51 protein-coding genes and 4 tRNA genes (1 of these 55 only partly in view) are annotated in these 56,109 nt (G+C 67.0%); 23 read left to right on the forward strand and 32 right to left on the reverse strand.

The features are described from left to right. Positions 1-86: 86 nt before the first annotated feature. The 7 genes from ADE01S_RS22525 to rnr form a co-directional block, all read right to left on the reverse strand. The gene (locus ADE01S_RS22525) at positions 87-896 is read right to left on the reverse strand and encodes an energy transducer TonB (protein ID WP_062683984.1); all 810 of its coding nucleotides are present in this window, start codon (positions 894-896) and stop codon (positions 87-89) included. Between the two features lie 308 nt (positions 897-1,204). Next, a tRNA-Val gene (locus ADE01S_RS22530) sits at positions 1,205-1,280 on the reverse strand. Between the two features lie 156 nt (positions 1,281-1,436). After that, complete coding sequence (locus tag ADE01S_RS22535; RefSeq protein WP_003812968.1) at positions 1,437-1,709, reverse strand: HU family DNA-binding protein; 273 nt, start codon at positions 1,707-1,709, stop codon at positions 1,437-1,439. Between the two features lie 354 nt (positions 1,710-2,063). Beyond that, entirely contained in the window at positions 2,064-2,744 is a 681-nt protein-coding gene (locus ADE01S_RS22540; protein ID WP_062683985.1) for a Fe2+-dependent dioxygenase, read from the reverse strand. Between the two features lie 57 nt (positions 2,745-2,801). Then, complete coding sequence (locus ADE01S_RS22545) at positions 2,802-4,046, reverse strand: cystathionine gamma-synthase family protein (RefSeq protein ID WP_062683986.1); 1,245 nt, start codon at positions 4,044-4,046, stop codon at positions 2,802-2,804. Between the two features lie 55 nt (positions 4,047-4,101). Then, positions 4,102-4,839 carry a 23S rRNA (guanosine(2251)-2'-O)-methyltransferase RlmB gene (gene rlmB / locus ADE01S_RS22550; RefSeq protein WP_062683987.1) on the reverse strand — a complete coding sequence of 246 codons (738 nt, stop codon included), beginning with the start codon at positions 4,837-4,839 and terminating at the stop codon, positions 4,102-4,104. Positions 4,840-5,004: 165 nt separating this feature from the next. Continuing rightward, positions 5,005-7,479 (reverse strand): ribonuclease R, encoded by a 2,475-nt coding sequence (rnr, locus tag ADE01S_RS22555; protein ID WP_062683988.1) that lies wholly within the window; start codon positions 7,477-7,479, stop codon positions 5,005-5,007. Positions 7,480-7,789: 310 nt separating this feature from the next. On the opposite strand from rnr, the gene ADE01S_RS22560 reads away from it, so the two are divergent. Further along, positions 7,790-7,874: transfer RNA gene (locus ADE01S_RS22560), tRNA-Leu, on the forward strand. 129 nt (positions 7,875-8,003) lie between these two features. On the opposite strand, the gene ADE01S_RS22565 is transcribed toward ADE01S_RS22560, so the two are convergent. Beyond that, positions 8,004-8,615, reverse strand: a complete 612-nt coding sequence (locus ADE01S_RS22565) for a tRNA-uridine aminocarboxypropyltransferase (protein ID WP_062683989.1) — start codon at positions 8,613-8,615, stop codon at positions 8,004-8,006. Positions 8,616-8,787: 172 nt separating this feature from the next. Here ADE01S_RS22565 and ADE01S_RS22570 point away from each other — a divergent pair. After that, positions 8,788-8,872, forward strand: a tRNA-Leu gene (locus ADE01S_RS22570). A 117-nt stretch (positions 8,873-8,989) separates the two neighbouring features. Here the strand turns inward: ADE01S_RS22570 and ADE01S_RS22575 are convergent. Then, on the reverse strand, positions 8,990-9,439 hold the full coding sequence (locus ADE01S_RS22575) for a GNAT family N-acetyltransferase (protein WP_370511549.1): 450 nt from the start codon (positions 9,437-9,439) through the stop codon (positions 8,990-8,992). Between the two features lie 379 nt (positions 9,440-9,818). Here ADE01S_RS22575 and ADE01S_RS22580 point away from each other — a divergent pair, with 379 nt between their 5' ends. The 5 genes from ADE01S_RS22580 (at position 9,819) to ADE01S_RS22600 (ending at position 16,134) form a co-directional block, all read left to right on the forward strand. Further along, positions 9,819-10,712, forward strand: a complete 894-nt coding sequence (locus ADE01S_RS22580) for a DMT family transporter (protein WP_062683990.1) — start codon at positions 9,819-9,821, stop codon at positions 10,710-10,712. 27 nt (positions 10,713-10,739) lie between these two features. After that, positions 10,740-11,684, forward strand: a complete 945-nt coding sequence (locus ADE01S_RS22585) for an AEC family transporter (RefSeq protein ID WP_062683991.1) — start codon at positions 10,740-10,742, stop codon at positions 11,682-11,684. Between the two features lie 10 nt (positions 11,685-11,694). Then, positions 11,695-12,975 (forward strand): arsenic transporter, encoded by a 1,281-nt coding sequence (locus ADE01S_RS22590; RefSeq protein WP_062683992.1) that lies wholly within the window; start codon positions 11,695-11,697, stop codon positions 12,973-12,975. Positions 12,976-13,128: 153 nt separating this feature from the next. Further along, positions 13,129-14,355, forward strand: a complete 1,227-nt coding sequence (locus ADE01S_RS22595) for a YeeE/YedE family protein (RefSeq protein ID WP_062683993.1) — start codon at positions 13,129-13,131, stop codon at positions 14,353-14,355. An 84-nt stretch (positions 14,356-14,439) separates the two neighbouring features. Next, complete coding sequence (locus tag ADE01S_RS22600; protein ID WP_062683994.1) at positions 14,440-16,134, forward strand: FMN-binding glutamate synthase family protein; 1,695 nt, start codon at positions 14,440-14,442, stop codon at positions 16,132-16,134. Between the two features lie 8 nt (positions 16,135-16,142). On the opposite strand, the gene ADE01S_RS22605 is transcribed toward ADE01S_RS22600, so the two are convergent. Together ADE01S_RS22605 and ADE01S_RS22610 are read right to left on the reverse strand one after the other, a co-directional pair. Beyond that, positions 16,143-17,645: a phospholipase D-like domain-containing protein gene (locus ADE01S_RS22605; RefSeq protein ID WP_082775878.1), complete on the reverse strand. Its 1,503-nt coding sequence runs from the start codon at positions 17,643-17,645 to the stop codon at positions 16,143-16,145. 11 nt (positions 17,646-17,656) lie between these two features. Further along, positions 17,657-17,992: an ElaB/YgaM/YqjD family protein gene (locus ADE01S_RS22610; RefSeq protein ID WP_062683995.1), complete on the reverse strand. Its 336-nt coding sequence runs from the start codon at positions 17,990-17,992 to the stop codon at positions 17,657-17,659. Positions 17,993-18,335: 343 nt separating this feature from the next. Here ADE01S_RS22610 and egtD point away from each other — a divergent pair, with 343 nt between their 5' ends. From egtD to ADE01S_RS22625, 3 genes are all read left to right on the forward strand, one after another. Beyond that, positions 18,336-19,313, forward strand: a complete 978-nt coding sequence (egtD, locus tag ADE01S_RS22615) for an L-histidine N(alpha)-methyltransferase (RefSeq protein WP_062683996.1) — start codon at positions 18,336-18,338, stop codon at positions 19,311-19,313. A gap of 35 nt (positions 19,314-19,348) precedes the next feature. Next, a complete protein-coding gene (gene egtB, locus ADE01S_RS22620; RefSeq protein WP_062683997.1) occupies positions 19,349-20,665 on the forward strand; it encodes an ergothioneine biosynthesis protein EgtB in 1,317 nt (438 codons plus the stop codon). A 113-nt stretch (positions 20,666-20,778) separates the two neighbouring features. Continuing rightward, a tRNA-Met gene (locus ADE01S_RS22625) sits at positions 20,779-20,855 on the forward strand. A gap of 83 nt (positions 20,856-20,938) precedes the next feature. Here the strand turns inward: ADE01S_RS22625 and ADE01S_RS22630 are convergent. The 3 genes from ADE01S_RS22630 to ADE01S_RS22640 form a co-directional block, all read right to left on the reverse strand. Next, positions 20,939-21,847, reverse strand: a complete 909-nt coding sequence (locus ADE01S_RS22630; protein WP_062683998.1) for a hypothetical protein — start codon at positions 21,845-21,847, stop codon at positions 20,939-20,941. Positions 21,848-22,030: 183 nt separating this feature from the next. Next, positions 22,031-22,222, reverse strand: coding sequence for a hypothetical protein (locus ADE01S_RS22635; RefSeq protein WP_062683999.1), 192 nt, complete (start codon positions 22,220-22,222; stop codon positions 22,031-22,033). A 139-nt stretch (positions 22,223-22,361) separates the two neighbouring features. After that, the gene (locus tag ADE01S_RS22640; RefSeq protein ID WP_062684000.1) at positions 22,362-22,613 is read right to left on the reverse strand and encodes a hypothetical protein; all 252 of its coding nucleotides are present in this window, start codon (positions 22,611-22,613) and stop codon (positions 22,362-22,364) included. A gap of 256 nt (positions 22,614-22,869) precedes the next feature. Between ADE01S_RS22640 and ADE01S_RS22645 the strand changes: the two genes are divergently transcribed. Beyond that, positions 22,870-23,055 carry a hypothetical protein gene (locus ADE01S_RS22645; RefSeq protein WP_062684001.1) on the forward strand — a complete coding sequence of 62 codons (186 nt, stop codon included), beginning with the start codon at positions 22,870-22,872 and terminating at the stop codon, positions 23,053-23,055. Between the two features lie 37 nt (positions 23,056-23,092). Here ADE01S_RS22645 and yddG read toward each other — a convergent pair whose 3' ends face one another. Further along, positions 23,093-24,001 carry an aromatic amino acid DMT transporter YddG gene (yddG, locus tag ADE01S_RS22650; RefSeq protein ID WP_062684002.1) on the reverse strand — a complete coding sequence of 303 codons (909 nt, stop codon included), beginning with the start codon at positions 23,999-24,001 and terminating at the stop codon, positions 23,093-23,095. 162 nt (positions 24,002-24,163) lie between these two features. Here yddG and ADE01S_RS22655 point away from each other — a divergent pair, with 162 nt between their 5' ends. Next, the gene (locus ADE01S_RS22655; RefSeq protein WP_062684003.1) at positions 24,164-24,406 is read left to right on the forward strand and encodes a hypothetical protein; all 243 of its coding nucleotides are present in this window, start codon (positions 24,164-24,166) and stop codon (positions 24,404-24,406) included. A 31-nt stretch (positions 24,407-24,437) separates the two neighbouring features. Here the strand turns inward: ADE01S_RS22655 and ADE01S_RS22660 are convergent, their stop codons facing one another. The 5 genes from ADE01S_RS22660 to ADE01S_RS22680 form a co-directional block, all read right to left on the reverse strand. Further along, entirely contained in the window at positions 24,438-26,012 is a 1,575-nt protein-coding gene (locus tag ADE01S_RS22660; RefSeq protein ID WP_062684004.1) for a sensor domain-containing diguanylate cyclase, read from the reverse strand. Between the two features lie 319 nt (positions 26,013-26,331). Next, positions 26,332-26,550 carry a hypothetical protein gene (locus ADE01S_RS22665; RefSeq protein WP_062684005.1) on the reverse strand — a complete coding sequence of 73 codons (219 nt, stop codon included), beginning with the start codon at positions 26,548-26,550 and terminating at the stop codon, positions 26,332-26,334. 119 nt (positions 26,551-26,669) lie between these two features. Further along, complete coding sequence (locus ADE01S_RS22670) at positions 26,670-27,761, reverse strand: AI-2E family transporter (protein WP_062684006.1); 1,092 nt, start codon at positions 27,759-27,761, stop codon at positions 26,670-26,672. 55 nt (positions 27,762-27,816) lie between these two features. Continuing rightward, the gene (locus ADE01S_RS22675) at positions 27,817-28,530 is read right to left on the reverse strand and encodes a DUF3053 family protein (RefSeq protein WP_062684051.1); all 714 of its coding nucleotides are present in this window, start codon (positions 28,528-28,530) and stop codon (positions 27,817-27,819) included. 155 nt (positions 28,531-28,685) lie between these two features. Continuing rightward, positions 28,686-29,195 (reverse strand): GNAT family N-acetyltransferase, encoded by a 510-nt coding sequence (locus tag ADE01S_RS22680; protein ID WP_062684007.1) that lies wholly within the window; start codon positions 29,193-29,195, stop codon positions 28,686-28,688. A 92-nt stretch (positions 29,196-29,287) separates the two neighbouring features. Between ADE01S_RS22680 and ADE01S_RS22685 the strand changes: the two genes are divergently transcribed. From ADE01S_RS22685 to ADE01S_RS22695, 3 genes are all read left to right on the forward strand, one after another. Continuing rightward, positions 29,288-29,647: a hypothetical protein gene (locus tag ADE01S_RS22685; RefSeq protein WP_062684008.1), complete on the forward strand. Its 360-nt coding sequence runs from the start codon at positions 29,288-29,290 to the stop codon at positions 29,645-29,647. 699 nt (positions 29,648-30,346) lie between these two features. Next, entirely contained in the window at positions 30,347-30,628 is a 282-nt protein-coding gene (locus ADE01S_RS22690) for a hypothetical protein (protein ID WP_062684009.1), read from the forward strand. Positions 30,629-30,713: 85 nt separating this feature from the next. Then, complete coding sequence (locus ADE01S_RS22695; RefSeq protein WP_062684010.1) at positions 30,714-31,406, forward strand: cytochrome b/b6 domain-containing protein; 693 nt, start codon at positions 30,714-30,716, stop codon at positions 31,404-31,406. Between the two features lie 78 nt (positions 31,407-31,484). Here the strand turns inward: ADE01S_RS22695 and ADE01S_RS22700 are convergent, their stop codons facing one another. Both ADE01S_RS22700 and purB read right to left on the reverse strand, forming a co-directional pair. After that, positions 31,485-31,943, reverse strand: coding sequence for a c-type cytochrome (locus ADE01S_RS22700; protein WP_062684011.1), 459 nt, complete (start codon positions 31,941-31,943; stop codon positions 31,485-31,487). Positions 31,944-32,001: 58 nt separating this feature from the next. Next, on the reverse strand, positions 32,002-33,378 hold the full coding sequence (gene purB, locus ADE01S_RS22705; RefSeq protein ID WP_062684012.1) for an adenylosuccinate lyase: 1,377 nt from the start codon (positions 33,376-33,378) through the stop codon (positions 32,002-32,004). A gap of 160 nt (positions 33,379-33,538) precedes the next feature. Here purB and ADE01S_RS22710 point away from each other — a divergent pair, with 160 nt between their 5' ends. After that, a complete protein-coding gene (locus ADE01S_RS22710) occupies positions 33,539-34,144 on the forward strand; it encodes a glutathione S-transferase (protein ID WP_062684013.1) in 606 nt (201 codons plus the stop codon). A gap of 510 nt (positions 34,145-34,654) precedes the next feature. Here the strand turns inward: ADE01S_RS22710 and ADE01S_RS22715 are convergent. From ADE01S_RS22715 to gcvA, 3 genes are all read right to left on the reverse strand, one after another. After that, the gene (locus ADE01S_RS22715; protein WP_062684014.1) at positions 34,655-35,473 is read right to left on the reverse strand and encodes a sulfite exporter TauE/SafE family protein; all 819 of its coding nucleotides are present in this window, start codon (positions 35,471-35,473) and stop codon (positions 34,655-34,657) included. A gap of 116 nt (positions 35,474-35,589) precedes the next feature. Further along, the gene (mnmA, locus tag ADE01S_RS22720) at positions 35,590-36,705 is read right to left on the reverse strand and encodes a tRNA 2-thiouridine(34) synthase MnmA (protein ID WP_062684015.1); all 1,116 of its coding nucleotides are present in this window, start codon (positions 36,703-36,705) and stop codon (positions 35,590-35,592) included. A 7-nt stretch (positions 36,706-36,712) separates the two neighbouring features. Then, positions 36,713-37,639 carry a transcriptional regulator GcvA gene (gene gcvA, locus ADE01S_RS22725; RefSeq protein ID WP_062684016.1) on the reverse strand — a complete coding sequence of 309 codons (927 nt, stop codon included), beginning with the start codon at positions 37,637-37,639 and terminating at the stop codon, positions 36,713-36,715. 279 nt (positions 37,640-37,918) lie between these two features. Here gcvA and ADE01S_RS22730 point away from each other — a divergent pair, with 279 nt between their 5' ends. The 5 genes from ADE01S_RS22730 to ADE01S_RS22750 all read left to right on the forward strand — a co-directional run bounded on the left by ADE01S_RS22730 (position 37,919) and on the right by ADE01S_RS22750 (position 43,051). Continuing rightward, positions 37,919-38,908 (forward strand): Bug family tripartite tricarboxylate transporter substrate binding protein, encoded by a 990-nt coding sequence (locus ADE01S_RS22730; protein ID WP_062684017.1) that lies wholly within the window; start codon positions 37,919-37,921, stop codon positions 38,906-38,908. 67 nt (positions 38,909-38,975) lie between these two features. Then, complete coding sequence (locus tag ADE01S_RS22735) at positions 38,976-39,851, forward strand: N-formylglutamate amidohydrolase (RefSeq protein WP_062684018.1); 876 nt, start codon at positions 38,976-38,978, stop codon at positions 39,849-39,851. 325 nt (positions 39,852-40,176) lie between these two features. Then, positions 40,177-41,295 carry a Re/Si-specific NAD(P)(+) transhydrogenase subunit alpha gene (locus ADE01S_RS22740; RefSeq protein ID WP_062684019.1) on the forward strand — a complete coding sequence of 373 codons (1,119 nt, stop codon included), beginning with the start codon at positions 40,177-40,179 and terminating at the stop codon, positions 41,293-41,295. Positions 41,296-41,297: 2 nt separating this feature from the next. Beyond that, positions 41,298-41,615, forward strand: coding sequence for an NAD(P) transhydrogenase subunit alpha part 2 (locus ADE01S_RS22745; protein WP_062684020.1), 318 nt, complete (start codon positions 41,298-41,300; stop codon positions 41,613-41,615). Beyond that, the gene (locus ADE01S_RS22750; protein WP_062684021.1) at positions 41,612-43,051 is read left to right on the forward strand and encodes an NAD(P)(+) transhydrogenase (Re/Si-specific) subunit beta; all 1,440 of its coding nucleotides are present in this window, start codon (positions 41,612-41,614) and stop codon (positions 43,049-43,051) included. Before ADE01S_RS22745 ends, ADE01S_RS22750 begins: the two co-directional genes overlap by 4 nt. A gap of 63 nt (positions 43,052-43,114) precedes the next feature. On the opposite strand, the gene glcF is transcribed toward ADE01S_RS22750, so the two are convergent. The 6 genes from glcF to tldD form a co-directional block, all read right to left on the reverse strand. Beyond that, entirely contained in the window at positions 43,115-44,356 is a 1,242-nt protein-coding gene (gene glcF, locus ADE01S_RS22755) for a glycolate oxidase subunit GlcF (RefSeq protein WP_062684022.1), read from the reverse strand. A 6-nt stretch (positions 44,357-44,362) separates the two neighbouring features. Further along, on the reverse strand, positions 44,363-45,469 hold the full coding sequence (gene glcE, locus ADE01S_RS22760) for a glycolate oxidase subunit GlcE (RefSeq protein WP_062684023.1): 1,107 nt from the start codon (positions 45,467-45,469) through the stop codon (positions 44,363-44,365). 12 nt (positions 45,470-45,481) lie between these two features. Beyond that, positions 45,482-46,981: an FAD-linked oxidase C-terminal domain-containing protein gene (locus ADE01S_RS22765; protein WP_062684024.1), complete on the reverse strand. Its 1,500-nt coding sequence runs from the start codon at positions 46,979-46,981 to the stop codon at positions 45,482-45,484. Positions 46,982-47,187: 206 nt separating this feature from the next. Next, positions 47,188-48,603 carry an FAD-binding oxidoreductase gene (locus tag ADE01S_RS22770; protein ID WP_062684025.1) on the reverse strand — a complete coding sequence of 472 codons (1,416 nt, stop codon included), beginning with the start codon at positions 48,601-48,603 and terminating at the stop codon, positions 47,188-47,190. Between the two features lie 104 nt (positions 48,604-48,707). Beyond that, positions 48,708-49,781 carry a 3-deoxy-7-phosphoheptulonate synthase AroG gene (gene aroG, locus ADE01S_RS22775; RefSeq protein ID WP_062684026.1) on the reverse strand — a complete coding sequence of 358 codons (1,074 nt, stop codon included), beginning with the start codon at positions 49,779-49,781 and terminating at the stop codon, positions 48,708-48,710. Positions 49,782-50,161: 380 nt separating this feature from the next. Then, entirely contained in the window at positions 50,162-51,622 is a 1,461-nt protein-coding gene (tldD, locus tag ADE01S_RS22780; protein WP_062684027.1) for a metalloprotease TldD, read from the reverse strand. 751 nt (positions 51,623-52,373) lie between these two features. Here tldD and ADE01S_RS22785 point away from each other — a divergent pair. Beyond that, on the forward strand, positions 52,374-52,763 hold the full coding sequence (locus ADE01S_RS22785) for an H-NS histone family protein (RefSeq protein ID WP_062684028.1): 390 nt from the start codon (positions 52,374-52,376) through the stop codon (positions 52,761-52,763). A gap of 88 nt (positions 52,764-52,851) precedes the next feature. Here ADE01S_RS22785 and ADE01S_RS22790 read toward each other — a convergent pair whose 3' ends face one another. Continuing rightward, positions 52,852-53,496: a DUF4136 domain-containing protein gene (locus ADE01S_RS22790; protein ID WP_062684029.1), complete on the reverse strand. Its 645-nt coding sequence runs from the start codon at positions 53,494-53,496 to the stop codon at positions 52,852-52,854. Between the two features lie 145 nt (positions 53,497-53,641). Here ADE01S_RS22790 and pepN point away from each other — a divergent pair, with 145 nt between their 5' ends. Beyond that, on the forward strand, positions 53,642-56,109 hold the 5' portion of the coding sequence (gene pepN / locus ADE01S_RS22795; protein ID WP_062684030.1) for an aminopeptidase N. 238 nt of this gene lie beyond the right edge of the window; 2,468 of the gene's 2,706 nt are visible here — the first part of the coding sequence; the start codon lies at positions 53,642-53,644; its stop codon lies off the right edge, out of view.

A 56,109-nucleotide genomic window follows, 5' to 3' on the forward strand; every position in this document is an offset into this window, starting at 1 on the left:
CGGCGGCCGGCGCGGCGGCAGCCGGCGCGGCCGGGCTGGTAGTCGCCTGCGCCACCAGGGTGGCGCTATGCAGTGCGTTGGACATCTCAGTTCCTCATGACGAAATCGAACGGAATTTTGGCTTTGGCGGGATAGGCCACGCCATTACGGGTATAAGGCTTGAAACGACCCTTGCGGGCGGCGGCCAGCGCCGACTCGTCCAGGCGCGGGAAGCCCGAGGACGCATCGATGGTTGCGCGCTCGACCAGGCCCTGGGTATTGATTTCCACCAGCACCACCACCCTGCCCTCTTCACGCATGCGGCGCGAAGCCATAGGGTAATTCGGCATCGGGCGCGCGCCCTGGAATTCGATGCTGGACACCAGCACCGGCTGATCCGGCGGCGGCCCCTGCTGCGGGCCTTGCGGCGCCTGCGTGCCTTCCGGCGCGCCGCTGGGCGGGGTCTGCTGGGGCGGCGTTTCCGGCTTCACCTCCTGCTTGACCTCTTGCTTCGGCTGGGGCTTGGGCTTGGGTTTCGGCTTGGGTTTGGGCTTGGGCGCCGGCATGGGCGGCTTTTCAACCACCGGCTCGGGTTCGGGCTCGGGTTCCGGCTCGGGCTTGAGTTCAGGTTCCGGCTCGGGTTCGGGCTCGATCTCGGGTTGCGGTTCGGGCGGAGGTTCCGTGACCGGCTGCGGCACTTCGGGAGTGGGCTCGGCCTTGGCGATCTGGGGGACGGGCGCATCCACCACGCTCACCATGATGGCCTCGGGCTCTTCGAGCTCGGGACGATTCTCGGGCGCCATGAAAATGGCGCCGATCACTGCCGCATGAATCGCGAGGACCGCCAGGCCAGCGCCTGCGCGTATACCGAATGAAGACCGCGAAGAAGAATTCCAACCGCGTTGAAGACTAGGCATGAATCAGCCAGGGAGCATTGACTTATCCGGCCCGCTGGTAGGAAGGCGCGCACGCGAAGGCGGCGCCGGCTGGCCGGTACAAGCCAATAATAATATCTTAAATGCGAATGATTCGCACGTCCTATTTCGTCTGAAACAGCGTAACACTGCTGATCGAGGTCAAACGGAATGCAAAACAAAAAACCCGCCACGGCGACGTGTGCGGGTTTTTTGCGGAGTGCGGTCGGGATGTTGCCAGCCCATGGGCGGATCGTCTTGCCGGGGCCTGGGCCGGCGCTTTGAAGCAGGCCTGGCCGCCGCGGTGCTTTTGGTGGGTGCTACAGGGGTCGAACCTGTGACCTACGCCTTGTAAGGGCGCCGCTCTACCAACTGAGCTAAGCACCCATTCTGATGCAGCCTCAAGACGAAATTCGCAAAAAATCCGTACAAGCAACTGCCAACCGGGGCACTCAAAAGCAATACGCGGGCCGGAGTATACCGGACCGCGCACTCATCGGCAAATCGCTAGGCGGAAACGCCCCGCGACCTGCCCGCCGCCCATTAGTTGACGGCGTCCTTCAGGGCCTTGCCCGGACGGAACTTCGGCACCTTGGCCTTCTTGATCTTGATGGTTTCGCCCGTGCGCGGGTTGCGGCCGGTGCGAGCGGCGCGAGCCGACACGGCAAACGTGCCAAAGCCAACCAACGTAACCGTACCGCCCTTCTTCAGGGTGGTCTTGACGGCACCGATCAGGGCGTCGAGCGAACGGCCGGCAGCAGCCTTGGAGATGTCGGCCTTGCTGGCGATGTGATCGATGAGTTCGGTTTTGTTCATGCAGGTGTACCCCTCACAAGGTGTGGAGTCTGCCGGAGGTGCAGTCCATGGCCGTCATGATTGGACGCCACGAAAGACGCAAGACCCGACAAACGACGAACAGACAGTGGATAAACTTTTTTCTTGCGCTGCAAAGCACAACTTTTAAACTGCTGCGCCGCTTAGGATCCGATGGCTAAAAGCCTTCAAATCGTCAGCGACGCAGACGTGTATTAGGCCCTGGCGTGGCGCGGCTGTCAAGCGAAAACCTCACCATAACCCGCGCCAATACTAGCTTTTAGCCGTTTTCGCAATAAACAGAAACGCGCAATTCGGTGTTTGCGCGACACTGCGTTACCGCGCATCAAGCTTGCTTCAGACGTCCGCCCATCGACGCAGCAAATTGTGGTAAATCCCGGTCAGCTGCACGATGGAGGGATGCCCCGCCGCATCCTGGTTCAAGCGCTGGATGGCCACGTCCATGTCCAGGAGCAGGGCGCGCTGGCTGTCTTCGCGGACCAGGCTCTGCATCCAGAAGAAGGACGACACGCGCGCGCCGCGCGTGACCGGATTCACCTTGTGCAGACTGGTTCCGGGATACAGCACCATGTGCCCCGCCGGAAGCTTCACCGCGCGCGGGCCGTAGGTATCGTCGATGACGAGCTCGCCGCCGTCGTAGGAATCCGGCTCGGAGAAGAACAGCGTGGCCGACAGGTCCGTGCGCACGCGCTCGGCCGTGCCGGTGATGCCGCGCACGGCGTTGTCGACGTGATAGCCGAAGGCCTCGCCGCCTTCATAGCGGTTGAACAGCGGCGGAAAGATCTTGCGCGGCAGCGCCGCCGACATGAACAGGTTGTTGCCCGCCAGGCGCTGCAGGATCAGGTTGCCCAGTTCCTGCGCCAGCGGATGCTGCTCGGGCAGTTGGCGGTTGCGCTTCACCTCGGCCGACTGGTAGCCGGCCGTCACCTTGCCGTCCACCCAATCGGCGGCGTCCAGGCGGCGCCGGATGTCCGCGGCTTCTTCCGGCGTGAAAATCTCTGCTATCTGTATCAGCATGGGTCCAGCCCCGTTTGCGTTCTCGGGCGCGCAGCCGCAAGGCGCGCGCGTGCCGCATTATCCCTTCAGGCAGCCGTTGAGCGCCTGATCGAAATCAAACAGCAGATCGGCCTCGTCCTCGATGCCCACCGACACGCGGATCAGGCTGTCGGCGATGCCCATCTGCTGGCGGCGCTCGGCGCCCATCTCGTAATAGATGGTGTGCGCGGCAGGCAGCGCCAGGCTGCGGGTGTCGCCCAGGTGGGTCGCCATCAGGACGATGCGCAGGCGGTTCAGGAAGTCGAAGCAGTCCACGCCGTCGGCCAGCTCCACGCCCAGCAGGCCGCCGAAGCGCGAACCGAACAGCGCCGCGGCGCGCGCGTGCTGCGGATGGCTGGCCAGGCCGGGGTAATGCACCTTGGCCACGCCGGGGTGCCCTTCCAGGAAGCGCGCCAGCGCCAGCGCGTTGGCGCTGTGCTTGGCCATGCGCAGGGCCAGCGTCTCGGCGCCCACCGCGATGCGGTGCGCCGGTTCGGCCGCCAGCGTGCCGCCCATGTCGCGCAGGCCCTTCTTCTTGATCTGCGTCAGCCCCCAGGCGGTGGGCGCGCCCTTGCGGTAGGCCTCGTAGATATTCTCGTAGCCCGACCAGTCGTACAGGCCGGTGTCCGTCACCGCGCCGCCCAGCGCGTTGCCGTGGCCGCCGATGTACTTGGACAGCGAATTCATCACCAGCGAGGCGCCCACCGAGGCGGGCCGGAACATCCAGGGCGAGGTCAGCGTGTTGTCCACGACGTAGACCAGCCCCTTCTCGCGGCAGATCTCGCCGATCACGGCCAGGTCGGCCACCTGCGTGCCCGGGTTGGCGATGGTTTCGGTGAAGACCATGCGCGTGTTCGGCTGGATCGCCGCGCGCACCTGCGAGGAGTCGGTCGCGTCGACGAAGGTGATCTCCACGCCCAGTTCCTGCAGCGTGCCGAAGAGGCTGTTGGTATTGCCGAACACGAACTGGCTCGACACCAGGTGGTCGCCGCGGCGCAGCAGCGTGGTGAAGATGGCGGCCAGCGCGGCCATGCCGGTGGCGAAGGTGACGCTGCCCTTGCCGGCTTCCATCTGGCTGATCTTGGCTTCCAGCGCCGTGGTGGTGGGCGTGCCCTGGCGCGCGTACGTGAAGCCCGCCTTGCCCTGGAACACCGCCGCGAGTTCGCGCGCGTCGTCGTATGCGAACTCCGACGACGGATGCATGGGCTTGTGCACCGCTCCGTGCTCGACGGATTGCTTGCGGTCGGAATGGAGGATCGTGGTGGTAAAGCCGTTCTCGTGCATGATGGGGGACGCGATAGGAAGGTGTTCGACTGACTGGATGGGCGTAGCGGACGGATCAGGCGCGGCGCTGGCGCACGGTTTCGTAGAGGCAGACGGCGCTGGCCACGCTGACGTTCAGGCTTTCCACCGAACCCAGCATCGGGATGTGGACCAGCTGGTCGCAGGTTTCGCGCGTCAGGCGGCGCATGCCCTCGCCTTCGGCGCCCATGACCCAGGCCATCGGCTGGCGCGCCTCGATCTGGTGCATGCTCTCGCCGGCCTGGTCGTCGGTGCCGACGAGCCAGACGCCGCGGTCCTTCAGGGAGCGCATGGTACGCGCCAGGTTGGTCACCATCAGATAGGGCACCGTGTCGGCCGCCCCGCAAGCCACGCGCTGCACGGTGGCGTTCAGGCCGACGGCGCGGTCGCGCGGGGCGATGACCGCGTGCACGCCGGCGGCGTCGGCGGTGCGCAGGCAGGCGCCCAGATTGTGCGGATCGGTCACGCCGTCGAGGATCAGCAGCAGCGGCGGGCCCTCGATCACGTCGAGCACCTCGTCCACGTCCACCGCCAGCTGGCGCTCATCGGCCAGCGCCACGACGCCTTGGTGGCGGGTGCCGCGGGCCAGGCCGTCCAGGCGTTCCATCGGCACCGGATGCAGGCGGCAGCCCGCTTTCTCGGCCTGCTCGATGAACGTCTGCATCCGCTTGTCGCGGCGCGACGCCTCTACATAGATTTCCTTGATCGATTCGGGCGCGTGGCGCAACCGCGCGACAACCGCGTGAAACCCGGCCAGAACTTGGGTCGACGCCATAAATGCAATACCTTTAGATAAACGAATACCCGCCCCAGAGCGGGGCGGGCCACCGGACGAGGCCGGCCATAAACGCAATGTTACCCCTTATGGCTCGCCGTATGGCCCGCCGTATGGCTCGCCGTATGGCTCGCCGCCAGACGACGGCGGAGCCCTGAACCGGCCTCAATGGCGCTTGTGCGCGGCCTTCTTGGCGGGCGCCGCCCGCTTCGATGCCTTGGGCGCCCTGGGCGGCTTGCTGGCCTTCTTGGCCTCGGCGCGCCGCTCCTTGGCGGTCTGCCCCTTCAGGGCGGCCGGCTTGGGCGAGGCCGCCTTCTTCACGCGGCGCGACGGCTCGTCCGGCCCGCGGGCCGCCGCCTTGCGCAACGCGTCGAAGCTCGTGCCCTGCACCAGGCGGAATTCGATGCGGCGGGCTTCCAGATCCACGCGCGACACCTGCACCTGCACCTTGTCGGTCAGGCGGTAGCGCATGCCGGTGCGCTCGCCGCGCAGCTCGTGCAGGGCGTCGTTGAACTGGAAGTACTCGCCGCCCAGCTCCGACACGTGCACCAGGCCTTCGACGTGCAGGGTATCCAGCGTGACGAAGACGCCGAAGCTGGCCACGCCGGTGACGGTGCCGCTGAAATCCTCGCCCACGCGCTCCTTGACGAACCAGCACTTGAGCCAGGCTTCGACGTCGCGCGAGGCTTCGTCGGCGCGGCGCTCGCTGGCCGACAGGACCAGGCCCATCTTTTCCCAGATGGCATGCTCGTGTTCGCGCTGCGTGCGGCCGATGACGACCGGGTGGTCGTCCAGGCTGGGCACATAGCGCTGCCCGGCCAGCAGGGCCTTGATCACCCGGTGCGTCAGCAGGTCGGGATAGCGGCGGATCGGCGACGTGAAGTGGCTGTAGCCCGGATAGGCCAGGCCGAAGTGGCCCATGTTGTCGGGACTGTAGACGGCCTGCTGCATGGAGCGCAGGCACATGGTCTGCAACAGCTGGTAGTCGGGGCGCCCGCGCACCGATTCCAGGAAATCGCCGTAGTCCTTCGCGGTGGGGGTATCGCCCCCGCCCAGCGACAGGCCCATCGTGCGCAGGAATTCGCGCAGCGACTGCAGGCGTTCCGGCGTGGGGCCTTCGTGGATGCGGTACAGGCCCGGATGCTTGCTGCGGGTCATGAAGTCGGCCGCGCAGGTGTTGGCGGCCAGCATGCACTCTTCGATCAGCTTGTGCGCGTCGTTGCGCACGGACGGCACGATCTGCTCGATGCGGCCGAGCTCGTTGCACACGATCTTGGTTTCGACGGTGTCGAAGTCGATCGCGCCGCGCTTCTTGCGCCCCTGCGAGAGCAATTGGAAAAGCTCGTACAGGTGCTGGACCTGCGGCATGACGCTGCGCATGGCGTGCGCGGCCGGGCCGCCGGGCTGCTGCAGGGCCGCCCAGATATTCGTATAGGTGGTGCGCGCATGCGAATGCATGACGGCGTTGTAGAACTGATAGGCCGTGACCGTGCCGGCCTTGGCGCCGCTGGCGGGAATGACCATGTCGCAGACCAGCACCAGGCGGTCGACGTCGGGGTTCAGCGAGCACAGGCCGTTGGACAGGGATTCCGGCAGCATCGGAATGACGCGGCGCGGGAAATACACGCTGGTGCCGCGCTCCACGGCGTCGTCGTCGAGCGCGTCGCCCGGGCGCACGTAATGGCTCACGTCGGCGATGGCCACCAGCAGGCGCCAGCCGGGGCGCTTGCGCTGGCCCGTGCCCAGTTCCACCGGCTCGCAATAGACCGCGTCGTCGAAGTCGCGCGCATCCTCGCCGTCGATGGTGATGAGCGGCACGTCGCGCAGATCGACGCGGTCCTTGAGATCGCCCTTGCGGACCACGTCGGGCAGGCGCGCGGCCTGCTTGCGCGCGGCTTCCGAGAATTCGACCGGCACGTCGAACTTGCGCACCGCGATCTCGATTTCCATGCCGGGATCGTCGATCTCGCCCAGCACCTCGGCCACGCGGCCCAGCGGCTGCGTGTGGCGGGTCGGCTGTTCCATGATCTCGACCGCGACCACCTGCCCGTGCTGGGCGCCGTTGGTGTCGCTGGGCGGGATCAGGATGTCGTGCTTGATGCGTTGATCTTCGGGTACGACGATGGACAGCCCGTGCTCGTGCAGGAAGCGCCCCACCAGCTTGTTGGTGCGGCGTTCGATGACTTCGACGATGGTGCCTTCCGGCTTGCCGCGGTATTCGCCCGTGGGCTTGACCAGCACGCGGTCGCCGTGCAGCACCTTGAGCATTTCGCGCGGCGACAGGAACAGGTCGGGGCCGCCGTCGTCGCGCAACAGGAAGCCGAAGCCGTCGCGATGCCCCAGCACCTTGCCGGCGACGAAGTCCAATTTGGTGGCCAGCAGCAACACGCCCTTGCGGTTGGGCATCAATTGCCCGTCGCGTTCCATCGCGCCCAGCCGGCGCTCGAACCCCACCATCGTTGCGGGGCGCTCGATGCCCATGCGCTCGGCCAGCTCCACCGGAGACAGCGGCGAGCCCGCGGCACGCAGCGCTTTCAGGATGGCTTCACGAGACGGGACATCGGGATCGAAGTCCGGCGGCGCTTCGGGCAAGGGTGTTGATCTGTTGTTATTCGATTCGTTATTCGATCGTTTTGCCAAAGCTAAAATTTCCGTATATAATGCGCAGCTTCTGTGGTTCGCCCAAGGCTGAACACTGAAGCAGAAAATGGTCAGTAGGGTTGGAGTTTTGCATACCCAGAGGGTTTTTGTTAACCGGTTTTGTTAACCGCTAACGTTAACCGCTCCGGGAGGTAAACCCAGCTGCGCTTGGTTAAGCAGCCGAATTCAAAAACTGGGTTCATTGTAAAACCAACTTCGCCTGGAAAGCATGTTTTAGTTAATGTGTTTTAACTAAACCAATGCAATCAGGGCGGCAGCGTATCACATCCTTCTGACAGTATCTCTCAGTGCCCAGGTGGCGGAATTGGTAGACGCGCATGGTTCAGGTCCATGTGCCGCAAGGTGTGGAGGTTCGAGTCCTCTCCTGGGCACCACGGAATTCCGGTCGAGACATCACATGATGTCTTGATAAGTAAAAGCTGAAGAGCCCCGAAAATCGCAAGATTTTCGGGGCTTTTGCTTTTCGGCGCCCTCGCCCTATCGCCGCTTCACGCCGGCGCCCCTCATCGCCACGGCACCTTCCGGTTCAGGTGGTGGCGCGCATACAGATCCGTGCCCATGCCCGCGATCTGCCCGTCGATCAAGGCCTCGAACGGTTGCAGCAGCGCATCGAAATTGCGCGGCGCCTCGATGGCGTTCAAAGCGTGCGTCACCGCCTCGATCGTGGACAGCGCGCCCGGTATGTCGGCATGACGCACGCGGTAGCGCGTGGACAACCCGGCGGGCAGCATCACGCGCGGCAAGGCGGCAAGCGCGGGATTGATGTGCAGCAGCTTGCGCGCATGCCCCCAGGTTCCATCCGGCACGATCAGTTGTACGGGCATGCCCAGGTCCCGCCCGTAGCCGGGCGACAGCACCTCGGCGCCCTCGCCCGGAAACAGCAGGCGCGGCGCGTGGCCGGGCGCCGCCCAGTCCGCTTCCGCGAAACGCTCGCCCACCACGCGGCGCGCGCCGGCCAGCCCCAGCACGGCCAGGCGCGCCGTATTCAAGGCATGGCGCGCCTCGCTCGGATGCTGGAGCACCACGACGCGGGTACGGCAGGACAGCGAGGGGATCAGCGCGCACAGGCAGTGCGATCGAGGGCGCAGACAGCGCGTGCAAAGGGAGCGGGACATGGGGCGACACTATATCGAAAGTCGCAAACGACCCTCGCGCCAAAAAAAAACCAAAAAAAAGTGAAAAAAACGCCACACGACTTGCACACCTCTAAAAAAGTGTGCATAATCTCATTCCTCTGCTGCTGAACAAGAAACGACGCGAAAGCGAAGCGACAAGTGAAGCGACAGCGCCCAGGTGGCGGAATTGGTAGACGCGCATGGTTCAGGTCCATGTGCCGCAAGGTGTGGAGGTTCGAGTCCTCTCCTGGGCACCAATTATTACATCACGAGGTACCTGCGTGATGCGCCAAAAAAACCCCGAACGCGTAAGCGTCCGGGGTTTTTTCTTTGTTTCGCGCTTTTGCCGGGGCCGCGGGCCCGGCAGCCGCGCCCTACTTCAGCGTGCGCGTCATCACGACGTGCGGAATGCCGGCCTCGACGAACTCGTCGCCTTCCACCGTGAATCCGTGCGCCTTGTAGAAACCCGCCGCATGCGTCTGCGCGTGCAGCACCAGCATGCGATGGCCGTCGCCATGCCCCTGTTCGATCAGCGCATCCAGCAACTGGCCGCCCACGCCCATCCCGCGGGCGCGCTTGTGGACCGCCATCCGGCCGATATGGCCATCGGGCAACAGCCGCCCCGTTCCCATCGGCGCGCCGTCGGGCCCGTAGGCCACGGCGTGCACCGACACCGCGTCGTCGTCGTCCAGCTCGACTTCGGGCGGCACCTTCTGTTCGACCACGAACACCTCGTGGCGCACCGAATAGGCGTCGTCGCGCAAGCGATCCCAGGTTCCCAGGGCGATACGCACCGTGGCTTGTTTATTGGTCGACATGTCCATCCCTCGCGTGCAGCAAATGAATAAAAGAATCCTACGCCGCATTTTCGCAGGGATGAAGGCGACCCAAAAGGGGGTACGATCGCGGCTAGGGCCTGTTAACACTAAAAGGAGCCTCGCATGAGTACCCCAATGGGCGGCTATCAAGGCGCGAAGCGCAGTCGTGGCGGGACCACGGCGAGCATTCGCAACGCAGAGAGCCGCCCATTGGGGTACTCACCCTTCGGGCAGGCCCGTAATCGGGCGCCTGGCGTCGTTGCAGCCACTTTGCGTGGCACAGCCACGCGGCAGTGTCTGCGCCTAGCCAAGCCCCCGATTACGGGCCTGTGCGAGGCTCCTTTTAGTGTTAACAGGCCCTAGTCCAAGCCGACCCTGTCCCGACATGCCGCCTGCCGCTCCCCCCGCGTGGCTGAAAGCCGCGCCCGCGCTTTTCCTGCTTCTCTGGTCCAGTGGTTTCGTCGTGCTCAAGGTCGGGCTGGCCTACGCCGACCCCATGACGTTCCTGGCCTTGCGCTATGCCTGCGTGGTAGTGCTGCTGACGCCCGTGCTCCTGCTGCTGCGTCCGCCGATGCCGCGCGGCGCGGCCGCCTGGGGCCACCTGGCCATGGTCGGCCTGCTGTTGCAGGCAGGCTACTTCTGCTTCACCTACCTGTCGCTCAAGCAAGGCATGTCGGCAGGCGGCATTGCGCTGATCACCTCGCTGCAACCCATCCTGATCGGACTGCTGGCCCCGGCGATCGCGCACGAGCAGGTCGATGCCCGGCGCTGGGCTGGCCTGGGCCTGGGCGTGTCGGGCGCCGCGCTGGTGATCGTGGCCAAGGCTTCGATCGACGTGCTGTCGCCCCTGGGCCTGCTGTTCGCGGTCGGCGCCCTGCTCTGCATCACTGGCGGCACGCTGTATGAAAAGCGCTTCGGCACGCAGACTCATCCGGTCGCCTCCAACATGGTCCAGTATGCCGTCGGCCTGGCCGTCACCGCCCCGCTGGCCTTCTGGCTGGAACCGATGCGCATCGAATGGACCGGCCCGCTGTGGGCGTCGCTGGCCTATCTCGTCGTGGGCAATTCGCTGGTGGCCATCACGCTGCTGCTCACCATGATCCGTCACGGCGAAGCCTCGCGCGTATCGGCCCTGTTCTTCCTGGTCCCGCCCTGCACGGCCGTGATCGCGCTGGCGATCCTGGACGAGCCCATCCCCGCGCTGGCCTGGCCGGGCATGGCGCTGGCCGCGATCGGCATCCTGCTCGTCACCCGCGCCAAGCCGGCGGCGCCGCGCTAGAATGACCGCCCTTCCGCCTCGCTATCCATGAACGCCGTCATTACCGCCGCCCTGCCGGTCTTCGCCCTGATCCTGACCGGCTGGCTGGCCGCCCGCTGGCGCATCCTGGGGCCCGCCGCCACGGACGCGCTCAATCGCTACGTCGTCTACCTGTCGCTGCCCGCGCTGCTGTTTCGCGCCATGACGCAGGTGGACCTGGCGCGGGCCGCGCACTGGGGCTTCGTCGCCGCCTTCGCGGGCGGCATCGCCGCCACGTTCCTGGCGTCGTTCCTCGGGGCCCGGCGCACGCAGCGCGCGCTCACCGACCGCAGCATCCAGGGCCTGGCCGCGTCCTACGCCAACGCGGGCTACATGGGCATCCCGCTCTGCCTGGCGCTGTTCGGCGCGGAAAGCCTGGCGCCCGCCACGTTCACCACCCTGCTTACCGCCAGCGTCCTGTTCGGCTTCGCCATCGCGCTCATCGAATTCGACCGCCAGCAGGCGCCCAGCCTGCGCGCCACCCTGCTCAAGGTCGGGCGCGCGCTGATGCGCAATCCGTTGCTCGCCGCGCCGGTGCTGGGCCTGGCGTGGGCGTTCACCGGCGTGCCGGTGCCCGAAGGCCTGGATCGCTACGTGACCCTCCTGGGGGCGTCGGCCAGCCCGTGCGCGCTGGTGACGATCGGCCTGTTCCTCGCGCAGACCGAAACGTCCAGCTCCGGGCCGGGCGTGCTGCGCCTGGTGACGGGCAAGCTGCTGCTGCAGCCCGCCGTCACCGCGGTGCTGGCCTTCTATGTTTTCCCCATGCCGCCCATGTGGGCCTGGACCGCCGTGCTGATGAGCGCCCTGCCCATCGGCACCGGCCCTTTCATGCTGGCCGCCATGTACGGCCGCGACGCGCGGGTGACCTCGCGCGCCATCCTGGTCTCCACCGTGGCATCGGTGCTGACCGTCAGCCTGCTGGTCGCCTGGATCAGCGCGCACCCGCTCACCTGACCTCGCTTCCATGCTGCTCGCCACCGCCATCTTCGTCCTCACCATCACGCTGGTCATCTGGCAGCCCAGGGGCCTGTCCATCGGCTGGAGCGCGGTGCTGGGAGCCGCGCTGGCGCTGGCCACGGGCGTGGTCCACCTGGCCGACATCGCCGACGTCTGGCGCATCGTGTGGAATGCCACCGCGACCTTCATCGCCATCATCGTCACCAGCCTGATCCTGGACGAGGCCGGATTCTTCGAATGGTCGGCGCTGCACGTCGCGCGCTGGGGCGGGGGACGCGGCCGCCTGCTGTTCGTCCTGATCGTTCTGCTGGGCGCCGCCGTCTCCGCGCTGTTCGCCAACGACGGCGCGGCACTGATCCTCACGCCCATCGTCATGGAAATGCTGATGGCGCTGGGCTTCGGACCAGGCGCGTCGCTGGCCTTCGTGATGGCCGCGGGCTTCATCGCGGACACCGGCAGCATCGCGCTCATCGTGTCCAACCTGGTCAACATCGTCTCGGCCGACTTCTTCGGCATCGGCTTCGGCGAGTACGCCTCGGTGATGCTGCCGGTGAACCTGATGGCGGTGGCGTCCACCCTGGCGGTGCTGCTGCTGTTCTTCCACCGCAGCATCCCGCCGCGCTACGACGTGAGCCAGCTGCCCGCGCCGGCCTCGGCCATCCGCGACCTCACCACCTTCCGCGCCGGCTGGATCGTGCTGGGCCTGCTGCTGGCGGGCTTCTTCATCCTGGAGCCGCTGGGCATCCCCGTCAGCGCCATCGCCGCGGCGGGCGCGCTGGGCCTGCTGCTGATCGCCGGCCGGCAGCACATCGTCGGCACGCGGCGCATCATGCGCGAAGCGCCCTGGCACATCGTCATCTTCTCGCTGGGCATGTACCTGGTGGTGTACGGGCTGCGCAACGCCGGGCTGACCGCGCACCTGGCGCAGGTGCTGGACCGCTGCGCGGAATACGGCCTCTGGGGCGCGGCGCTGGGCACGGGCCTCATCACCGCCTTCCTGTCCTCCATCATGAACAACCTGCCGACCGTGCTGGTGGGCGCGTTGTCGATTGCCGACACCAGCGCCACCGGCGCGGTGAAGGACGCGATGATCTACGCCAACATCATCGGCAGCGACCTGGGCCCCAAGATCACGCCCATCGGCAGCCTGGCGACGCTGCTCTGGCTGCACGTGCTGGCGCGCAAGGGCCTGCGCATCACCTGGGGCTACTACTTCCGCGTCGGCATCGTGCTGACCCTGCCGGTGCTGCTGCTGACCCTGGCCGCCCTGGTGTGGCGGCTGCAATGACCTCGGCAAGCGCAACATATTACTTTTGGTTATTTAAAACTCAGGAATTGATGTTTTGAGAGATTTGCGGCCCGCCGTAGACTTTCAAGCATCCCACGGGTGCGTCCTCGCGCCCGTTTGCATTTTTACGCCTACCCCCTCCGGGACCCGCCCATGAGCACCAACGCCTCGACCCTGCCCCTGCCCGCTACGGACCTGCCGCCGATCCGCATCAACCGCAAGCCGCTGTGGATTGCCCTGCTGCTGGTGCTGGCCGGCGCGCTGTACCTGAACCAGAGCGTCGGCTGGCGACAGGGCGCGCTGTGGGTCGTCGGCGCCCTGCTCGGCGTCACGCTCTACCACGCCTCCTTCGGCTTTACCCAGGCCTGGCGCGTCTTCGTGTCCGACCGCCGCGGCGCCGGCCTGCGGGCGCAGATGCTCATGCTGGGCGCCGGCGTGCTGCTGTTCTTCCCCTTCCTCGCCGCGGGCACGCTGTTCGGCCAGCCGGTCAGCGGCTTCGTGTCGCCGCCGGGCGTGTCCGTGGTGCTGGGCGCCTTCCTGTTCGGCATCGGCATGCAGCTGGGCGGCGGCTGCGCCTCGGGCACGCTGTTCGCGGTCGGCGGCGGCAATACGCGCATGCTGGTCACGCTGCTGTTCTTCATCGTCGGCTCCGTGATCGCGACCGCCAACTTCGGCTGGTGGTCCAGCCTGCCCGCGCTCGCTCCCACCTCGCTCATCAAGACCTGGGGCCTGGCGCCCGCCCTCGTCGCGAACCTGGCCGTCTTTGCGCTGATCGCCTGGGCCGTCACGGTGCTGGAGAAGCGCCGCCACGGCCATGTGATCTCGTTCGCCGCGCGCACCGCGCGCCCGGCCTCCCTGCTGCAAGGCCCGTGGCCGCTGATCTGGGGCGGCGTGGCGCTGGTCGTGCTGAACTTCGTCACGCTGGCGCTGGCCGGCCGCCCCTGGGGCATCACGTCCGCCTTCGCGCTGTGGGGCGCCAAGGCGCTGGACGCCGTCGGCGGCGACGTGGCCACCTGGGCCTACTGGAGCAAGCAGCCCTCGCTGGCCGCGCCGCTGCGCCAGGACGTCACGACCGTCATGGACATCGGCCTGATGCTGGGCGCGCTTGCCGCCGCCAGCGCCGCCGGCAAGTTCGCGCCCGTCTGGAAGGTACCGGCCCGCTCGCTGGCCGGCGCGGTCATCGGCGGCCTGCTGCTGGGATACGGCGCCCGCCTCGCCTTCGGCTGCAACATCGGCGCCTACTTCAGCGGCATCCTGTCGGGCAGCCTGCACGCCTGGCTGTGGTTGCCGGCCGCCTTCGCGGGCAGCGCCCTGGGCGTGCGCCTGCGCCCCGCCTTCGGCCTCGCGGTCGAGAAGACGCCGCCGGCGTCCAGCTGCTGAGAAACAGTATTCCAGGAACGTCTCCCGGGCCCGGGGGACGGCCCCTGGTGTATGGTTGCTCCATCCCGAAATACGGAGATGGACATGAGCTGGATTTTCGGCCGCTATACGGCCTTTCTGTTGACCCTCGCGGGCGCGGCGATCACCGCCGGCCTCGCCTACGCGAGTTCGCCCTGGTGGCTGTGGATCGCGGTGCCGCTGGCGCTGCTGGGCGCGCTGGGCGTGTATGACCTGATCCAGCCCCGCCACGCCATCCGGCGCAACTACCCGGTCCTGGGCAATCTGCGGTTCCTGTTCGAATTCATCCGCCCCGAGATCCGCCAGTACTTCCTCGAAGACGACACGCAGGCCGCGCCCTTCTCGCGCGCGCAGCGCTCCATCGTCTACCAGCGCGCCAAGCGCGAGATCGACAAGCGGCCGTTCGGCACCCAGGAAGACGTCTACGGCGACCGGTACGAGTGGATCAACCACTCCATGTCGCCTTCGCGCATCGACGACACCGACTTCCGCGTCACCGTGGGCGGCCCCGAATGCAAGCAGCCCTACTCCATGTCGGCGTTCAACGTCTCGGCGATGAGCTTCGGCGCGCTCTCCGCCAACGCCGTCCTGGCCCTGAACGAAGGCGCCCGCCAGGGCAATTTCGCGCATGACACCGGCGAAGGCGGCATCAGCCGCTACCACCGCCAGCCCGGCGGCGGCCTGGTCTGGAACATCGGCTCGGGCTATTTCGGCTGCCGCGACGAGCACGGCGCGTTCTCGGAGGAAGCCTTCGTCAAGAACGCCTGTACGCCGCAGGTCAAGATGATCGAGATCAAGCTGTCGCAGGGCGCGAAGCCCGGCCACGGCGGCATCCTGCCCGCCGGCAAGGTCACGCCCGAGATCGCCGAAGCGCGCGGCGTCGCCCCCTGGCAGGACTGCAACTCGCCGGCCACGCACTCGGCCTTCGATTCCCCGATCGGCCTGATGAAATTCGTGGCGCGCCTGCGCGAACTGTCCGGCGGCAAGCCGGTGGGCTTCAAGTTCTGCGTGGGCCATCCCTGGGAATGGTTCGCCATCGTCAAGGCCATGCTGGAAACCGGCATCACGCCGGACTTCATCGTGGTCGACGGCGCCGAAGGCGGCACCGGCGCCGCGCCGGTGGAATTCGTCGACCACGTCGGCACGCCGCTGCGCGAAGCGCTGCGCCTGGTCCACAACACGCTGATCGGCGTGAACCTGCGCGACCGCATCAAGCTGGGCGCGTCGGGCAAGGTCATCACCGCCTTCGACATGGCCCGCGTGATGGCCATGGGCGCCGACTGGTGCAACGCCGCGCGCGGCTTCATGTTCGCCATCGGCTGCATCCAGGCGCAGGCCTGCCATACCGGCAAATGCCCCACCGGCGTCACCACGCAGGATCCCTTGCGCCAGCGCGCGCTGGTAGTGCCGGACAAGGCGCAGCGCGTGGCCAACTTCCATCGCAACACGCTGCACGCGCTGGCCGAGCTGCTCGCGGCCGCCGGCCTCACGCACCCCGACCAGCTTCGCCCCCACCATATCGCGCGGCGCATCTCGTCCAGCGAGATCCGGCTGCTGTCCGCGCTCTTTCCCGAGCTGGCGCCCGGCGAGCTGCTGCGCGGCGAATTCCGGCACCAGGTGTTCCGCGCGGGCTGGGCCATGGCGCAGGCCGGATCGTTCCAGCCGACCCACGACATCACCACCGCCCTGGCGCAGGAACACGCCGCCCAGGCCGCTCCGGGGCCGGGCCCAGGTCCGGCGCCCGCCGCCGGCCACGCCTGAGCGCGCTGCTACAGCCAGCGCTCGAACATGCGCGAGAAAAACTCCATGTAGCGGTCGTCCACGCCCCGGGCCTTCCAGGCCTCGGGCGTGATGCGCACCGAATCGGCGACGTCGCGCTGGAACAGCGCCTCCATTTCGCCCGCGAACTCCGGCCCCAGCACCACCGCGTTGATCTCATAGTTCAACGCGAAACTGCGCCAGTCCATATTGCTCGAACCGACGGTGGACCACACGCCGTCCACCACCGCCGTCTTCGCGTGCAGCAAGGCATCGCGCCGCTCGTAGAGCTTCACGCCGGCGTCGAGCAGCTCGGTGTAGTGCGAGCGGCCGGCATGGAACACCAATGAGGAATCGCTGAAGCCGGGCAGCACCAGCACGACGTCCACGCCGCGCCGCGCGGCCGAGGTCAGGACGTCGATGAACGCGGGGTCGGGCACGAAGTACGCCATGGTGATGTGGATGGACTGCTGCGCGCTTTCGAACGCCGACATCAAGGTCAGGTAGACCGTGTAGCCATCGCTGCGGTCGGGCTGATTGGCCAGGATGCGCACGCTGGTCTTGCCCGACGGCGGCGCCACGTAGGCATCGCCGCCCTTGATCGGGTCCTTGGACTGCGACTCCCAGCCTGCCCGGATGACCTCCTCCAGCTGCGCCACGGCGGGGCCCTCGATGCGCAGATGCGTATCGCGCCAGGGCGCGGCCCGGGCATCGCCGGCCGTCTGCGCGTCCGCCTTGCCGGCGTCCGCGCCCGGGCCCGAACCCGCCGCGGAACCGGAGCCTGGACTGGAACCCGAACTGGACCCCGGCGACGACTCGTACACGCTGCTGACGTTGATGCCGCCCAGGTAGCCTACCTTGCCGTCCACCACCAGCACCTTGCGGTGGTTGCGCTGGTTGGGCGACCAGCCGGCGCGCGCGCTCGCCGGGTTGACCGGGTTGAAGACCTCCACCTGCACGCCCGCCTCGCGCAGGCGCTTGAACAAGTCATCGGAAGTCTTGATGGTGCCCACCGCGTCGACCATCAAGGACACTTCGGCCCCGCGGTTGCGCGCCGCGATCAGCGCCTCGGCGAAGCGCGCGCCCTCGGTGTCGTCATCGAAGATATAGGTTTCCATGTGCACGTAGCGGCGCGCCTGCGCGATGGAGCGCAACATGGCCTGGTAGGTGCCGGGCCCGTCGGCCAGGAGCCGGACGCGATTGCCCGCCACCAGCGGCGCGCCGCTGACCGCCTGTTCGACGGCCAGGTGCCGCGCCAGGAAGTCGTCCTTGGGCGTGCGCGGATCGGCGGCGATGCCTTGCCCGCGGCGGTAGCTCTCGACCGCCGCGTCGGCCGACAGGCTGGCCTGGGCCTTGCGCGCCTGCCGCTCCTCGGAGTCCGGCACGCTCGCGCAGGCCGCCAGCAGGGCGAGGCAGGCCAACGGAAGCGCCCGCGCCCACCGGCGGATGACGGACGGCCAGGAAAACGCCGCCGGGCGCGGCCAGGCCCGGCGCGCGGCCGTGGACGGCCTCATGATGCTCAGGCTTAGCGGCGGCCGCCCGACATCAGGCAGCAGCCCAGCAGCGCGCCGAGCAGCGCGGCCACGCCCACGGACTTCCAGGCATGCTCATGCACGTACTCGTCGGCATAGGCGGTGGCCCGGCGCGCGCGCTCGCGCGCCACGCCTTCCCACTCGCCGGCGGACGCCCGCGCCTCGGCCAGTTGGCGCCGCAGGCGCGAGCGGGCCTCTTCGATCTCGGAGCCCGTGTACGACGCCGTCGAGCGCAGCAGGTCTTCGGTGCCCGCCAGCAGTTCATGGAAGCTGTCGCTTACCCGTTCGCGGTGCAAAGCCATTTCGGCGCGTTGATGCTTTCGGTTCATGGTCGCTCCTTGTGATTATTGGGGGGAGTCGGGCCTGCTCCGCCCGCGACGGCGGGTTCCGTCAGGCCACGCTCCTATTGTGGCGGCCATCCGCAAGCGCCGCCCGAGCTTTGGCAACCAGCCGTAAACCGATATTTCAGCCCGGACGCCCTGGCGGGGGACCCCGCTCCCGCAAGCCGCGTGCCGCCGCGGCAGGTCCCGCCCAAGCGTGCAGGGGCCTTGCCCGATTTCGTAAAAGTCCATTGCATTCAGCGGCTTATCGCTTGACACCGCAACCCCCCTCGCCGCCACAATAGACCTTTGCAATGCGCTTCAACCCGCCTCGAAAAAAGGAACTGAACGCATGGTTTCGCCTTCCGCCCTGTTTGCCCCCGCCGCACCGGAATTCATCGCGCAGCACCTGCAGCATCCCAGCCCGGAGCAGCTCGAACTGCGCGACGGGCTGATGGACCATCCGGCCCACGTCGACCCCAAATTCCTGTACGACGCGCTCGGCTCGGCGCTCTTCACCGCCATCACCCAATTGCCGGAGTACTACCCGACGAGGTGCGAAGCGGAGATCTTCCAGCGCCACGGCGGCGACATCGCCCGTCACATCGGCCCCGTGCAGTCGATGATCGACCTGGGCGCGGGCGATTGCGTCAAGGCCGAACGCCTCTTCCCCAGCCTGCGGCCGCGCCACTACGTGCCCATCGACATCTCCGCCGACTACCTGGAGTCCGCGGTGCGCCGGCTGCGGCTCTCCTATCCCGGCTTGCAGATCACCGCCCTCGGGCAGGACTTCTCCCACGCGCTGGCGCTGCCCCCCAGCGTCCCGGCCGAGCAGCGCCTGTTCTTCTATCCCGGCTCCAGCATCGGCAACCTGAGCCCCGAGGACGCCCGCGCCATGCTGCAGCGGATCCGCGGCCAGTGCGAGGGCGGCGGCCTGCTGGTCGGCGTGGACCGCGTGAAGTCCAGGCAAGTGCTGGAACCCGCCTACGACGACGCGCTGCACCTCACCGCGGCCTTCAACCTGAACCTGCTGCGGCACGTAAACAGCCTGCTGGACGCCGATTTCGACGTCGAGGACTGGCGCCACGTCGCGCTCTTCAATAGCGCCCGCTCGCGCATCGAAATGCACCTGGAAGCGCAGCGCGCGGTGCGCGTGGCCTGGCCTGGCGGCCAACGCGAGTTCAGCGCCGGCGAACGCATCCACACCGAGAATTCCTACAAATTCACGCCGCAGTCCTTTGCCGACCTGCTCGCCAGCGCCGGCTATCGCGACGTGGCGCACTGGTCGGATTCGCGCGGCTGGTTCTCGATTTTCAGCGCCCGCGCCTGAGGCGGGCTTTCCCGACACGCCACTGGAGGATCGCCATGGAACCTGCGTGCCTGCTGACCCACCCCGCCACCGGACCGTACGCGGCCGGCCAGGCCGGCCAGCACGACCGGTACGACGCCGTGCGCTCGACCAGCACCGCGCTCGCCGCGCCCCTGAGCCCGGAGGATTGCCAGGTGCAGTCCATGCCGGATTGCAGCCCGGTGAAATGGCATCTGGCGCACACCACCTGGTTCTTCGAGACCTTCCTGCTGACACGCTTCCACCCCGCGTACGCGATCTTCCATCCGCAGTACCGCATGCTGTTCAACTCCTATTACAACGCCATCGGCGCCAAGCATCCGCGCCCGCGGCGCGGCCTGCTCTCGCGCCCCGCGCTCGCCGAGGTGCAGCAATACCGCCAGCACGTCGACGGCGCCATGCACGAGCTGATCTCGCGCCTGGGTGGCAACGATCCGGAGTTCGACGCCTTGCTGGAACTCGGCCTGAACCATGAGCAGCAGCACCAGGAACTGATCCTGACCGACCTCAAGCACATGCTGTCGGCCAATCCCCTGCGGCCGGCCTACGTCGCGCCCGGCGCGCCCGCCCTGCCCCCGGCCACCGCCGCCGGCTGGACGCGCTATGCCGGCGGCATCACGCGCATCGGCCACGACGGGCGCGGCTTCGGCTTCGACAACGAAGGCCCCGCGCACGAGGTGCTGCTGGCCCCCTTCCACCTGGCCGACCGACTCGTCACGCAGCACGAATACCTGGCCTTCATCCGGGACGGCGGCTACAAGCGGCCCGAGCTGTGGCTGTCCCTGGGCTGGGACCTCGTCTGCGCCGAGGGATGGCAGGCGCCGCTCTACTGGGAACGCCAGCGCGACGAGTGGCGCCTCTTCACGCTGCGCGGCATGCAGGACCTGGAGCTGCAGGCGCCGGTCACGCACGTCAGCTACTTCGAGGCCGATGCCTACGCTCGCTGGGCCCGCGTGCGGCTGCCGCGCGAAGCGGAATGGGAACACGCCGCCCGCCAGTTGCCCGAGGACGCCCTGGCCAGCCGCGCCAACATGCTCGAAAACGGCCACCTGGATCCCCGCCCCGCCCCCACGCGCAACGGCTCGGGCGGCCCGGTGCAGCTTTTCGGCGACGCCTGGGAATGGACCGCCAGCGCGTACGACGCCTACCCCGGCTTCAAGCCGGACACCGGCGCCGTCGGCGAGTACAACGGCAAGTTCATGTGCGGCCAGTACGTGTTGCGAGGCGGTTCCTGCGCCACGCCCCGCGACCACATCCGCCCGAGCTACCGCAATTTTTTCCCGCCCGACGCCCGCTGGCAGTTCTCCGGCATCCGCCTGGCGCGGGACGCCTGAAACGCCGCCCGAAGATTTAGATGACGCGCCGCTTGCATCACGCAAAAACTTCATGCTAGAATTTCGTTCTTCGTTGATCACCGCTTGCAACGCAATAGCGAGTGAAACGACGTGGCGCATTAGCTCAGCCGGTTAGAGCGACGGAATCATAATCCGCAGGTCCCCTGTTCGAATCAGGGATGCGCCACCAAAGAATTGCAAAAAAAGGCCCTCGCACCAGCGAGGGCCTTTTGTTTTCCGCTCAAGGCTTTTTTCCACTCAAGGGCGTTACGCTCAAAGCTTGTAGGGCAGATCGCGGCGCCTGCCGCCCCAGGTTGCCGCCAGGCTGGCCACGAACGCGCCGATCAGCATCGACGCGAAACCCCACAGCGCGAATGCGGCCGCGGCCTTGCGCGCGCTGTCGGCGGCCTCCTTGGCCTTCTGGCGGGCCTCGTCGGCCGCCTTCTTCGCATCCTGGATCGCCTGCTCGACGCGGCGCTGCGCCACCACGGGCTCGATGCCGGCCTGCGCCGCCACCACTTTCGCCACGTAGTCGCGGTCCTCGGGCGTCATGTTGCCGCGCGCCAAGCTCATCGCCACGATGCGCCCGACTTCGGCGCGGGCGCCGGCCCGGTCGCCGCCGGCATCGGGACGGTCGCTCCTGAGCAGCACGTCGGCGAAATACTCGCTCGCCTGCCCCCTGGCGCCGCCGCTACCCGCCGCGGCGGTGGCGGTCGCCGCGGCGCCCGCGCCCGCCGCCACCGTCGCTCCCGTCTTCGCCACGCCGGAAGCCAGCGAGGCCAGGGAAGCGCCCAGCAGCGCCGCGCTCACTACCGCGCTCAACGCCCACACCAGAAAGCCATGCGCCGTGTCGCGGAAGTAGATTTCGTCCGAATGCGTGTCGACCCACTTGGTGCGCAGGCGGCCCGCGACGTAGCCGGCAATGCCGTAGGCCACGATCTGGGTGAACAGCATCCAGGCGATGACGCCGATGCCGACGGCCGGCGCCGACAGCCCTTCGTCACCCCAGGGCGATACGGAAAGAAAGCCCAGCCCCGCGCCGCCGGCGAACAAGGCCAGCGATAGCGCCGCGGCGATGACCGCTCCGGCGAGTACGGCCGCCCACGATACCGCCGAGACCGCGGATTCGCGCGCCGGCACGCCGTCGGGATAGGGTTGGTTCAACATCGATGGGTTTTCCATGGACTCTTCCTTGTTCGTTGCCTGGCGGCGACCCCGCCGCCTCGGCAGGTAAGGGCCGGCCTCAATGCCAGAAAAGCGCCAGCAGGATGATGATGGGGATAGGTACGCCAAGCAGCCACAGAAGGATCGAACGCATGGCAGTCTCCTTGCGTGAATCGCGCGTTGCGCGCGGGTGGGCGACGGTCAGGCCAGGTCTATCGTGCGCGGATCGCTGGGATCCGGCCTGGGCGGAAAGGCGGGAGTGTCGTCGGGATCCTCCGGCGGCGGTTCCGGCACGGGCACGGAATCGTCGGGCGGCAGGTTGCCGGGAAGCGCGGGATCGTCCGGCGGCAGGTCGTCGGGCAAGCCGGGTTCTCGATGCGTGGGCTGGGACATGGCGGGATCTCCTCGATCGGCGCAGGATGCGCTCGCGCCTTTCCAGCAAATCGCGTTCCCGGCGCTTGCGGGCCGGCGCTGGCCGCAAGCGCGCGCCGCCTTGGGCGACGGCCCTGTCGCCGCCTGGGCGGCGGCCGTTTCAAGGCTTGGGCTTGCCGTCCTTGGCCGGTTCCGGGCCGGCCGGGTCGCTCTTGCCCAGGAAATTCACGACGGCGGCCTTCCCCGCCACGGAAGCCTCGTCCTGGCTGCCGTAGCGCTTTTCGGAATAATTGGTGCTGCGCACATTACCGCTGTCGGGGTCGAACAAGGTGATGATCCAGGCGAACTCGCCGGGCATCAATTGCCGGACCTGCAGCGTCGCCCGCGTACCAGGGCGCAATTTCTGCGGCATCTGGCGGCCTCTTGATTGATTCGACGTCGCCATCGTAGCGCAAACCCGGCGCTGCCACGACCTCCTCGCGAACGATCCGAAATGCTGCGTTCGCACATGAAATCCATGCTGCGCGCCCCGCGGCTAATACGCCACAAACCGCGCCGAGCGCCAGGAAAACCCTAGGGCCCGCCGCGCGATTACAGGCGCACAATCATTACAAACTAGACCGCAAAGCGGCGCCGAATCCCTTTAATCAGGCGAGGACGGAGACAACATGACTCACGTAGCAGTGGTTATCAGCTGTTTGATGGTTATGGGTATCGTCGCGTTGGTGATTCAAACGATTCAAAGCGCAGGGCCCGAGCCCTGGCTGAAGATATCGGCGGCGATCGTCAGTTCCCTGTTCGCTTCGCTTCTGCTGATCCCGCTGGGATACGCGGTCGCGCAATCCGTGCTCTGATCGAGCGATTCCTTTTTTCATGACGGCACGCCCGGAACTACCCGTTCCGGGCAGCCTTGCCGCGCGTTGCCGCCCAACAGATCAGCGAACCGGCGGTGACCATGGCCACCCCTTGCCAGAAGGCCGGGGCCAGCCGGGTCGTTAGCCACACGGCCGCGAAGAAGGTCGAGAAGACGGGCGTGAAGTACGAAGCCGTGGCCAGCAAGGTCAGGTTGCCTTTGAGTATTCCCACGTTCCACAGCGCATAGCCTGCCGCCATCGCGCCGCCGGTCACGCACAGTTCAAGCGTGGCGGGCCAGGTGAACGCCAGCGCGGGCTCGTCGCCAAGCAGATACTTGGCCCACAAGGCCACCGCGGTCAGCATGAAAAACAAGGTGACTCCGTTCTTGCCGTCGGCGTAGCGGCGCGTCACATTGCAGTACAGCGCCCAGATGACGGCGCCGCTGAAAGCCAGTCCGTAGCTGAGGGGATTGCTGGAGACGTTGGCCACGGTGCGTTCCCACGACAGTCCTCCCGACCCGCCGACCACCCAGACGATGCCGCCCAGCGATAGCAGGATGCCGGGCGCCACCCAGGCGTTGGCGCGCTGGCCGTTGATCAGCATCGCCAGGATGACCGTGAAGCATGGCCACAGATAGTTGACGATGCCCAGCTCGATCGCCTGCCCTCGGTTGGCCGCGAAGCCCAGGGAAAGCGACAGGCAGATCTCGTAGGCCACGAAAAGCAGGCTGCCGACGATGAGGTAGGACCGCGGAAAGGTCCGCAATCTGGGGAGTCCCAGCAACAGCACCAGGAAGATGGAGCCCGTCGTATAGATGAGGGCGGCCCCGCCGACGGGGCCGAAGCTTTCGCTGACGCTGCGGATCAAACCAACCACCGTGCCCCACAGCAGCACCGCCAGCAAACCCAGGGAAGTGGCCGTATTCCGGCCGAAAGAAAATTGCATTACCGTTTCCGATTGCCCGTCGTTGTCCGCGCTGCGCCTCGGACGCCAAGCCGGGCAGTGTAGCGAAAACCCGGACGCCCCCGGGCGCCCCGCAAGCCTGCGGGGCGGCAGTGGCCGAAAGCGACGCCGTCGCCCAGGCAAACAAATGGGAGAGAAAGCCGCATGACCATATCGATACGCAGATTGAGCGACGTGCTCGCCAGCACGGAATCGGGCCGGCTCTATCGGATAGAGGTGTTCCTGCAGGCCGATGGCTCGGGCGCCGCGGCACGTCCGCCCGATCCGGCGCGCTACATTCTCCGAACCTCCGACGGCGAGCGCGTGCACCTGCTGGACCGCAACCGCTATCGCCTGACCTCGGGCGAAGTCCTGACCGCCCTGTCGCCCTCCAGTTCCGAAGGCTAGGCCGCCTTTCCAACGCAAGCGGCAGGCGGCGCTAGGCGTCCATCACCACCCGCCGCTTGCCCTCCCCCTTGGCCTTGTAGAGCGCCACGTCGGCGCGCTCCAGCAACTGCCGCAAGGCCATGCCGGAGTGCGGGAACACGGCCACGCCCACGCTGGCGGAGACCGTGGCGCGGATGCCGGGATAGGGCTGGGAGAGGCACTCGACCAACGCCTCGGCCACCAGCCGCGCATTCTCCTTGTTGGCGCCGATCAACAGCACCGCGAACTCGTCGCCCCCGAGGCGGGCCGCCACGTCCGACACGCGGACCGCGTCGGCCATCCGCTCGGCCGCTTCCTTGAGCACGGCGTCGCCGGCCGCATGCCCGTGCATGTCATTGACCGCCTTGAACCCGTCCAGGTCGATCGCCAGGATGGCGAAGGATTCGCCACTGCGCTGGGCCACCGCCAGCTCGCGCAGCACCAGTTCGCTGAACAGCACCCGGTTGCACAGGCCGGTGAGCGGGTCGTAGTGCGCCAGATGCTGCGCATGCGCCAGCATGCGCGACGCCTGCAACAGCGCGCCGCCCACTTCGGCCACTTCCTTGATGCGCGTGGCCGGCAGCTCCACCGCGCGCCCCTTGCCCAGGGCCAGCGCGGGCGAGACCAGCCCCTGCACCGCCGAGGTCAGACGGTACGCGAGCCGCAGCGCCAGCCACAACCCCAGGCCGAAGGCGAGCAAGGTGCCCAGCGCGACCCAGCCGATGGATCGGTACAGGTCGGTGGTCACCAGGGTCATGGGCGCGCCGGCCGCCACCGTCCATCCCGACAGCGACGAGCGGCTGAACGCGGTATAGACAGGCGTGCCCTCTTTCGTGACGGTCTCCAGCGAGCCTTCGCTTTCCTGCTGCACGGCGCGGGCCAGCGCGGGAACGGCCTTCTGGCCGACGAACTTCGAGGTGTCGCGCGTGCGCGCCACGATGGTGCCCGAGCCGTCCAGCACCGCCGCCACCCAGCCGTCCGGCAAGGCCCGGCGGCCCAGCACCTTGCCGATGCGCTCGGGCAGGATCCCGACGTTCAGGCTGTAGATCACTTCGTCGCTGCGCACCACCGGCACGCCGAGCGCGATGGTGGGGCGCAGGCTCATGCCGCCCGTGAACAACCCGCTGAGCACCGGCGAGCGCGTGTGGAATACGCGGCCAAGCTCGGCGGGCGCGCTGGCCGTGGGCAGCGGCGTGCCGAAGGGCACCTGGGTATTGATGAGCTGGCGGCCGTCCTTGTCGGTCAGCACGTAGTGGTCGACGATCTGGAACCGCGCCGCGTCGCGCGCGCGCTCGTGGAAACCGGCAAGGTTGCCGGCGATGAGGTCCGGCGAGGACGCGAGCATCTGCAGCCCGGCCTCGACGCCGGTCAATTCGCGATCGAGGATCGCGGTGAGATTGCGCGCGAGGAAAATCGTGTCGCGGAAAATCCGCTCTTTCTGGATGACGTAGCTTTCGTACACGGCCACCGACGCCACCACCAGCGCGGGCGAGATACACGCGACCACCAGGGCCAGCAGCCCGGTGCGCATGGAGTAGCGGCGCGGGAGGCGTACCGGCGCGCCGACGATGGCCTGAGTCTCAGGCATGCGCGCCCCCGCCGGGCACTGCCTTGCGGCTGCGAGGCTGCGATCGGACTGTCACCATCGGACTCATGCGCCTCCCGAAACGTCCGGCCCGGCCCGTCGCCGAAGCACGAACAGAAGTCAGAAATTATTACAGAAGTTCGCGATCGCACAATCCGCAACGCGGCAAGCGGATGCCAGTGTGACAAAAACCCCGGCGTCCCCAATTTACTCCCAAACACGCCGGCGGACCATGCCCCCCTTGCGCGGCGGCGGGACGAGCGCTCGCGAGGCGATACGGAGATCGCCCGGAGAATGGAACAGGGAATGCGCCGCGGCGCGACTACTCTTCCAGGTCCGGCGTGCCGGTGAACTGGCTCTTGAGCAGGGTCAAGGCGCCCTTCTCCGCCAGCGCCTCGTTGGGAAAGACATGCTTCGTGTCTTCCAGGATGGGAAAGCCGAAGACCCGCACGCGGGTGCGAAACCCCTCCGGGACCTCGGCGAATTCGATGTCGAAGTTGCGTTCTTCGATCCAGCCCGACCGATGCAGTTTCCATTCCATATGCAACACGCTCCTGATAGGCGAAGTCGACACGAAAGGCCCGCCCCGACCGGGGCCGGACGCTGCTACACCATACACCGGTATCGGGGCGCGCGGATGACGCCGCGCGCCCCGCTGGCCTACTTCTTCGCGGGATCCCGCTCGCCAGACGCGCCGGCCATGCCTTCCGGCAAGGGCGCGAACAGATCCCAGCTGGCCATGAACAGCGCGGCGATCAGCGGGCCGATCACAAAGCCGTTCAACCCGAACAGGGCCATGCCGCCCAGCGTGGAAATCAGCACCACGTAATCGGGCATCTTGGTGTCCTTGCCCACCAGGATGGGGCGCAGCACGTTGTCGACCATGCCGATGACCAGCACGCCGAACGCGATCAGCACCACGCCCTTGACGGTGGCGCCCGTCAGCAGGAAGTAGATCGCGACGGGGGCCCAGATCAGGCCTGCGCCCACGGCCGGCAAAAGCGACAGAAAGCCCATGATCACGCCCCAGAGCAAGGCGCCCTGGATGGAGAGGACCGAGAAAATGATGCCGCCCAGCGCGCCCTGTGCCGCCGCGACGGCGACGTTGCCCTTCACGGTGGCGCGCACCACGGTGGTGAATTTGCGGAACAGATGCTGCTTGTGCGTATCGCTCAAGGGCATGGCGCGCTTGAGCCGCGCCGACAGCTGCGGGCCGTCGCGCAACAGGAAGAACAGCAGGTACAGCATGATGCCGAAGCTGATCACGAACTGGAACGTGTCCTGCCCGATGCTCAACGCCTGGGTGGCCAGGAACTGGCTGGCCTGCATCGCGCCCGCGCTGAGCTTTTCCTGCAGGCTGGGGATGTCGGCCAGGTCGAAGCGCGCCAGCACGTCATGCACCGAGGGCGGCAAGGCCGCCATGGCCTGCTGGAAGTAGGCGCCGAAATTGATCTGGCCGGACTTGATGCTCTGATAGAGATTCGCGCCTTCGCGCACCAGCGATCCGCTGATGACGACCAGCGGCAGGATCACCAGCAGCAGCACCAGCAGCAGCGTGATCAGCGCCGCCAGGTTGCGCCTGCCCCCGATGCGCGGCACCAGGCGGCGCTGCAAGGGCGCGAAGATGATGGCAAGAATGGTGCCCCAGAAAACGGCCCCGTAGAAAGGCCACAACAACCATCCGAACGCGATGGTGACCACCACCAGCAGGAGCAAAAAGGTTCTGTAGTGCACGCTGGAAGATTGACTCATGTTCCGTCCCAGGCACGGCAAGCGCCGCGAGACCCGCATTGTACAAAGCGCCGGCTCAAGGCTCGCCGTGGGCCAGGGCCGCCGCCTGGGAGACGGCGGCGCGGGCGCGCTCCAGGCCGTCCGACTGCGAGTTCAGCCCTTGCAGGCGCAGGTTCAGCTCCTGCTGGAGCGTCGGCGTGGCGACGCGCGCCTGGCCGTCGGCCAGCAGGATATCCGCCGCGTTCGCGGCCACGAAATCCGCCACGCCCAGGGCGTCGCGCGCGACCGCGTCCATTCGCGATGCGGCATCCATGAGCTCGGCCGCGGGCGCCGTCACCGCTTCGTCGTACACACCGTCGTAGACGGGCGCGAGGTCGGGCGGCAGCGCCATCGCGGCGCGCGCCTTGTCCGCGCTGGCGCGGGCGTCCTCGATCTCGCCGGCCTGCTCCGCCAGCGTCTTGCGGGCCGCCTCGAAGCGCGCCCTGCGTTCGACGATCTCGCTCACCGAGCGGATGGTCTCCGCGGCCAGCACGTCGCGCAGGGGCAAGGCGGCCTTGGCCATGGCCTGCTGGAAATCCGTGATGACCTCGTAGGCGTCGGCATAATCTCCGATGGCCTCCTTTTCCGGCTCGCTCAGCACCGCCAGCGGCGTCAGCGCTCCGCTGCCGATCCGGGCTTGCAGCAACTGGATGAACGCCGCGCGTTCCTGCGGCTCTTTGTTGACGCAGGCCGAGAGCAACAGCATCGACGCCGTCGCCAGGCCCAAGAGGCAAGCTCGCAGCAATGCCATGCCCATCCTCCATGCATGCGGGTTTGCGGAAGCGGCGCAGCCCGGTACCGCGGCCGCCGCCCTCCGCCAGATTATCCCGAAGCGCCAGGCGCGCGCCGCGGGCGGGCGGATTTTGTTGCCATCGAAGCGTGTTGACACAGGGCGGAGCCGGCGCATCACGGCTCGACGGGGCACGCCATCGCGCAGCGGCGCAGGGGATCGAAACCCGCCTCCGCCTCCAGGCGCAGGCGCGCCAGGAGCGGCGCCGGCAACCGGTCCGGCGCCAGCTCGGAGAACCCGTGCCGCCGGTAGAAAGGCCCGTTCCACGGCAGTTCGCGATCCGTGGTCAGCAGCACCGACCCATAGCCGGCGGCGCGCGCGTGCGCGCGCACGGCCGTCAGCAAGGCCTTCCCCAGCCCGCGTCCCTGCCAGGGCATGGCCACCGCCATCTCGGCAAGATAGAGATCGCGCTCCATGGGCCGGGTGAGCGCGAAACCCGCAGGCCGCCCGTCTTCGCCTTCGGCGATCCACAGCAGCCCCGCGGCCCGCGCCTGCTCCAGCACCGCCGGCGGCACGGGGTCGTCGTCCGCGGCCCAGGCCATGGGAGTGCCCAGGAAGCGCTGTCCGGCGGAACGTTCGATATCGGCCAGGGCGGCCAGGTCGGAGGGGCGTGCGAGTCTGATCATAGGCATCGAAGTATGCCTCATGCGCGGCGCCGGCCCCTTCCCATAAAATAGCGCTTTCGGCCCCGCGGGCCGCCCGACACAGCCTTTCTCACATGACTCAGAACGCTACCCCCGACGCCTGGGGCTTCGCCCATCCCGATTGCCGCGGCGCCGCCGCCCTGCTGTTTTTCATGAACGACCTCGCGCGGGTGGTCAACCAGTACCTGGGCCACGGGCAACTGACCGACGAGGCCCTGGCCGACGCTCAGAAAGCGGTCGACGCCCTGCTGGACCGCTACGTGGAGATCCAGGCGGCCCCGGAAGCCTTCGACAACGAGCGCATCGGGCTCGCGCTGGAAACCGAGCGGGGGCCGGACGGCCAGATGGGCGCCCAGGTGGCGCTGCGCATGTCTCCGCGCCTGGAAGGCCTGATCATCGAAGCCCAGCGCCAGGCTCGGCCCGCCGCCCACTAAGGCACTAAGGGCTGCCCAGGCGGCGCCTGGAAGCCGGAAACCGCGGCCGGCCCGGCCTTCCAGCCCGATCTTTCGATAAAACGCTTGCAAAACACACCAACCTGCATTATCATCGACTGTTGAGTGCTGCATATGCAGCGTTTCAAGTAAAGACTGGCAAGTGAAAACCGGCGCCTGGTTTTCACCCGCGGAGCGGGCAAGAGCCCCTTCCCCGGCACTCAATGGCAAGACCGCCTTTCGCGCCAATTTCCATCAGAAAACAAAACGGCGCGTGGCCCGGGCCTTGTAAACCCAGGTCACACAACCCGGGCCATACGATTCGGGCCATACGATTCGGGCCATACTACTCGGGCCACACTACCGGGACGGTCCTGCAAACAAACCGCAACGCACATCAGCCGCGCCACGAGCAGGCGGTACCACGGCTGCCTTGCGGCGCTTTCCGGCAAGAACCCTTTCCGGCAACCCCTTTGCGCCAGACGCTTTTTTGCGCTGGCGAACGCATCGTCGCGCAAGCGCGCAACATGCCTGAAACGATGCCGCGCCAGACTGGGCGATGGCATCGCAGCCCTGATCCCTGCGTGAAAACATGAGAATGCGCAAAGGATCGGAGGCGATTGTGAGGTAGTGTCATGGCATGCCTGCCAGCCATGCGCCACCGTGCTTTTCCTATAACTAGAAACCAAGAGAACAAACACCATGAATACTCGTTTCACCACCTCGGACCTGATCCGACGTCCCGCCCATACCAAGCTGGACAACATGCCGATCCATGTCGGCGACATCGTCTACCTGCAACCCGTGGACGGCCCGGAAATCCGCGCAACCGTCATTTTCAACGCGCCGATCGACGGCATGACCACGTACACGACCGAAGTCGTGCCCTGCGGCGCGCCCGCGCAGAAGGCCCCGGCCCAGCGCATCCGCTTCCGCCACGAGCACGTGCATCGCATCGAACCGGTGCGCCGCGCCGCGCGCTGAACCCGTACGCCCCTCCCGCCCTCCCCGCGGCGGGGCGGCCGGTGCGTGATAAAGTCCCTGGCAACCTTGCCCTGGCGCTCCCACCATGCAGAACAACCGTCACGCGGTCCATATCTGGGACCTTCCCACTCGCATCTTCCATTGGGCGCTCGTCGTCTGCATCGTCGGCGCCTTCGTCAGCGTGAAGCTCGGCGGCCTGTACATGGATTGGCACGTGCGCTTCGGCTGCACGGCCCTGGGCCTGATCCTGTTTCGCCTGCTGTGGGGGTTCTTCGGCCCCCGTTACGCCCGTTTCACTCAATTCCTGCGCGGCCCGGCCGCCGTGGCCCACTACCTGAAGGGCGCCGCCGCGCCCGCCGGCCACAACCCCCTGGGCGCGCTATCCGTCGTGGCGCTGCTGCTGGCCATCGGATTCCAGGCCGTCAGCGGCCTGTTCACCACCGACGACATCATGACGCAGGGCCCGCTGTTCGGACACGTCAGCGCCGCCTTCTCCGGCGCCATGACGTCCTGGCACAAACTCAACGAGTGGATCATCATCGGCCTGGTGGCGCTGCACCTGGCCGCCGTGGCCTGGTACGCGCTGGTGCGCCGCAAGCGGCTGGTCCGCGCCATCATCACGGGCAAGGTCGACGCCAAGGACGTGCCCGCCGGCACGCCGCCCGCGCAGGACGGCTTCGCCGTCTGGCTGCGGGCCCTGCTGCTGGGAGCCTGCGTGACGGGCCTGGTGCTCTGGATCCGGTCGCTGGAAGTGGCGGCCGACATGTCCTTTTCCTGAGCGCCGCGCCGGCAAAGAGAAAGCCCCTCGCGAGGGGCTTTTTTCTTGCGTTGGGGCCGCCCGCGGACGGTCCGCGGCTTACTTCTTCTTGCGGTACGAATCGTGGCAGGCCTTGCAGCTCGCGCCGACATCGCCGAACGCCGCGCGCAGCTTGTCGAGGTCGCCGGCATCGGCGGCGGCCGACAGCTTGACGATGTTGTCCTGGAAAGCCTGCTGCTTCTGCTTGAAGCCGGCGGCATCGCTCCAGATTTCCGGACGGGCGTCGCCGCCTTCCGTGCCCGCGCCGAACGCCGCCCACGGCAGGGCCGACAGCGTCTTCAGCACTTCCACGTTGGCCTTGATCTGCGCGGCGTCATAGGGCGCCTGGCCCTTGACTACCGGCGCCATGCGGCCGAAGTGCGAGGCCATCAACGTCAGCGCCGACTGGCGGTACTTGACCGCGTCCTCGGGCTTGGCGAACTGGGCGGAGGCGTTCGTCGCCAGCAGCGGCCCAACCGTCATACAGGCCAACGCGACGAGCGTGGACAACTTCTTCATTGCTATCTCCCGTAAGGTCACAACAAGATGCCGCGCGCCATGCGCGCGGCAGGGCGGACTATACCGCCCGCGCCAGCGCCGCCGCCAACCCGATATACGAGCGCGGGGTCATCGCCAGCAAACGGGCCTTCGGCTCTTCCGGCAGCGCCAGGCCCTGGATGAATTCTCGCAGGCCTTCCTCGGTAATCCCCTTGCCCCGCGTCAAAGCCTTGAGCTGTTCGTAGGGTTGCGGCAGGCCATAGCGGCGCATGACGGTCTGCACCGGCTCGGCCAGCACTTCCCAGCACGCGTCGATGTCGGCGTCGATGGCGGCGGTATTGACTTCCAGCTTGCCCAGGCCGCGCATGCAGGCATCCCACGCAACCAGGCAATAGCCCAGGCCGACGCCCAGGTTGCGCAGCACGGTGGAGTCGGTGAGGTCGCGCTGCCAGCGGGAGATCGGCAGCTTGTCGGCCAGATGGCGCAGCACGGCGTTGGCCAGGCCCAGGTTGCCTTCGGAATTTTCGAAGTCGATCGGGTTGACCTTGTGCGGCATGGTGGACGAGCCGACCTCGCCTTCCTTCAGGCGCTGCTTGAAGTAGCCGAGCGCCACGTAGCCCCAGATGTCGCGGTCCAGGTCCAGCACGATGATGTTGGCGCGGGTGATGGCGTCGAACAGCGCCGACATCCAGTCGTGCGGCTCGATCTGGATGGTGTGGCGGTTCTGGGTCAGGCCCAGGCCGGCCAGCACGCGCTGGCTGAAGGCGGGCCAGTCGATCTCGGGGTAGGCGGACAGGTGGGCGTTGTAGTTGCCGGTGGCGCCGTTGAGCTTGGCCAGCGGCTCGACGGCCTCGACCGCGGCGATGGCGCGGTTCAGGCGCGCGGCTACGTTGGCGAATTCCTTGCCCAGGGTCGTCGGGCTGGCGGGCTGGCCGTGCGTGCGCGACAGCATGGGCTGGTCGGCCTGGGCGATGGCCATCTCGTTCAGCTTGGCGGCGAGCTCGCGCAGGCGCGGCACGACGACCTCGTTGCGCGCGCGGGTCAGCATCAGCGCATGCGAGGTGTTGTTGATGTCTTCGGACGTGCAGGCGAAATGGATGAACTCGGCGGCGCGGGCCAGTTCGGCGTCATCCGCCACTTTTTCCTTCAGCCAGTATTCGACGGCCTTGACGTCGTGGTTCGTGACGCGTTCGATGTCCTTGATGCGGGCGGCGTCCGACTCGGAGAAATCGCGCACCAATTGCTGCAGGCGCGCGCGGGCGGCCTCGGAGAAGGCGGGCAGTTCGGGCAGCCCGGCGTCGGACAGCGCGACCAGCCAGGCCACTTCGACTTCGACGCGATGCGCCATGAAGCCGGCCTCGGACAACAGGCCGCGCAGCGCGTCGCCCCGGGAAGCGTACCGGCCATCCAATGGCGAAAGGGCGTTGAGTTGGCTAAGCTGATCGGCGATTTGCATGGTCTGGGAAAGAAAAAGCGGGGATTGAGCGAATCGGGCGATTTTATCATCCGGAAGCGTGCAACATTGTGGCAAACTGGCGAAGATTCCGGCCTGCCGGCGGCCCGACCTCACACGGCCTGCTATACTTCGGCCGCTTTCCGACTCCGCTTGTGACTCCATGAAACTGATCGGCTCGCTTACCAGTCCTTACGTGCGCAAAGTGCGTATCGTCATGGCCGAGAAAAAGCTGGACTACCGGCTTGAACTCGAAAACGTCTGGTCCGCCGACACGCAGATCCAAACGTACAACCCGCTGGGCAAGGTTCCCTGCCTGGTCATGGAAGATGGCGGCGCACTCTTCGATTCGCGCGTCATCGTCGAATACCTGGACACCCTGTCTCCCGTGGCCCGCCTGATTCCGCAGCCGGGACGCGACCGCGCGGCCGTCAAATGCTGGGAAGCCATCGCCGATGGCCTCCTGGATGCATGCGTGACCATCGTGAAGGAAAACCAGCGTCCCGAGGCTCAGCGCAGCCCCGAATGGATCGAGCGCCAGCACTCCAAGATCCACGCCAGCCTCGACGCGATGAACAAGAGCCTGGGCGAGAACGCCCATTGCATGGGCATCAACTACAGCCTCGCCGACATCGCCGTCGGCTGCGCGCTGGGCTACCTGGACCTGCGCTTCGCCTCGCTCGACTGGCGCGCGGACCACCTGAACCTGGCCCGCCTGTACGACAAGCTGTCCCAGCGGCAGTCGTTCGTCGACACAATACCGGGGTAGCCCCCCCCCCGAAGCGCTGCGCGCTTCCCCCCCGGGGGGGCGCCGCTACGGACCGGCGGAGCCGGATCCGTGCGGCCCCGCTTCCTTCTTCTGGCAGAGCCGCGTTCGTTCGTGCGATTTTGATTCGCCCATTCCAGCGGAGCCGGATTCTTGCGGCCCCGCTTCCTTCTTCTGGCAGAGCCGCGTTCGTTCGTGCGATTTTGATTCGCCCATTCCAGCGGAGCCGGATTCTTGCGGCCCCGCTTCCTTCTTCTGGCGGAGCCGCGTTCGTTCGTGAGATTTTGATTCGCCCATTCCAGCGGAGCCGGATCCGTGCGGCCCCGCTTCCTTCTTCTGGCGGAGCCGCGTTCGTTCGTGCGATTTTGATTCGCCCATTCCAGCGGAGCCGGATTCTTGCGGCCCCGCTTCCTTCTTCTGGCGGAGCCGCGTTCGTTCGTGCGATTTTGATTCGCCCTTTCCAGCGGAGCCGGATTCTTGCGGCCCCGCCCTTGCGGGACGGGGCCGTGGGGCTTAGGCGGTAAAGGTCTGCCAGGCCTTGAACAACATGTAGCCGGCCAGTGCGAACAGCAGGCAGGCGAACACGCGCTTCAGGGTCTGCACGGGCAGCTTGTGCGCCATGCGCGCGCCCAGCGGCGCCGTCAGCACGCTGGTGCACACCAGCGCCAGCAGCGCGGGCCAGTAGATGTAGCCCAGCATTCCGGGACGCGATTCGCCCGAGTTCAGGCCCGACACGACGTAGCCCACGCTGTTGGCCAGCGCGATGGGAAAGCCCAGCGCCGCCGACGTGGAGACGGCGTTGTGCAGGGCCACGTTGCACCAGACCATGAACGGCACCGACAGGAAACCGCCCCCCGCGCCCACCAGACCGGACAGGAAGCCGATGCCGGCCCCGGCCGCGCTGGTGCCCACCACGCCGGGCATCTGGCGGCTGGGCTTGGGTTTCTTGTTGCGCAGCATGCTCCAGCCGGAATAGCCGACGAACAGGGCGAAGAACAGCGACAGCCACAGCGTGCTGAGCGCGGCGAACACGGCGCCGCCGGAGAACAGGCCGCCGATGATGATGCCGGGCGCCATCGCCCAGACGATGTTCCACTTGATCGTGCCGCGTTGTTGATGGGCCCGGACGCTGGAAATGGACGTGAACAGAATCGAGGTCATCGACGTGGCGATGGCCGCGTGCACCACCAGGTCGGCGGGCATGCCCTGCCAGGCGAACAGCATCGTCAGGAACGGCACCAGCAGCATGCCGCCGCCTATGCCCAGCAGGCCTGCCGCAAAGCCGACCACGCCGCCCAGCACCAGCAGGCTAATCAACATCGATACATCCACAACGGTCTCCCTATTTCTTCTTGGTCATGAACAAGGCCCCTGAGGCAACGCCCCAGGGGCCTTTGGAAAAGGTCTGCGCCCGGCCGGGCGCATTCCGGCGAGGGCCGGCGCATCGCCTACACGATGATGCCGCCCCCCAAGCAAACTTCGCCATCGTAAAGCACGGCGGACTGTCCGGGCGTCACCGCCCATTGCGGCTCGGTGAAATCCAGCGCGAACTCGGCCTGCGTGGCGCCATCGAGACGGCATGCCGCATCGGCCTGCCGGTAGCGCGTCTTGGCGCCATAGGCGCCGGCGGCCGGCGGACGGCCCGCGATCCAGCTGGCGTCCTGAGCCCGCAATTCGCCCGAGAGCAGCCAGGGATGGTCGTGCCCTTGCACCACGTACAGCACGTTGCGCTCCAGGTCCTTGCGGGCCACGTACCAGGCCTCGGCCGTGCCGTCCTCGCGCTGCCGCCCCTTCACGCCGCCCACGCCCAGGCCCTTGCGCTGGCCCAGCGTGTAGAACGACAAGCCCTCGTGGCGCCCCACCGTCATGCCTTCGGGCGTCATGATGGGGCCGGGCTCGGTCGGCAGGTAGCGGTTCAGGAATTCCCGGAACGGCCGCTCACCGATGAAGCAGATCCCGGTGGAATCCTTCTTGGCGGCATTGTGCAGGCCGATTTCGTGCGCGATGCGCCGCACTTCCGTCTTGTGGATCTCGCCCAGCGGGAACAGCGTGCGCGACAGCTGCGCCTGGTTCAGCCGGTGCAGGAAGTAGCTTTGGTCCTTGGACGCATCCAGCGCCTTGAGCAGCTGGAACTCCGTGCCGCCGCCCTCGGCCGGCACTTCGCGCACCCGCGCGTAGTGGCCGGTGGCGATGCGCTCGGCGCCCAGCGCCATGGCGTGATCCAGAAACGCCTTGAACTTGATCTCGGCGTTGCACAGCACGTCGGGATTGGGCGTGCGCCCCGCGGAATACTCGCGCAGGAATTCCGCGAACACGCGGTCCTTGTATTCGGCGGCGAAATTGACGAACTCGAAGTCGACGCCGACGAGGTCGGCGACGCTGGCCGCGTCGAGGAGGTCCTGGCGGGTGGAGCAGTATTCGGAATCGTCGTCGTCTTCCCAGTTCTTCATGAACAGGCCGATGACTTCATAGCCTTGCTGCTTGAGCAGCCAGGCGGTGACCGAAGAATCGACCCCGCCGGACATGCCCACGACAACGCGGCCCTTATTGGATTTTTGACTCATGATGACGCTATTTTAGATCGGACCGGGCTTCTTCCTGCGGCTGCGGCTCGGCCGCGCGCGATACTTCCATCAGCCAGGCGCGGAAGGCCTGGAGCGTGGGCAGGTTGGCCTTCTGCTCGGGATAGCACAGGTAATAGCCCATGCGCGCGCGGATCGGCAGCTGGATGGCGACGGCCAGCTTGCCGTCGCGCAGTTCGTCCTCGATCAGGCAGCGCGGGATCAAGGCCACGCCGAACCCCGCCGCCGCGGCCTGCGACAGCAGCGCGTACTGGTCGAAGCGGGCGCCTTCCAGGCTGCGCCGGGTATCGCAGCCGGCCTGCTCGAACCAGTCGCGCCAGCCTTCCAGCGCCGAGGTGTGATGCAGCAGCGGATACGCCAGCAGGTCCGCGGGCGACGTACAGCCGCCCGGGATCAGGCGCGGGCTGCACACCGGCAGGATCTCGCGGCCGACGATGTAGTCCGCCCCGCTGCCCGGCCAGATGCCCTCGCCGAACCGCACGGCGGCGTCCAGTTCGGGGGTGGAGAAATCGTAGCCCTGGCGGTGCGGCAGGAATTCCACGTGGATGTCGGGCCGCAGGCGCATGAAGGCCGTCAGCCGCGGAATCAGCCAGCGGGCGCCGAACGTGGGCATACAGGTCAGGTTGAGGGTGCCGCCCTGCCCCTGGTGCGCGATCAGCTCCACGGTGGCGGCCTCGATCTGGCCCAGGCCGGCCTGGATCTTGGTGAGGTAGCTGCGCCCGGCCTCGGTCAGGACCAGGCCTTGCCTGATCCGCAGGAATAGCTCGATGCCGACGAACTCCTCCAAATGTTTCACTTGTTTACTGACCGCGCCCTGCGTCACGCACAGTTCCTGGGCCGCGCGCGTGAAACTGCTGTGCCGGGCGGCCACTTCGAACGCCTGGAGGTCCGTTAAAGAGGGACAGAAACGCCGCATAAATATCGCTCCCACGGCTGGCGTGGGCTCCTTGCCCGCAAGAGGGCCGTGTATGCCGGGGCGGCCCGGACAGGCGGGTTGCGCACCCCGTCGCGCACACAGATTGTTTCAGGTTGCGGGGCAAAAACAGCGGCGCGAAAGGCCGCCGCCAAAAGAGGCATGAAAAAAAGTCATAGCTTACGGAGAAAGTTTCGTTTGCGCAAACGGGGCCGCCAGGAAAGAATCGTTGCGTTTGCGTCTGCCTTTGCGCATCCGCTTTCCAATTCATTAGGGGAATCCATGCAACGCCGTAAAGTTGTCCTGGGCCTGTGCGTCGCCGCCGCGACCCTGGCCTCGCCGCTCACCTCGGGCATCGCGCACGCCGAAGACGCGTACCCGTCCAAGCCCATCCGCCTGATCGTTCCCTTCCCGCCCGGAGGCACCACCGACATCGTCGGCCGCCTGTTCGCCGACAAGCTGGGCAAGGAACTGGGCCAGACCGTCGTGGTGGAAAACCGCGGCGGCGCCGGCGGTTCGATCGGCAGCGCCTTCGTTGCCAGCAGCGCGCCGGACGGCTATGTCCTGGGCATCGCCACCGTCAGCACGCACGGCATCAACCCGGCCATCTACCCGAACCTGCCGTTCGATGGCGAGAAGGACTTCACGCCCATCTCGAACCTGGCCGCCGTGCCGAACATCATGACCATCAACCCGAAGGTCCAGGCCAAGAACATCGCCGACTTCATCAAGCTGGCCAAGAGCGAGCCGGGCAAGCTGACGTACGCGTCCGCCGGCAACGGCTCGGTCTCGCACATGATGGGCGAACTGTTCAAGATGGCCTCGGGCACCAACCTGATGCACGTTCCGTACCGCGGCGTGGGCCCGGCGCTGAACGACGCGCTGGCCGGCCAGGTCGACGTCATGTACGACAACCTGCCCTCCACGCTGCCGCACGTGCAGTCCGGCCGCTTGATCGCCATGGCCGTCGCCTCGCCCAAGCGCGTCGCGTCCCTGCCCGACGTCCCGACCTTCGCCGAAGCCGGCCTGCCCGCGGTCAACGACGCGTCGTGGTTCGGCCTGGTCGCCCCGGCCAAGCTGCCCGCGCCGATCCTGGCCAAGCTGAACGCCGCCGTCCAGAAGGTCAGCGCCGAAGCCGACGTCAAGGCCCGCCTGGAAGCGCTGGGCGCCTCGCCCGCCGCCAACACCTCGGCCGAATTCGGCGCGCAGATCGCCGCTGAAATCGCCAAGAACAAGCGCATCGCCAAAGAAGCCAACGTGAAGATCGACTGATCGATCTTCGATCCCCGCCGCCCGCCGGGGCGCGGGGATCTCCGATTCACGAACGCAACACCCCCTTATGCGAATTACCCAACCCCTGTCTTACCGGCTCGACCTTCCGCAGCAATATCCCGATTCGGAACCCTCGGCCCCGCTCGTGCTGGACTCCCCGCACAGCGGCACCGCCTACCCTCCCGATTTCGCGGCCGCGGTGGACTTTGGCGCATTGCGCACTGCCGAGGACACCTGGGTTGACGACCTCTGGGGCGACGCCATCGAAATGGGCGTCCCCATGATCGCCGCCGCCTTCCCGCGCGCCTACATCGATGCCAACCGCGCGCCCGACGAGATCGACGAGCTGCTGCTGGACCAGCCCTGGCCCGACGCGCTCAACGCCTCGCCCAAGGTCAAGCTGGGCAAGGGCCTGATCTGGCGCATGCTCGACGACGGCACGCCGCTGTACAACCGCAAGCTGACGGTCGACGAAGTCCGCCATCGCATCGACGCCTGCTGGAAGCCCTACCACGCCGCCCTGGGCCGCGTGCTCGACGACGCCCACCGCAAGTTCGGCAAGGTCTGGCACATCAACTGCCACTCCATGCCCAGCGTCGCCGGCGCCTTCGCCACCGACCGCCCCGGCCTGGTCCACCCCGATTTCGTGCTGGGCGACCGCGACGGCAGCACCAGCGACCCGGCCTTCCGCGAATTCATCGCCGCCTGGCTGCGCGAACGCGGCTACGACGTCACCGTGAACGACCCCTACAAGGGCGTGGAACTGGTGCGCGCCTTCGGCCGCCCCCAGGAAGGCCGCCACAGCCTGCAGATCGAAATCAACCGCAAGCTCTACATGGACGAGGTCTCCCTGCGCCCGTCCGAGAACTACGGCCGCCTGAAAGCCGACCTGCGCGACCTCACCGCCGCGCTGATCACCTGGACTCGCGCGCAAACGGCTTGACGCCGGACGTTTGCGCGCAGTGCCGGCCAGCGGCGTGGTAAGCCTGGCCGGAATAGTGGGCTGAAAAGCCCCAGCCCCATGGTTCGCCATGGGGTTTTTTTTGGGCCGCCCCAAGGCGGGCCAGCCCCCTTGGGGGGCAGCGAGCGAGTGAAGCGAGCGCGGCGTGGGGCCCACAACACCAACCTCCGCAAGAACAGCCGGCCCGCCGCCGGGCCGCCCCAAGGCGGGCCAGCCCCCTTGGGGGGCAGCAAGCGAGCGAAGCGAGTGCGGCGTGGGGGCATATTCCCGTGTATAACTACGGCGAACCTTCTGAGGAGAGGCGTAGATGCACATCGGGATACCAAAAGAAACCCGAGACGGGGAAACCCGTGTCGCAGCAACACCGGAGACCGTCAAGAAGTACGTAGGCGGCAAACACACCGTCGTCGTGGAGCGCGGGGCCGGCGCTGCCGCCCGCTATCTCGACGACGCCTATGAGGCCGCGGGCGCCACGCTCGGCACCGCCCAGGATGCCCTGGGCGCCGAACTGGTCATGAAGGTTCGCGCGCCGGATTCCACCGAATTGGCCCACATGAAGCCGGGCGCCGTCGTCGTCGGCATGCTCGATCCCTTCGACGCCGAAGGCCTCGCGCAGATGGCGAACGCCGGATTGGTCGGATTCGCGCTTGAGGCCGCGCCCCGCATCACGCGGGCCCAAAGCCTGGACGTGCTGTCCTCGCAGGCCAACCTCGCCGGCTACAAGGCCGTGCTGCTGGCCGCGCACCACTACGGCCGCCTGATCCCCATGATGATGACCGCCGCGGGCACGCTGAAGGCCGCCCGCGCCGTCGTGCTCGGCACCGGCGTCGCCGGCCTGCAGGCCATCGCCACGGCCAAGCGGCTGGGCGCGGTGGTGGAGGCCTCCGACGTGCGCCCGGCCGCGCGCGAGCAGGTGGAGTCCCTGGGCGCGAAGTTCATCGACGTGCCCTTCGAGACCGACGAAGAGCGCGAGATCGCGCAAGGCACCGGCGGCTATGCCCGCCCCATGCCGCCCGCGTGGATGGCGCGGCAGGCCGCGCTGGTTTCCGAACGCTGCAAGCAGGCGGACATCGTCGTCACGACGGCGCTGATCCCCGGCCGCCCCGCGCCCACGCTGGTTTCCGAGGAAACCGTCGCCGCCATGAAACCCGGCTCGGTGCTGGTGGACCTGGCCGTCGAACGCGGCGGCAACTGCCCGCTGTCCGAGAAAGGCAAGGTGGTGGAAAAGCATGGCGTGACGCTGATCGGGCTGACCAACCTGCCCGGCCTGGTCGCGACCGACGCCTCGGCGCTGTATGCCCGCAACATCCTGGATTTCCTGAAGCTCATCATCAATGCCGACGGCGCGCTGGCGATCCAGCGCGACGACGAAATCGTGGCGGCCTGCCTGGTGTGCGAAGGCGGCAACGTGACGCGGAGAACCTGAACATGGAAGCGATCAACCCCACCCTGATGAACCTCATCATCTTCGTGCTCGCCGTCTATGTCGGCTATCACGTCGTGTGGAACGTCACCCCTGCCCTGCATACGCCGCTGATGGCCGTCACCAACGCCATTTCCGCCATCATCATCGTGGGCGCCATGCTGGCCGCCGCGCTGACCGAGGGCGGACTCGCGCGCGGCATGGGCGTGTTCGCCGTGGCGCTGGCCGCGGTCAACGTGTTCGGCGGGTTCCTCGTCACGCGGCGCATGCTCGAAATGTTCAAGAAGAAGGACAAAAAGCCGGGCAAGGAGGGCGCGCAATGATCTCGCTGAACCTCGTCACGCTGCTGTACCTCGTCGCCTCGGTCTGCTTCATCCAGGCGCTCAAGGGCCTGTCGCATCCCACCACCTCGCGCCTGGGCAACCTGTTCGGCATGACCGGCATGGCCATCGCCGTGCTGACCACGGCCGCGCTGATCGTCGGCCTGGCCCGCGACGGCGCCGCCACCATCGGGCTGGGCTGGGTGGTGCTGGGCCTGCTGGTGGGCGGCTCCATCGGCACGCTGATGGCCAAGCGCGTCGAAATGACGAAGATGCCCGAACTGGTCGCTTTCATGCACAGCATGATCGGCCTGGCCGCGGTGGCCATCGCCGTGGCGGTCGTGGCGGAACCGCATGCCTTCGGCGTCGCGCCGGCCGGCATGCCGATTCCCACCGGCAACCGCTTCGAACTCTTCATCGGCACCTTCGTGGGGGCCATCACCTTCTCGGGCTCGGTGATCGCGTTCGGCAAGCTGTCGGGCAAGTACAAGTTCCGGCTGTTCCAGGGCGCCCCGGTGGTGTTCACCGGCCAGCACATGCTGAACCTCGCGCTGGCGCTGCTGATGCTCGCCTGCGGCATCTGGTTCATGCTCACCCAGGAATGGACGCCTTTCGTGATCATGACCCTCATCGCCTTCGTGCTGGGCGTGCTGATCATCATCCCGATCGGCGGAGCCGACATGCCGGTGGTCGTGTCCATGCTGAACAGCTATTCCGGGTGGGCCGCGGCCGGCATCGGCTTCTCGCTCAACAACCCGATGCTGATCATCGCGGGCTCGCTGGTGGGCTCCTCGGGCGCCATCCTCTCCTACATCATGTGCAAGGCGATGAACCGCTCGTTCTTCAACGTGATCCTGGGCGGCTTCGGCGGCCAGGCAGGCGGTGCCGCGGCGGCGGGCAGCGCGCAGCAGCGCAGCGTCAAGTCCGGCAGCCCGGACGACGCGGCCTTCCTCATGACCAACGCCGAGAGCGTGACCATCGTGCCCGGCTACGGCCTGGCCGTGGCGCGCGCGCAGCACGCGCTGAAGGAGCTGGCCGAGAAGCTGACCGAGCGCGGGGTGACGGTGAAGTACGCCATCCACCCGGTCGCGGGGCGCATGCCGGGCCACATGAACGTGCTGCTGGCCGAGGCCGAGGTGCCGTACGACCAGGTCTTCGAGATGGAGGACATCAACAGCGAGTTCGGCCAGACCGACGTGGTGCTGGTGCTCGGCGCCAACGACGTGGTCAACCCGGCGGCCAAGAACGACCCGAAGTCGCCGATCGCCGGCATGCCCATCCTCGAAGCCTACAAGGCGCGCACCGTGATCGTGAACAAGCGGTCGATGGCGTCCGGCTACGCGGGGCTGGACAATGAACTGTTCTATATGGACCGCACCATGATGGTCTTCGGCGACGCGAAGAAGGTGCTCGAAGACATGGTCAAGGCGGTGGAGTAGACCGGCGGGCGCCTGCCCCGCCGGGGCGGGCGCCGTTTCCCCCCGGGGCCGCGTTCGCCGGCCTCAGCCTTGCTTGCCCGCCTGACGGCGCAGCTGCTCGTCCACCACCTCGACCCAATGCCTCACGGGCGTATCGGTGCCGCTTTGCAGGTGGCCGATGCAGCCGATGTTGGCCGACAGGATCACGTCCGGCCCGCCAGCCGCGATGGCGCCCAGCTTGCGGTCCCGCAGTTGCAGCGCGATCTCGGGATTCAGCACCGAGTAGGCGCCCGCCGAGCCGCAGCACAGGTGTTTGTCGGCGAAGGGCTGCAATTCGAAGCCCAGGTCCGCGAGCAGTTGCTCGGACAAGGGGCGCAGGCCCTGCCAGTGCTGCAGCGTGCAAGGCGGATGGAACGCCGCCCGGGTGCCCGCGGGCAGACGCGAGCGCAGCCGCTGGGCGTATGGCGCGACGATCTCGGCCACGTCCTTGACCAGCGCCACCACGTCCGCGGCCTTCTGCGCGTAGGCGGGGTCATGCCGCAAGTGATGGGCGTATTCCTTCACCATCGCGCCGCAACCCGACGCGTTCATGACGATGGCCTCGATCTTGCCGTCCTGCACCAGTGGCCACCAGGCGTCGATGTTGGCGCGCATTTGCGCCAGCGCGGCGTCCTGCGCATCCAGATGGAAGCTGACCGCGCCGCAGCAGCCGGCCCCCGGCGCGATGCGCGCGCCGATGCCGATCGCGTCCAGCACGCGGATGGTGGCGGCGTCGATGGTCGGCATCATGGCGGGCTGCACGCAGCCGGCCAGCATCAATACCTGGCGAGCATGCCCGCCGACGTCCGGCAGCGCGCCCGCGTCACGGCGCTCGGGCACCTTGCGCCTGACCGATACCGGCAGCAGCCCGCGCACGGCCTGCCCCAGCCGCATCGCGGGCGCGAACAGCGGCGACATCATGGCCTTGCGCAGCAGCGTGCGCTTCGTTTTCTCGCTCCACGAACGCGGCACGCGCTCATCGACGATCTTGCGGCCGATGTCCACCAGGTGCCCGTACTCGACGCCCGAGGGGCAGGTGGTTTCGCAATTGCGGCAGGTCAGGCAGCGGTCCAGGTGCAGCTGGGTGGACTGCGTGGGCTCGGCGCCCTCCAGCACCTGCTTGATCAGGTAGATGCGTCCGCGCGGACTGTCGAGCTCGTCGCCCAGCACCTGATAGGTCGGACAGGTGGCGGTGCAGAAGCCGCAATGCACGCAACGCCGGAGGATGGCGTCGGCCTCGTTGCCCAGATCGGTATCGCGTGCCCAGGATGCCAGCTTGGTTTGCATGATGCCCTATAGCTCCATGACCAGGCGGCCGGGATTGAACAGGCCGGCCGGATCGAGCTCTTGTTTGAGCCGGCGCGTGATCGAAGCGATCCCCGGCGCCAGCGGATGGAATACGCCGTCGGCCGGCGGCCGGCCGTGGCCGGTGCGGAACAGCGTCGCATGACCGCCCAGCCTCGCCGCGGTCTCGCGCAACGTGGCGGCGTCATGCGTGCCCGACAGCCAGCGCTGGCCGCCGCCCCACTCCAGCAGGGTCGGGCCCAGCCCGAGCGCCGCGGCCGTAGGCGGCAAGGCCAGGCGCCACAAGGGCTGGCCCGGCGCGAAGAAGGGATGGGTCTGCTCGCGCAGCGAGCGCCACCAGGCCGACGCCGCCGCGGGCGCCATCGCCTCGCCGCCGATCAGCTGACGGGCGCTGGCCACCGCGGGGGGCGCGCCCGACAGGCGCACGGTCATGGCGCCTTCGGCCTGGGCATCGTCGCCGGCCCAGCTGGTGGCGGAAATCGGCAAGGGCTTGCCGCGCCACAGGGCGAAACTGGCCAGCGCCTGCGCCTGCGTGGCGGGTAGCACCAGCGTCAGTTCCTCCATCGGCCGGGGCACGACTTTCAAGGACACTTCGAGGATCGCGCCGAAGATGCCGTGCGATCCCGCCAGCAGGCGCGACACGTCGTAGCCGGCCACGTTCTTCATGACCTCTCCGCCGAACGACAGGATGCGCCCTTCCGAATCCAGCAGCTGCGCGCCCAGTACGAAATCCTTCAGGGCGCCCGCGCTCATGCGGCGCGGCCCCGCCAGGCCCGCCGCGACGCAGCCGCCCACGGTGGCCGCGGGCGAGAAATGCGGGGGTTCGAAAGCCAGCATCTGGCCGTTCTCGGCCAGCGCCGCTTCAAGCTCGGCCAACGGCGTGCCCGCGCGCACGGTCACCACCAGTTCGGACGGGTGATAGCTGACGATGCCTCGATAGGGCGTCATGTCCAGCAGGCAATGCCCGTCCTGCGGCGTTACCGGGCGGTAATTGCCATAGAACGCCTTGCTGCCTCCGCCCATCACGAACAGGGGTTTGTGGCCCGCACGGGCCGTCATGACCTGGTCGCACAATTCCGACAGGACAAAATCCATGAGGGGTGCGTCCTAGAAACGGGCGAGATCGGGGAAGCGCAACTCGCCAGCGTGGACGTGCATCTTGCCGTATTCGGCGCAGCGGGCCAGCGTGGGAATGACCTTTTCAGGATTGAGCAGGCACGGCGGATCGAAGGCCCGCTTCACTGCCAGGAACGCGTCGAGTTCTTCGCGAGAGAATTGCACGCACATTTGATTTATCTTCTCCATTCCCACACCGTGCTCTCCGGTCACGGTTCCTCCTACCTGCACGCACAGCTCAAGAATGGCGGCGCCGAATTTCTCGGCGCGCTCCACTTCGTCCGGCTTGTTCGAATCGAACAGGATCAGCGGATGCAGATTGCCGTCGCCCGCGTGGAACACGTTGGCGCAGCGCAATCCGAATTCATCCTCCATCTGCTCGATGGCGCCCAGCACGCGCGCCAGATGGCGGCGCGGAATCGTGCCGTCCATGCAATAGTAATCGGGCGATACCCGCCCGGCAGCCGGGAACGCATTCTTGCGGCCCGCCCAGAACTTCAGGCGCTCGGCCTCGGAGGTCGAGACCTGGCAACGCGTGGCGCCGGCCTCGCGGAACACGGCCTCCATGCGCGCGATCTCGTGCGCCACCTCTTCGGGGGTGCCGTCCGATTCGCACAGCAGGATGGCCTGCGCGTCCATGTCGTAGCCCGCGCGCACGAACGGTTCGACCATGTGCGTGGCGCGCCGGTCCATCATTTCCAGGCCGGCCGGGATCATGCCCGCGGCGATGACCTGCGTGACCGCGTTGCCCGCGGCCTCGACGCTGGAAAAGCTGGCCATGACGACCTGCGCGCAGGCCGGCTTGGGTATCAGCTTGACGGTCACTTCGGTGACCACGCCCAGCATGCCTTCGGATCCGATGAAGACGGAGAGCAGGTCCAGGCCGGGCGCGTCCGGCGCCTCGGAACCCAGCTCGACGACGTCGCCGTCGATCGTCACCACGCGCACGCGCAACACGTTGTGCACGGTCAGCCCGTACTTCAGGCAATGCACGCCGCCGGAGTTCTCCGCGACGTTGCCGCCGATGGAACAGGCGATCTGGCTGGAGGGATCGGGCGCGTAATACAGGCCGTAGGGCGCGGCCGCTTCCGAGATCGCGAGATTGCGCACGCCAGGCTGGACGATGGCCGTCGCGCTCGCCAGGTCGATGTGCTTGATGCGGTTGAACTTCGACAGCCCGAGCAGCACGCCCCGGCTGTGCGGCATGGCGCCGCCCGACAGGCCAGTGCCGGCGCCGCGCGCCACGAGGGGCGCGTTCAGCCGCTTGCAGATGCGCATGACGGCCTGCACCTGTTCTTCGGTTTCAGGCAGGGCCACGACCGCCGGGAGGGCGCGATAGAGGGAAAGGCCGTCGCACTCGTAAGGGCGGGTGTCCTCTTCGCGGAACAACACGCAGTGCGGGGGCAACGCCGCCGACAGGGCCTCGATGAGCTGCTGCAAAGAATAAGGCGCCTGCACTTGTGCCAGGCCGGTTTCGACCAATGAATTCATGAGCGCAACAATAGCGCGAGCGCCCGCTATAAGCAGGCCGGGATTTACCCGCATCCGGACGCGGCGCGGGCCTGACGATAAGTAACCAGCCGTAAAACGGAGGCGGCCGCCCGCCTCCGCAATGCGCTTTTCGCCGCGGCGCGAGCGCGCAGGCGAAAAAAAAGCCGACGGTGATCCGTCGGCTTCGGACGCGGCCGCCAGCGGCCTCAAGCCTGCCAGGAAACGATCTTGCCCGGGTTCAGGATGTTGTTCGGATCAAACGCATGCTTCAGGCTGCGCATCAGTGCCAGCGCATCCTCGCCGTGCTCCTCGGCCATGAACTGCATCTTGTGCAGGCCCACGCCGTGCTCGCCGGTGCAGGTGCCGTCGGCCGCGATCGCGCGCCGCACCAGGTTGTGGTTGATGGTTTCGGACTCCTGCCATTCCTCGGCGTTGTCCGCGTCGAGCAGCATCAGCACGTGGAAGTTGCCGTCGCCGACGTGGCCCACGATGGTGTAGGGAAAGCTGGCGCGGTCCAGTTCCTCGACCGTGTCGCGCACGCAATCCGCCAGGCGCGAGATCGGCACGCACACGTCGGTGGTGCTGGCGCGGCAGCCGGGGCGCAGCTGCAGGCCCGCGAAATACGCGTTGTGGCGGGCGGTCCAGAGGCGGCTGCGGTCTTCGGGACGCTCGGCCCATTCGAAGTCCATGCCGCCATGGTCCGCGGTGATCGCCTGCACGGTCTCGGCCTGCTCCTGCACGCCCGCCGGGCTGCCGTGGAACTCGAACACCAGCAACGGGGTTTCGCGCAGCGTGAGCTTGCTGTGCAGGTTGACGGCGCGCACGCTGGCCGCGTCCATGAATTCGACGCGGGCGACCGGCACGCCCATCTGGATGATCTCGATCACGCTCTGCACGGCGGCATCGAGCGTGGGGAAGTTGCACACCGCGGCGGACACCGCCTCGGGCTGCGGATACAGGCGCACCGTGACTTCGGTGATGATGCCCAGCGTGCCTTCGCTGCCCACGAAGATGCGCGTCAGGTCGTAGCCCGCCGACGACTTGCGCGCGCGCCCCGCCGTGCGGACGATGCGGCCGTCGGCCGTGACCACGGTCAGGGACATGACGTTTTCGCGCATGGTGCCGTAGCGCACGGCATTGGTGCCGGAGGCGCGCGTGGCGGCCATGCCGCCCAGGCTGGCGTCGGCGCCCGGATCGATGGGGAAGAACAGGCCCGTGTCGCGGATTTCTTCGTTGAGCTGCTTGCGCAGCACGCCCGCCTGCACGGTGGCGGTCAGGTCTTCGGCGTTCACCGCCAGCACCTTGTTCATCTGCGACAGGTCGAGGCTGATGCCGCCCTGGATCGCCAGGATATGGCCTTCCAGCGACGAGCCCGCGCCGTAGGGGATCAGCGGCACGCGGTGCTCATTGCACAGGCGGGCCACCTCGGCCACGTCTTCGGTCGTCTGCGCGAAGACCACGGCGTCCGGCAACATGGCCGGATAAGGCGATTCGTCGCGGCCGTGATGCTCGCGCACCGCCGCGGATTCGGACAGGCGGTCGCCAAAGCGCGCGCGCAAGGCATCCAGACAGGCGGCCGGCACCGGGCGGCGCAACGATTCGGCATGCAGGGGGGCGTTCATGGTCAGCGTGTTCTCTGGGTTCGTTAACCTGAATATTCTACGCCGCCGCGCATGCTGCGCCGCAAACCGCCATGCGCTGGCGATCCGCGGCGCGCCCCGGGCGTTTACTTGCCGGAGGTCAGGGCGACCCGGCGGCGTTCGCGCACCGCGTGGGCCAGGCGTTCCAGCACCGCCACGGAGGCGTCCCAATCGATGCAGCCGTCGGTGATGCTCTGGCCGTAGACCAGCGGCGTGCCCGGCACCATGTCCTGGCGGCCGCCCAGCAGGTGGCTTTCCACCATCACGCCCACCAGGCGCGCATCGCCCGCTTCCATCTGGCGCGCCACGTCGTCGATGACCAGCGGCTGGTTCTCGGGTTTCTTGCTGCTGTTGGCGTGGCTGGCGTCGATCATGATGCGTTGCGCCAGGCCGGCCTTGGCCATGTCCTGGCAGGCCGCCTCGACGCTTTCCGCGTCATAGTTGGGGGCCTTGCCGCCGCGCAGGATGACGTGGCAGTCCTCGTTGCCGGCCGTCGAGACGATGGCGGAATGGCCGCCCTTGGTCACCGACAGGAAATGGTGCGGCTGCGACGCCGCCTTGATCGCGTCCACCGCGATCTTCACATTGCCGTCCGTGCCGTTCTTGAACCCCACCGGACACGACAGGCCGGAGGCCAGCTCGCGATGCACCTGGCTCTCCGTCGTCCGAGCCCCGATCGCCCCCCAGGAGACCAGATCCGCGATGTACTGCGGCGTAATCATGTCCAGGAACTCGCAACCCGCCGGCAGTCCCAGGCTATTGATGTCCAGCAGCAGTTCCCGGGCCACGCGCACGCCCTTGTTGATGTCGAAGCTGCCGTCCAGGTCGGGGTCGTTGATCAGCCCCTTCCAGCCCACGGTCGTGCGCGGCTTCTCGAAATACACCCGCATCACGATTTCCAGGTCGGCGCTCAGGCGGTCGCGCACCGGCTTCAGGCGCTTCGCATATTCGATCGCCGCCCGCGTGTCGTGAATGGAGCAAGGACCGATCACGACGATCATCCGGTCGTCCATGCCGTGCAGGATGCGGTGCATCGCCTGGCGGGCGCTGAACACGGTGTCGGACGCCTCCTTGGTGCAGGCGAACTCGCGCATGACGTGCGCGGGCGGGTTCAGTTCTTTGATTTCTCGAATGCGAAGGTCATCGGTATTGTGTGACACGGTACTGCTCCTGGGTTGCCCGCCACGGGGTTGGTTCCCGAGGTGTTCCCTCAACCGGCGGCACAAAAAAAGCCGCCAGTTCGCTGGCGGCTTTTTTCGGGGGGATTCTTTCCAAACTTCAGATTGAGCGCGTCCCTTCCTCCGCCAGCGGCTTCAGAAAACCATAAAAGTAAAAGTAAAAAGCGGGGGACGCGAATTTCATGGGGAACGACTCTAGCACAGTTTTTCCTGCTCGTCATGACTTTTTCGCGAACACGACGCCACTCACACAACGAATCGCCCGCGGAAATAGCAGCCGGCATAGGAATGGCCGCCCCAAGGCGGGCCAGCCCCCCTCGGGGGGGCAGCTAGCCCGCGCAGCGGGCGCGGCGTGGGGGGCCCTACGCAGTACCACCCACCGTCAGGCCTTCCATCCGCACCGTCGGCATGCCCACGCCGACGGGCACGCTCTGGCCATCCTTGCCGCAGGTGCCCACGCCGGAATCCAGCTGGAGATCGTTGCCGATCATGGTGACCCGGTTCATGGCGTCGGGGCCGTTGCCGATCAGGGTGGCGCCCTTGACCGGATAGGTCACCTTGCCGTTTTCGATCATGTAGGCCTCGGAGGCCGAGAAAACGAACTTGCCGTTGGTGATGTCGACCTGGCCGCCGCCGAAATTGACGGCGTACAGGCCGCGCTTGACCGACGACACGATTTCCTCGGCCGGCTTGTCGCCCGCCAGCATGTAGGTGTTGGTCATGCGCGGCATCGGCAGATGGGCGAACGATTCCCGGCGGCCGTTGCCCGTGGCCGCGGTCTTCATGAGGCGGGCGTTCAGCGTGTCCTGCATGTAGCCGCGCAGGATGCCGTCTTCGATCAGGACGTTGCGCTGGGTGGCGTTGCCTTCGTCGTCGATATTGAGCGAACCGCGGCGGTCCGGGATGGTGCCGTCGTCGATCACCGTCACCCCCTTGGAGGCCACGCGCTCGCCGATGCGGCCGGAAAACACGCTGGATCCCTTGCGGTTGAAGTCGCCTTCCAGCCCGTGGCCCACGGCCTCGTGCAGCAGGATGCCGGGCCAGCCGGAACCGAGCACGACGGTCATTTCGCCGGCCGGGGCCGGACGCGCTTCGAGGTTCACCATGGCTTCATGGACGGCGCGCTCGACATAGCCTTGCAGCATCTCGTCGGTGAAGTAAGCCAGGCCGAGGCGTCCGCCGCCTCCGGCATGGCCCATTTCGCGGCGGCCGTTGCGCTCCGCGATCACGGTCAAGGACAGGCGCACCAGCGGACGCACGTCGGCGGCCAGGCGGCCGTCGCTGCCGGCCACCAGCACCACGTCGTATTCCGCGCCCAGCCCGGCCATGACCTGAATCACGTGCGGATCGCGCGCGCGCGCCATGCGCTCCACGCGTTCCAGGAGGGCGACTTTCTCGGGCGCGCTGAGCGAGGCCACCGGGTCGATATCGGCATACAGGCTGCGGCCAATCTCGGCTTCCACCTGCGCCGCTACCTTCACCTTGCCGGCGCCGCGGCGCGCGATGCCGCGCACGGCATGGGCGGACGACAGCAGCGCTTCGGGCGACAGCGAATCCGAATAGGCAAAAGCCGTTTTCTCGCCACTGACGGCGCGCACCCCGACGCCCTGACTGATCGAGAAGCTGCCCGTCTTCACGATGCCCTCTTCCAGGCTCCAGCCTTCGCTGCGCGTGTATTGGAAATACAGGTCGGCATAGTCGACCTTGTGGGTAAAGATCTCACCCAGCGCGCGCGCCATATCCGCCTCGGTCAGCCCCCAAGGGTCGAGCAGCAGCGATTTGGCGGTGGCGAGGGAAGCAATGGCGGGATCGATGATTTTCATAGGACTCTGTTCAGGGACGGCAGGCGCGCCGGCGCGCCTGCAATGGCGCTCAAGACCGTATCGTAACGCCGACACGGCCCCCGCGTCCCGACCCTGGCGGGAAAGCGGGAATTCCATGCCGGGCGGCGGACTCGCCGAAAAAAAAATGAGGGGGCGGATTATCTCTGCCTGCCACTGTCTGGCAGATGGGGGCGAAATATTACCTATCAAGTTAAGCAACCAAGCGCGACTGAATTTTACTCGTCATACAACCTGACATGAAATCGAAATCATGCCAAACAAGTGTCCGGATTATGGCCTTGGCCGCTTTCTCGACCGGCGGGAATGACGGAATGCAGCGTTGTCCGGCATAACGGCTATCCATAAAAGCCAGTCATCAGACTACCGTGGAACCTCATGCGCCGGTCGCGGTCAATATTGCACGCTTGCCCGCGGCCCTTCGGCTGCCCGCAAGCCGCCAACCCGCGCCCTGCCTTGAAATCGGGCCATATGGGGCCTGGGCGCGGCGATATGTCCGCCTCGTGAACCAATAACCCTATTTGTTTCAAGTTGTCCCAAATATGGGAATATCATTCCCAATAGTTGGCCCGGGAGCCGGTGGATAAGCGTAAAGGCTGCCCGGCTCTTTTGATACAAAGTAATCAGCGCTAAAAACGAGAAGTCAAGGCGTAATTTCTGTATTATGCGAAGCACAACAAATACACATAACTTCGCCGGCGATTAAAAGCAGTTCCATAATCAGGAATAAACCATGGCCCGAGAAACCTACGCAGCACTGCAAGCAAAGATCGAAAAGGAAATCAACAAGCTCCAGAAGAAGGCTGAAGTCCTCCAGACCAAACGGCGCAAGCCCGTGATCACGTCGATCATCACGTCGATGCGCGAGTACGACATCACGCCCGAAGAGATTGTTGCCGCCTATGGCGCCGCCAAGCCCGGCGGCCGCGCTGCCGCTGCGGGCGGCCGCCGCAAGGCCAGCCCCGCCGCCCGTCCGGCCAGCGCCACCAAGCGCGCCGTCGCGCCGAAATACCGCCACCCCCAAACCGGGGAAACCTGGAGCGGCCGCGGCAAGGCGCCGCGTTGGCTCGCCGCGGAAGAAGCCGCTGGCGCCACGCGCGATAGTTTTCTTATCAAAGAATAAAACCTATCCGGCAGTATGAAATAAATCGGCGCACCAAACTGGTGCGCCGATTTTTATTTATACGCCGCCCCCGCGGACGGCCCGGAACTCATTGAACGGGGAATTGGATCTCGCGCTCAGCCCCATTATTTCCGGGAAAATTATCAAATATTGCACGGACCAGATAGGGCATGGTGCGCATGAAATTGTCACTCTCGCTCAATATGAAAGCGCTCGAACGGTATACCTCCGCGCCGCCGCGCTGGGTATCGTGGATCTGCAGCGTCAGCGAATTGCGCTGGACGACCATCGGCACGTCCACCCATTCCGGGCCCCAATAACCATAGCCGGGCCCCCACGGACGGGGACCGTAATAACCGCCATAGCCATAGCCGTAGCCGCCGTAGAAGTACGGATCGTAAGCGCGCCGCACCATTACCTGGGTCTGCGTGGTTCCGTAACGGAACGAGACATCGAAACGGCCTTTGGTACCGGACGCCGCTTCGACCAGGCCCGTCGCGCCGATACCGGCGCGCACCATATCCTGGTAGGACTGATATTCGAGATTATTGTTTTGCGAGGGATCGGCGGGGACGAATTGATAAGTCTGGCCCTCCACGCCGGTGGGCCATTGCTGGAATGACGTTACCCGGGCCGAAACCGTGGGCGCCGCGCACCCCGTCAATGCCACCGCTGCCAGCACGGCGAACACCCCGGCCCAACGCCCCGCACTGAACAACGACGACCTCGACATGCTGCGACTCCTTCTGCGCGACGGCGCCATGATACTGAGGTTTGACCGCCGCGGCCCCGAAAAGTTTAGTAGCCCAAACGGCCCAGGCGGCAGGCCATGTCCAGCCACTACAATAGAGCCCTCGTTCATACAGGACTGCAATCCCATGCGCACAGACACGCCCGTTACCGTATATCGCAAGGATTACCAGCCCTACCCCTACGACATTCCCGAAGTCGCCCTCTCCTTCGACCTCGCGCCCGACGCGACCGAAGTGCGCTGCGCCATGCAGGTGCGGCGCAAGCCCGGGGCCAGCGCCGACGCCGCCCTGGTCCTGGACGGCGAAGAGTTGGAACTCGTCTCGGTAGGGGTGGATGGCGCGGCATGGCCCGCCGACCGTTACCGCCTTTCCGAGCATCGCCTTGAACTGCTGGGCCTGCCGGCCAGCGCCGCGGTGGAAATCGTCAGCCGCTGCAAGCCGTCGGCCAATTCCACGCTGATGGGCCTGTACGTTTCGGGCGGCAATTTCTTCACCCAATGCGAGGCCGAGGGCTTTCGCCGCATCACCTGGTTCGCCGACCGGCCCGACGTCATGTCGCGCTACCGGGTAACGCTGCGCGCCCTGCCGGACTACCCGGTGCTGCTGTCCAATGGCAACCTGATCGCCTCGCGCCAGTTGCCCGACGGCCGCAACGAGGTCGAATGGGAAGATCCCTTCCCCAAGCCCTGCTACCTGTTCGCGCTGGTGGCGGGCAAGCTCACGCACCGCGAAACCACCGTAAAGACCGCGAGCGGCCGCGACGTGCTGCTGCAGGTCTACAGCGACCCGGGCTCCGAAACCAAGACCGAATGGGCCCTGGATTCGCTGCTGCGGGCGCTGCGCTGGGACGAAAGCCGTTTCGGCCTGGAGCTGGACCTGGACCGCTTCATGGTCGTGGCCGTCCATGACTTCAACATGGGCGCGATGGAAAACAAGGGCTTGAACATTTTCAACGCCGCCTACGTGCTCGCCGACCCGGACACGGCCACGGACGCCAACTACGAAGGCATCGAGTCCGTCATCGGCCATGAATACTTCCACAACTGGACCGGCAACCGCGTGACCTGCCGCGACTGGTTCCAGCTGAGCCTGAAGGAAGGCCTCACCGTCTTCCGCGACCAGGAATTCAGCGCCGACATGATGGCCAGCGGCATGGATGCGGCCGAGGCCGCCAGCGCGCGCGCCGTCAAGCGCATCGACGACGTGGTGGCCCTGCGCGCCGCCCAGTTCCCCGAGGATGCCGGCCCGATGGCCCACCCCATCCGCCCGGAGAGCTACCAGGAGATCGGCAACTTCTACACGGCCACCGTGTACGAGAAAGGCGCCGAAGTCATCCGCATGCAGCACACCCTGCTGGGCGAGGAAGGCTTTCGCGCCGGCATGGACGAGTACTTCCGCCGCCATGACGGCCAGGCCGTGACCTGCGACGACTTCGTCGCCGCCATGGAGTCCGTCTACACGCGCCAGCATCCGGGCCGCGACCTGTCCGTGTTCCGCCGCTGGTACCGCCAGGCGGGCACGCCGCGCGTCGCCGTGAAGCTGGACCACGACGCCGCCACGCGCCGCTGCACCGTGACCCTCACCCAGGAATGCCCGCTGGTGGGCGTCGAGAAAAAGGCTGGCGCCGACTACGTCAAGGCGCCGTATCACATCCCCTTCGCCATCGGCCTGCTGGACCGCGAAGGCCGTCCGCTGACGCTGCGCCACGAAGGCGAGGCCCGCGAAACCGCCCTGCTGGAACTGACGACGCAGAGCCAGCAATGGGTGTTCGAGGACATCGCCGAACGGCCCGTGCCCTCGCTGCTGCGCGACTTCTCGGCCCCGGTGATCGTGGACTATGCCTGGACGGACGAAGAGCTCGCCCTGCTGTCGGCGCATGATCGCAACCCGTTCGCGCGCTGGGAAGCCGGCCAGGAATTCGCCACCCGGCAGATCCTCGCCCTGGCCGAGGCCCGCCAGGCCGGCAGGACGCTGCAGGCGGACGCCTCCTTCATCGCGACGTGGCGCGCGCTGCTGACCGATCCGGCCATCGACGCCGCCTATCGAGCGCGCGCCCTGGCCCTGCCTTCGGAGAAGACGCTGGCCGAACGCATGCGCCAGGTGGATCCGCCCGCCCTGGCCGTGGCCCGCGACTTCCTGCGCGCCGAACTGGGCCGCCAGCTGGCCGCCGAGTTCCGCCAGGCCTTCGACGCCAACCAGACCCCGGGCGAGTACAGTCCGGCGCCGGTCCCGGCGGGCAAGCGCGCATTGAAGAATCTGGCGCTCAGTCACCTGATGGCCGCCGGCGAGCCCGACGCCCAGCGCCTGGCGGAGCAGCTCTACGCCCAGGCCGGCAACATGACCGACAGCATGGCTGCCCTGTCCGCCCTGATCAATTTCGGCCAGGGCGAATACCCGCAGCAGGCGCTGGCCGAGTTTTACGACAAATGGCGCGACAATCCGCTGGTGGTGGACAAGTGGTTCGCCTTGCAGGCGTCGGCGCGCTCGACCACGGTGCAGACCGCGCGCGAACTGCTGGGGCACCCCGCCTTCACGCTGCGCAACCCGAACCGCGCCCGCGCGCTGATTTTCCAGTTCTGCCTGAATAATGCCCG

The organism is Achromobacter denitrificans NBRC 15125 (assembly GCF_001571365.1).
Lineage (GTDB): Bacteria > Pseudomonadota > Gammaproteobacteria > Burkholderiales > Burkholderiaceae_B > Achromobacter > Achromobacter denitrificans.

Coding starts and splice junctions, on each gene's coding strand:
- ADE01S_RS22525 (WP_062683984.1), bottom strand. CDS start 896: ATGCCTAGTCTTCAACGCGGTTGGAATTCTTCTTCGCGGTCTTCATTC.
- ADE01S_RS22535 (WP_003812968.1), bottom strand. CDS start 1,709: ATGAACAAAACCGAACTCATCGATCACATCGCCAGCAAGGCCGACATC.
- ADE01S_RS22540 (WP_062683985.1), bottom strand. CDS start 2,744: ATGCTGATACAGATAGCAGAGATTTTCACGCCGGAAGAAGCCGCGGAC.
- ADE01S_RS22545 (WP_062683986.1), bottom strand. CDS start 4,046: ATGCACGAGAACGGCTTTACCACCACGATCCTCCATTCCGACCGCAAG.
- rlmB (WP_062683987.1), bottom strand. CDS start 4,839: ATGGCGTCGACCCAAGTTCTGGCCGGGTTTCACGCGGTTGTCGCGCGG.
- ADE01S_RS22565 (WP_062683989.1), bottom strand. CDS start 8,615: ATGTCCCGCTCCCTTTGCACGCGCTGTCTGCGCCCTCGATCGCACTGC.
- ADE01S_RS22575 (WP_370511549.1), bottom strand. CDS start 9,439: ATGGACATGTCGACCAATAAACAAGCCACGGTGCGTATCGCCCTGGGA.
- ADE01S_RS22580 (WP_062683990.1), top strand. CDS start 9,819: ATGCCGCCTGCCGCTCCCCCCGCGTGGCTGAAAGCCGCGCCCGCGCTT.
- ADE01S_RS22585 (WP_062683991.1), top strand. CDS start 10,740: ATGAACGCCGTCATTACCGCCGCCCTGCCGGTCTTCGCCCTGATCCTG.
- ADE01S_RS22590 (WP_062683992.1), top strand. CDS start 11,695: ATGCTGCTCGCCACCGCCATCTTCGTCCTCACCATCACGCTGGTCATC.
- ADE01S_RS22595 (WP_062683993.1), top strand. CDS start 13,129: ATGAGCACCAACGCCTCGACCCTGCCCCTGCCCGCTACGGACCTGCCG.
- ADE01S_RS22600 (WP_062683994.1), top strand. CDS start 14,440: ATGAGCTGGATTTTCGGCCGCTATACGGCCTTTCTGTTGACCCTCGCG.
- ADE01S_RS22605 (WP_082775878.1), bottom strand. CDS start 17,645: ATGAGGCCGTCCACGGCCGCGCGCCGGGCCTGGCCGCGCCCGGCGGCG.
- ADE01S_RS22610 (WP_062683995.1), bottom strand. CDS start 17,992: ATGAACCGAAAGCATCAACGCGCCGAAATGGCTTTGCACCGCGAACGG.
- egtD (WP_062683996.1), top strand. CDS start 18,336: ATGGTTTCGCCTTCCGCCCTGTTTGCCCCCGCCGCACCGGAATTCATC.
- egtB (WP_062683997.1), top strand. CDS start 19,349: ATGGAACCTGCGTGCCTGCTGACCCACCCCGCCACCGGACCGTACGCG.
- ADE01S_RS22630 (WP_062683998.1), bottom strand. CDS start 21,847: ATGGAAAACCCATCGATGTTGAACCAACCCTATCCCGACGGCGTGCCG.
- ADE01S_RS22635 (WP_062683999.1), bottom strand. CDS start 22,222: ATGTCCCAGCCCACGCATCGAGAACCCGGCTTGCCCGACGACCTGCCG.
- ADE01S_RS22640 (WP_062684000.1), bottom strand. CDS start 22,613: ATGCCGCAGAAATTGCGCCCTGGTACGCGGGCGACGCTGCAGGTCCGG.
- ADE01S_RS22645 (WP_062684001.1), top strand. CDS start 22,870: ATGACTCACGTAGCAGTGGTTATCAGCTGTTTGATGGTTATGGGTATC.
- yddG (WP_062684002.1), bottom strand. CDS start 24,001: ATGCAATTTTCTTTCGGCCGGAATACGGCCACTTCCCTGGGTTTGCTG.
- ADE01S_RS22655 (WP_062684003.1), top strand. CDS start 24,164: ATGACCATATCGATACGCAGATTGAGCGACGTGCTCGCCAGCACGGAA.
- ADE01S_RS22660 (WP_062684004.1), bottom strand. CDS start 26,012: ATGCCTGAGACTCAGGCCATCGTCGGCGCGCCGGTACGCCTCCCGCGC.
- ADE01S_RS22665 (WP_062684005.1), bottom strand. CDS start 26,550: ATGGAATGGAAACTGCATCGGTCGGGCTGGATCGAAGAACGCAACTTC.
- ADE01S_RS22670 (WP_062684006.1), bottom strand. CDS start 27,761: ATGAGTCAATCTTCCAGCGTGCACTACAGAACCTTTTTGCTCCTGCTG.
- ADE01S_RS22675 (WP_062684051.1), bottom strand. CDS start 28,530: ATGGCATTGCTGCGAGCTTGCCTCTTGGGCCTGGCGACGGCGTCGATG.
- ADE01S_RS22680 (WP_062684007.1), bottom strand. CDS start 29,195: ATGATCAGACTCGCACGCCCCTCCGACCTGGCCGCCCTGGCCGATATC.
- ADE01S_RS22685 (WP_062684008.1), top strand. CDS start 29,288: ATGACTCAGAACGCTACCCCCGACGCCTGGGGCTTCGCCCATCCCGAT.
- ADE01S_RS22690 (WP_062684009.1), top strand. CDS start 30,347: ATGAATACTCGTTTCACCACCTCGGACCTGATCCGACGTCCCGCCCAT.
- ADE01S_RS22695 (WP_062684010.1), top strand. CDS start 30,714: ATGCAGAACAACCGTCACGCGGTCCATATCTGGGACCTTCCCACTCGC.
- ADE01S_RS22700 (WP_062684011.1), bottom strand. CDS start 31,943: ATGAAGAAGTTGTCCACGCTCGTCGCGTTGGCCTGTATGACGGTTGGG.
- purB (WP_062684012.1), bottom strand. CDS start 33,378: ATGCAAATCGCCGATCAGCTTAGCCAACTCAACGCCCTTTCGCCATTG.
- ADE01S_RS22710 (WP_062684013.1), top strand. CDS start 33,539: ATGAAACTGATCGGCTCGCTTACCAGTCCTTACGTGCGCAAAGTGCGT.
- mnmA (WP_062684015.1), bottom strand. CDS start 36,705: ATGAGTCAAAAATCCAATAAGGGCCGCGTTGTCGTGGGCATGTCCGGC.
- gcvA (WP_062684016.1), bottom strand. CDS start 37,639: ATGCGGCGTTTCTGTCCCTCTTTAACGGACCTCCAGGCGTTCGAAGTG.
- ADE01S_RS22730 (WP_062684017.1), top strand. CDS start 37,919: ATGCAACGCCGTAAAGTTGTCCTGGGCCTGTGCGTCGCCGCCGCGACC.
- ADE01S_RS22735 (WP_062684018.1), top strand. CDS start 38,976: ATGCGAATTACCCAACCCCTGTCTTACCGGCTCGACCTTCCGCAGCAA.
- ADE01S_RS22740 (WP_062684019.1), top strand. CDS start 40,177: ATGCACATCGGGATACCAAAAGAAACCCGAGACGGGGAAACCCGTGTC.
- ADE01S_RS22745 (WP_062684020.1), top strand. CDS start 41,298: ATGGAAGCGATCAACCCCACCCTGATGAACCTCATCATCTTCGTGCTC.
- ADE01S_RS22750 (WP_062684021.1), top strand. CDS start 41,612: ATGATCTCGCTGAACCTCGTCACGCTGCTGTACCTCGTCGCCTCGGTC.
- glcF (WP_062684022.1), bottom strand. CDS start 44,356: ATGCAAACCAAGCTGGCATCCTGGGCACGCGATACCGATCTGGGCAAC.
- glcE (WP_062684023.1), bottom strand. CDS start 45,469: ATGGATTTTGTCCTGTCGGAATTGTGCGACCAGGTCATGACGGCCCGT.
- ADE01S_RS22765 (WP_062684024.1), bottom strand. CDS start 46,981: ATGAATTCATTGGTCGAAACCGGCCTGGCACAAGTGCAGGCGCCTTAT.
- ADE01S_RS22770 (WP_062684025.1), bottom strand. CDS start 48,603: ATGAACGCCCCCCTGCATGCCGAATCGTTGCGCCGCCCGGTGCCGGCC.
- tldD (WP_062684027.1), bottom strand. CDS start 51,622: ATGAAAATCATCGATCCCGCCATTGCTTCCCTCGCCACCGCCAAATCG.
- ADE01S_RS22785 (WP_062684028.1), top strand. CDS start 52,374: ATGGCCCGAGAAACCTACGCAGCACTGCAAGCAAAGATCGAAAAGGAA.
- ADE01S_RS22790 (WP_062684029.1), bottom strand. CDS start 53,496: ATGTCGAGGTCGTCGTTGTTCAGTGCGGGGCGTTGGGCCGGGGTGTTC.